The following is a 57,671-nucleotide window of genomic DNA, read 5'->3' on the forward strand; positions in this document are numbered from 1 at the left end:
CCTACTGCTTCGCACCGCTGACGTGCCCGCCACCCGGCGCGGGACCAACTCCCTGGTGCTGGCAGCCAACGCATGGTCCGCGACCGCGCCGGGTGGGCCCGTGTTCGCCACCGCCCTATCCTTCCGGCAACAACAAAAATGGGGCGCGCCCGTTGTGGTGGTCAGCTGGCAGATCATGCTGTCCGGCGCGATGAGCGCACTCGGGCTGGCCTCGCTGGCCATCATTAGTTTCTTTTTCTTCGACACGAATTTCTCACCCCGCATGGTCGTCGGCCCGCTGATCGCGATTGCGGTGCTCTCGGCGCTGATGTGGTGGGCAAGCCGGAATACACCGCAATTGAAAAAGTGGGCAATTTCGGTGGTCCAATACGTCAATAAGCTCCCTGGTGGGCGGCCCGGAAGGGGTGAACAGGGCGTTGCGGACGCGGTGGACGCCCTGACGACGGTGAAGTTGTCGCCCGGCCGGTTGCTGCGGGTGTTTGCGTGGTCGCTGACGAATTGGCTCGCTGACCTGCTGTGTTTGTGGTTTGCAGCGCTAGCTGTCGGTGTGGATTTGTCGCTCGGCGGGGCGCTGCTCGCGTTCGTCGGCGGGAAAATTGCTGGTTCCGTGCCCGTCACCCCGGGTGGGATCGGGACCGTCGAAGCTGTACTTACCGGCGCGCTGGTTGCGGCTGGGGCACCTACTTCGGGGGCATTCGCGGCGACCCTGGCCTACCGCATGGTGTCGTTTGTGCTGGTCGCGGCTGTGGGTTGGGTGTGCTTCTTCCTACTGTTTCGAGGCAAGAACGCGGCGCGGGGTACGGTTGGCGACGAGGCCACTTCACAGGGCACTACCAAAACAACTTCTTAGGACACTGAGGAATCAGTATGACTGTTGTCAAAAGTGACGCAGAAAGCGGCCGCCTGATGCCGCTGGTCTGGGACGTCGCCGCCATTGTGCTATTCGCAATTTTCGCACGGCTGGCGCACCAAACCGCAGAAGAACCATTCACCTTCATTAATGTGCTGAACACGCTCTGGCCATTCCTGATTGGTGTGATTATCGGCTGGGCGGCCGCTGGGCTCGCTAACTCCCGTTTGGACTCCCTCGCGCCATCCGGCATTATTGTCTGGATTGCTACCGTGATTACCGGGCTGGGCATTTGGTCGATTCGCAATGGCGAAGTGCCCCACTGGTCCTTCATTCTGGTAGCAACTGCGATGAGCGGCCTACTGCTGCTCGGATGGCGGCTTGCGGCATTGGGTCTGCGACGCCGCAGCTAGTTTCTTAGAAAGGCCCACGCCACCGTGTTCGACTCTTTGCGCAACAACCGCGCATTGCCCATCGCCTTGAATGGGCTGGTTGTTCTTCTCGCCATTTGGCTGTTTTTCCGCGTCGGATTCGGCGGCATTGACCTGCGTGTATACCGCGAAGGTGCGCTGACACTGTGGCACACCCCAGAAGTGCTGTACGAAGGGCATGTCGGGCCGGATGATGGCCCGCGCCTGCCGTTCACTTACCCACCGTTCGCGGCGATGCTCTTCCTGCCGTTGGCGGCACTGCCGCAGAATGTCGCCTACCTGTTGCTGCTGGTCGCAAGCGTGGCGGTGGCGTTTGCCGTGGCGTGGGATTTCACGTCACGGTTGCAGCGGCTCCTGCCGAACTGGGGGCATCTGCTGAACCCGTTCATGGTCGGGCTGATTTTCCTGATCTCTGGGCCGGTGCGCGACTCCATGGACTTCGGGCAGATTAACGTGCTGCTGCTCGGCGCGGCGTACCTGACCTTCGTGCGTTTCCGGTCGCTGGTGCCGTTTGCGGTGGTCGTCGGTGTGTGCGCGGGCATTAAGCTGACGCCGCTGGCGCTGCTGGTGGCACCATTTGCGATGCGTCAGTGGCGTGCCACCGCAATTGGTGTCGCGAGTTTCATTGGCACGCAGCTGGTGAGCTTGGCGTTCGTGCCAAGCAACACCATCGACTACTGGACCCGTGTCATCGTTGACCCGGCCCGTATTGGCAACCCGGGCTTCATTGAAAATGTGTCTATTCAAGGCGTGCTTGCGCGTATTGACGCTTCCAAGCTCGCGTGGGTAGCTGCCGCAGCCGTGGTTGGCTTGCTGATTTTGGCCGTGATGTGGGCAATGGCCTCGGCCGACAAGGCCGCACACTTTGACCGTGTGACGCTAATTGCGCTGGCGAACTTGGCGTCGTTGCTGCTGTCGCCAGTGAGCTGGACCCACCACTGGGTCTGGTGGCCAATGATTGGTTATGCCTGGCTGCAGGTGTGCCAGTACTACTGGCACCAAGTGCGCGCTTCGCGGGGCGTTGATGCTGGCGCTGGCGGCGCTGGCGGCAGCGCGGTTGGCTGTGGCGGTGACGCTGGGGGCCGCGTCTGGATGACCGCCGGTACCGCCCGCGCTTTGACCTGGATTATTGTGGTCGCGCTGACGCTGTCGCTCATTGTGGTGTTCATTGAACCGCGCTACATCATGCAACAGTTCAACTACTTCACGTGGGAGAACCGCTACCCGCCGGTGGCGTATGTGCTGCCGGCTATCCCAATTTTCGGCTGCACAATCGCCATTCTCGCGGCGCTGCCACTGCTGAAGCCAGCAGCTGCCACCGACCGCAATTCGGAAGAAGTTCCAGCTGCGGCATAGTCCGCACGGCGGCAGCAAGCTGCCTGCCGCGTCCTTTAGAGCGCTCCGCATCTGCGCGCCTCGCTTTGCCGGTCACCGTTTCGGTGGCCGGCTTTTTCGTGCGCCTTCGTCGGAAGTCGAGCTATTGACCTGGGCGGATCACTCTCGCACTGCCAAGAACCAAGAAGTGTCAGCAGTCGAGCAATGTTGGCAGTGCGAAAGTGATCATCGAGCCGGCTCGTACCAAAAACCCGTCCAACGCAGCACGCCAATCCGACAAAAGCAATGCCAAAACGACTTCCCCACCTGCGCGGATCACTTTCGCACTGCCAAAGTGGGACACTTTCGTGAATCTCGAACGTCATGGCAGTGGCTAAGTGATCCCAAGCCCCAGATGGCAGCGCCCACCACCAGATGACCTGGGCCGATCACTTTCGCACTGCCAAGAACCAGGAACCGATAGCAGTCGAGCACTGTTGGCAGTGCGAAAGTGATCACCGAGCCAGCTCGTACCAAAAACCCGGCCAACGCAGCACGCCAATCCGACTGAAGTCCCAAGTAAGAGGCCCACAGCGACTGCGCGAGTTCTACCCCAAAACGGCAAAGCGACGCACCGCAACGTCAAAAAGCAAAATGCCAGCCGCTCCGCGGCTGACAGTAAGACCATTAGAGGGGCGTAAAGCACATAGTCGCAAGCGCCACGGGGTTCGCTCACCTGGGCAGATCACTTTCGCACTGCCAAAGTGGGAGACATTCGTGAATCTCGACAGTTATGGCAGTGCGAAAGTGATCATTACGTCAAAAAGCCCTAACGCCCCGACCTACAGCGGCGCAATCAGGTGGCGCTTCGGGTTGTCGGCCTTTTCCTTCGTGCGCAGCTGGCGCAGCGCCTGGCGCAGCCGCACGCGGGTCTCCGACGGCTGAATCATCGCGTCAACGTAACCGCGCTCTGCCGCCATGTACGGGCTGGTCATGTTCTCGTTGTAGAAGCTCATGAACATCGCCTTCGCCATCGGCCGCTGCTCCTCCGGCATCTCCGCAAGCTGACGGCCATAAACCATCACGGCCGCAGCATCGGCACCCATCACCGCAATCTGCGCAGTTGGCCACGCAAAGTTCATGTCGGCGCCCATGTTCTTCGACCCCATCACCGCGTACGCACCGCCATAGGCCTTACGCACAATCACGGTGACAATCGGCACAGACGCCTCCACCATCGCGAAACCAAGCTTCGCACCACGGTGAATAATGCCCTGGCGTTCCTGCTCCACACCCGGCAAGTAACCCGGCGTATCCACAACGAACACCAGCGGGATGCGGTAAGCATTGCAGATACGGATGAAACGCGCGGCCTTCTCCGCCGCCGCGGCATCAATACAACCAGCCAGGTGCATCGGCTGGGACGCCACCACGCCAACACTGGAACCATCAATGCGGGCAAAACCGGTAATAATATTCGGCCCGTACTCCGGCATGACCTCGACAAAGTCTTCGGTGTCGAAGATGCGGACCAGCACGTCCATCATGTCGTAGCCCGCGTTCGGGTCATCCGGCAGCAGCGTGTCCAGTTCCAGGTCGCGGTCAGTTTCACTGTCGTCCGGTGCCCACACCTGCGGCACTGGCTCCCACACGGAGGTTGGCAGGTGGTCCAGCAGGTCCTTGACGTAGTCGAAGGCCTCGGACTCTTCCGCTGCGACGTAGGAGACGTTGCCGGCCGCGGCGGTTGCCTGCGCGCCACCAAGCTCCTGCGGGGTGATGTCCTCGCCGGTCACGGACTTAATCACCGCTGGGCCGGTCACATACATTTCGGTACGGCCATCAACGGCGACAACAAAGTCATTCGTCACCGGCGCATACACCGCGCCACCTGCACATTTACCGAGCATCAGGGAAATCTGCGGCGACTGACCCGACAGCGGCAACTGCCGCCGCGCAATCTCGGAGTACATCGCCAGCGACGTCACCGCATCCTGAATACGCGCGCCACCGGAATCCTGAATACCGACCACCGGGCAACCGAGCTGGCTTGCACGGTCCAGCAGGTTGCACACTTTCCGGCCGAAGGTCACACCAACGGAGCCACCATAAACGGTCTTGTCGTGTGCATACACCGCAATCGGCCGACCGCCGACCCGACCAAAGCCACACACCACACCGTCGGAGTAAGGCGCATCCGGGTCACCCGGGGTGCGACCCAAGGCACCGATTTCCACGAAGGAGCCTTCATCGACCAGCTGCGCGATGCGTTCACGCGGGCTGGTGTCGCCGGCTTCGTCGCGGCGCGCTTTCGCCCGCTCGGAGCCAGGGTCCTGCGCCTGCTCGAGCCGGGCGCGCAGGTCAGCTAGCTTTTCCGCCATGGTCGATGCGGTCACTGGTGTCTACTTCCCGTCGTTGTTTCCGTCGTCTTTTCCACCGCGGAGCTGCGCAATTCGTTCCGAAAGCCGCGCCCCGACGGTCGAAATTTCTGGCTCATCCACAACGGCAAGGTGGTCGCCGCGCAGCTGAACAATTTCCAAGTCTTCGACGATAGCCGACCAACCGCCATCTGGGTCAATCTGGGCGTAGCGCGGTTCCAGCTCCACGGCCCCGTCATGCATCCGCTCGGCACGGAATAGCACCACCGGCGCAGTGACATCGGCCCAATCCGCCAGCTCAACCTTGTCCAGCTCCCGGTTGTCGACAAACGACGCCCGCTGATGCTCCAGCACCCCGCCGGACAGGCCAGTGGTTCCCGAGTCCATCATCTTGAGCATTTCAAACAGCTGCTCAGTGAACGCTTCCTCACCCTGCTCTTCGAGCATGTCGTGCGGCACTTCCATCGCCAGACCATACGTCTTGTTGGCGAACGCGGCGTAGCGGTCCCAGCGTGCGTGCAGCTCTTCGGTGGTGTTTGGAATAGGTTCCGATGGCTTGACGGTATCCAGGAGGGCAATCAGGTCGACCGTTACTCCAAGTTCGGGCTTGTTGACGAGTTGGTGCGCAACTTCATACGCCAGAGCGCCACCGAGTGACCAGCCACCGAGCACAACCGGACGGCCATCGCTGTAGCGCTGAATATCCGTCAGGTACTGGGCGGCGCGGTCTTGAATGCCACCTTCGACACGCTCAATGCCGTAGACCGGTACGTCCTCTGGCAGGCGGCGCATCAGTGGCTGGTACACCGCGGAGGAGCCACCAGCTGGGTGGAAGAGGAATACCGATGGTGCGTCGGAGCCTTCCGCGCGTTCGCGCAGGACGCGAACATTGCCGTCGACGTCGGTTTCCAGGTGTGGTCGAACCACTTCCGCCAGTGACTCCAGCGTCTTGGCGCTGGTGACTGCGTCAACTGGAATGTCCGCGGCGACACGTTCGGACAGGCGGGCAGCCAGAGCGGTCGCGGTATCGTCATCAAGCTCAGGCAGTGCGTTCGTCACACCACCAGCAGATTTACCGGTGATGGTGGCCCAGGTACCGAAGACGAGGCGTTCGGTGGCGTCACGTGGCGCAACACCCAACCCTTCGACCGTCGAACCGGATGGCTCGGCGTCATTTTCGGCAGCCGGGTCAGACTTCGCGGCTGCTGCCACAGCTTCGGCAGCTGCGTCAGTGCCCTTCTGCTTATCGGCCACCATCTGCTCCACCAATGCGATGGAATCAGCGACGGAGGCATCACGCAGTGCCTGGACCTGCAGAGACGGCAGACCAAAGTCGTGCTCAATGCGGTTTTTAATCCGCATACCCATCAGGGAGTCCAAACCAAGGTCGATCAGTGGCAGTTCCAGCGGGAGGTCATCGATTTCGTAACCCATCGCTTCCGAAACAATGACACGCAGGTGATCGGCCACGCTCACGCCGGACTCTGGGGTCCACGCTGGTGCCGCCGCTGCAGTTGCGGTTGGCATACCCGGAGTGGACGGAGTCTGTTCGTCAACAAGCGCGGAAGTGGTACCGGTGGTGCCGCCGACTGGGCTGGCAACCTGGGCCACCGCGGCGTTGACCTCCGGCAGATTGCCCTTGACGACCGCGGCTTCCGCCAGCAGCGCCATTGGCTCACCCGCACTGAACACCTGGACGGTGGCACCGGCAAGGTTCGGGGTGACAATCGTGGTCAGGTCGCCGGAAGCAGGCAGCTCAGAGTACTCCTCCAGCGCAATGACCTGACCCGAAGGCAGCGACTGCTCCACCGCAGAATCAATTAGACCGCCAAGCGACGGCACGATTTCGGCGTGACCGGCAAACGCAATCCGACCATCCGGCAGCTGCACCTTCGACCCCGGCATAGCAGCCCGGCCCGACGAAGACGGGCGCGCCGCAGTCCAGTACTTCTGGTGCTTCCAGTGGACGCCCGGCACTGCCGCAGACTTACCCGGGCCAACCAGACGAGCAAGGTCAATGTCTTCGCCGAGGGCGTACAGCTTCGCCAGTGCGTCCAGCAGCGAGTCGGTGGCGTCTTCCTTGCGCTTCATCAGGTGAATCATGGTGCCGTCGACGCCCGCCATCATGGTGGTGATCATCGTTGGCATCAGCGCCACCGGGTTCGGGCTGAACTCCACAAAGGTGGTGTGGCCCTGCGCGGCCGCCAACGCAATCGCATCGGAGAACCACACTGGCTTCGAGGTGCAGCGCACGAAGTAGTCCGCAGTGTGCAGCGTTTCGCCGACCTTGTATTCGCGGCCGCGGTCCACCGAACTAAACAGTGGCACCTGCAGCGGCTGCGGCGTGATGTCGGAAATCTCAGCCCACAATTCCGCCAGAATTGGGTCCAGCATGGAGGTGTGGCCCGCGCCCTTCACATTCAGCAGGCGCGCGAACTTGCCCTGGCCTTCCAGGTATTCCACCATCGCGACGACCTTTGGTCGCGGGCCACCCACGGTGCACATGGTTGGCGCGGAGTACACGGCAGGTTCGACACCGGCGAAATCTGGGTGGTCGGCAATGAACTGGTCCAGCTCTTCGACGGAGAACTCCACCACAGCCATCGCACCGAGCTCATCTTCAGCGAGCATGCCTTCGCCCTCGCCCATCAGGCGGGAACGGTGGCAGGCGATGCGGATGGCATCGCGCCAGCTCAGGCCACCAGTGGCATAGGCGGCAGCGATTTCACCCATCGACATGCCCACCACGGCAGCTGGTTTCGCGCCGAGTTCATGCATCAAATCAATCAAGGCCAGCTGAATCGCGGTGATCCCGACCTGGGCAGTTTCCGTGCCGTAGGTCTGTTCGTCATCAAGCACCAGGTCAACCAACGACCACCCGGACTCAAAGCGGATGACCTCGTCGATGCGGTGCAGCGCGTTAGCGAAAAACGGTGACAGTTCGTACAGTTCCTTCGCCATCTTGCGGTGCTGGCCACCAAAACCGGAGAAAATCCACACCGGGCCGGCGGCGAGCGGCGCATCATTCGACGCGATTTCTGGGCTCTTCTGCCCCTCAGCGACCTTATCCAGCAGCGCAATTGCCTGCTCAGTGTCGCCAGCCGGAACCACCGCACGGGAGCGGCCGTTATTGCGCTTTGCCAGCGCGCGGGCGACGGTCACCAGGTCTGGGCCCTTGCGGCCGTTCGCGGTTTGCTCCCGCAGCCAGGTCGCCAGGTCCGCGGCAGCTAGGCGGCGGCGCGACGGCAACAGGCCAGAGACTGGCAGCAGCACAGCCTTCGGGTTCGGCAGGATTGGCAGCTGCTGTGGGTCAAGGTCTGGGCAGCCGATTTCCAGTTCCGCGGTCGTTGCGGTTGGTGAAATGGCTGGGGTCTTCTTCTTGCGTGGGGCTTCTTCCACCACGACGTGCGCGTTGGTGCCACCAAAGCCGAAGGCGGAAACACCGGCGACGGCCTTGCCGGAGTAGCGCGGCCACTCGCGTGGGTCCTCGACGACCTCTAGGCGGCCACCGTCGAAGTCAACGTATGGGTTCGGGCCGGCGTAGTGCAGCGACTGCGGTAGCGCATCTTCCTGCATCGCGCGCACGACCTTAATCAGGCCAGCGACACCGGCAGCGGCTTCCGTGTGACCAAAGTTGGTCTTTGCCGAGCCCAGCAGCGTTGGGGTGGTTGCTGGTCGGCCGTGGCCAAGCACGGTGGCCAGTGCGGACGCTTCAATTGGGTCACCGAGGATGGTGCCGGTGCCGTGCGCTTCAACGTAGTCGACCTTCGTTGGGTCAATACCGGCGTCGGCGTAGGCGCGGCGTAGGACGTCCACCTGCGCGTCTGGGTTAGGTGCGGTCAGGCCGTTGGAGCGGCCGTCGGAGTTCACCGCGGAGCCCTTAATCACGGCGAGGACATTGTCGCCGTCGCGTTCGGCATCTTCCAGGCGCTTCAGGATGACAACGCCGGCGCCGTCGGAGCGGACGAAGCCGTCTGCGTCGTTGGAGAAGGCGTGGATTTTGCCGGTTGGGCTGAACACGCCGAGTTGGCCAAAAGCGGTGGTGGCGAATGGGTTCGCCAGAATGTTGACGCCACCTGCGACGGCAACTTCAGCTTCTTGCATGCGCAGCGCCTGGGCGGCCTGGTGGATGGCCACCAGAGAGGAGGAGCATGCGGTGTCGACGGCGACGGATGGGCCGCGGAAGTCGAAAGCGTAGTTCAGGCGGTTGGCGATGATCGCGGTGGAGTTACCGGTCAGCGCATATGGGTGGGCGTGCTCCGGGTCGCCGGAAATGAGCATGCCGTAGTCATTGTTGGTGCTGCCCATGAATACGCCGACTGGTTCGCCGCGCAGGTCAGATGGTCGCAGCTGAGCGTGCTCGAGGGCTTCCCAGGTCAGTTCCAGCAGGATGCGCTGCTGGGGGTCCATGTTGGTGGCTTCCAGCGGCGATAGGCCGAAGAATTCTGGGTCGAAGCTTTCGATGTCGTCGAGGTAGCCGCCGCGGGTGTCGGTTTCGGCGAGCTTAGCGACGACGGTGTCCTGCATCGCGTATTCGGACCAGCGGCCTTCCGGCACCTCGGTGATCCCATCGCGGCCTTCAATGAGCATCGACCACATCTCGTCGACATTGTTGGCGCCTGGGTAGCGGCCGGCCATGCCGATGACGGCGATGTCCATGTCGGTTAGCGAGGAGTCCACGCGTTTGCGCAGCGCTGTCGCAGAAGCGTGCTTTTTGACGTAAGCAGCACTGTCGGCTTCTGCTTGCGCGGCGTCTGGTCCGTCAACAAGCCGTTGGGCAAGCAGGGAAATAGTCGGGTATTCGTAGGCCAATGTGGCGTCGAGTCGCACTCCGACGAGGTTTTCGAGTTCGCCGGAGAGGACCACGACATCGCGGGAGGACAGACCGAAGTCTTCCATTGGACGATCATCAGTGACCTCTGCGGCGTCTAAGCCAGTGTTGCTCACAATCCACGCGCGTAGCCATTCGCGGAGCTGAGAAACGGAGAGCTCAGTGCCAGCTTGAAAATCGTCCATGAAAGTTGTCGTCTTTCCTCTAACTAATTAATTGTCGAACTTGCCGTCAATAAAGGCCTGACGTGCTGGTCGACGTGCAATTTTACCTGCGGAGCTTCGTGGGATCAGGTTCTGGTCCACGATCCGTACATCGCTCGGGACGATGCCGTGCGTTGCAGATACTGCAGATCGAATTGCAGCGATAGCTTCTTCATCCCCTTCTGGGGTTGCATTGAAGTTTCTTTCTGCAATGATAACCAACTTTTCCACGTCGTCGCCCGGAATGGTAAACGCCGCGACCACAGCGGGCAGCACTTGCTTGGTAGCTGCTTCCGCGGTGTATTCCACGTCCTGTGGGTAGTGGTTACGGCCAGCGATGACAATCAGGTCCTTGATGCGACCAGTGATGTGGATTTCGTCGTACAGGAAGCAGCCTAGGTCGCCGGTGGCCACCCAGTTCGCATCGTCTGCGACGCCTTCGGCGCGGGAGTTTTCCGCGCGGCGGCCAGCGAGCTTGTTGTGGAACGCTTCTGCCGACTTTTCTGCGTCGGTGATGTAGCCTGCTGGGACGTTGTCACCGGTCAGCCACAGTTCACCAATCAGACCATCGTCGAGCTCAACCTTGGTTTCCGGGTCGACCACGATGAGGTGCTGCGGCTTCGCCACCGAGCCATTGGACATCAACGGCACCGAGTTCTCGGAGTTCGCCGCTACTTCTTGCGGCTTACCGGCGTTGAGGGAGTCGCGGTCCACCCAAGTCACGCGTGGATGCACGCCCAGCTGTGGCGTGGTGACCAGCAGCGTTGCTTCGGACAGGCCGTAGGACGGACGCAGTGCGTCGTCGCGCAGGCCGAATGGGGTGAAGTTCGCGAGGAATTCGCGGGTGGCCTTTTCGGTGACTGGCTCGGAGCCAATGACGATTGCTTCCACACCGGTCAGGTCCAAGGACTCGCCTTCGCCTGGCTTGCCGAAACGGTTGGCCAGCTCCAGTGCGAAGTTCGGGATGACGGTGTAGATGTGCTCTTCGTCATTGCGCTTGTTCATCTGTTCCAGCCAACGCTCTGGGTGCTGGATGAAGTCGCGTGGGCTCATCAAGGTCACTGGCAGGCCCATCGCCACCACGAGGGTGCCCAGCACGCAACCGAGGTTGTGGTGCATCGGCAGCCAGGTCACCAGGCGCAGCGGCAGCTTCAGGTGCACCGCACCGAATACCTGGAAGACGTTGGACAGCACCGAACGGCTGGTGATGTCGACGCCTTCTGGGTTGCGGGAGGAACCAGAGGTGAACATGAGGAATGCGCGGTCGTCGAGGCCCACTGCCCACTTCGGGTCTTCCGCGAAGGAGACGTAGGACTCCGCCAGAGAGCTTGGGATGGCGTCCACTGCGAGGATGCGCGGACGCTCGGCTGCTGGTCGGTCAGCGAACAGGGCACGAACCTGCGGTGCGGAGACCTTGTTGGTCAGCACAATATCCACTGGGACGCGTTCCAGCACGGAAGCAAGGTGGTCGCCGTGGCCCGGCTCCTTCGGGTCGTAGAGCGGCATGCCGGTCATACCGGCGTACATGGTGCCCAGGAAGCCGAAGAGGTACTCCGGGGAGTTTTCCATCAGGCAGGCAACCTTGGCACCTGGCTGACCAATCTGCTGCAGGCGGGCGGCGACAGCTTTGATGCGCTGGTTGACGTCCCGCTTGGTGTAAATTACCTGCTCGCCATCACGCGATTCGGAGTAGTCCCAGTACTCGATCTGTGGCTCGTCAGAGGTGCCGCGCATTTCGTTGACTGCGACCAGCATTTCTGCCAGGTTTGGGATGGAGAAGTCCGGCGGGAAGTTAAATTCGCCGTTTTCATCCAAAAACTGCTGCAACAGCATGTTCAGATCCATGGTGCTCCTAAGTTAGCTACGCGTGTTGGTTTATGGAATTTAGCTAGTAACGAAGCGCAGTCCGTTAGTAGTTACTTCGACTAAACGCTATCGCATATTACTTTTGCTGTAGAAACTCTTTGCAAAACTACTCGGTTTTCATACATTTCCGGTAATCGTGCTAACCCCGCGCGGCAAAAGGCCAGCGAATCAACTGGCCACGCCACCGGAACGCTTAGTAGTCCGGCGCACCATCAATCGTCGCCACGGCCCAACCAAAGGTCCATTTCGTGGCAGTAGTACCGTTCACGACTTTCGGGTTCGTGGCATAGCGCGCATGCACACCGTTGGCCTGAATCAGCTCATTGGCGCGCTGTAGTGCGTTGCCGATATCGCGCGGCGCATCACAGATGCTGTCATTGGGCGCGCAGATTTCATTGGTGCGGTCATCGAGCTCACCGAAGCCACCCGGACGCGAGCCGCGCATGGACGCCCCAGGCGTGACGGCCTGCACCAGAGCACTGACCGGCTGCAGCGCAATTTCAGCGCCGATGCCCCGAACTTTGGTTCCGACATGGTTGCCGACACCAGGTTCGCGGCGACCGTCAGCAAGCAAGGTGACCCCAAGGACACGGTCGGCTGGAACGGGCCCACTACCCTGTCCAATTTCGGACGCTAAATCGCCCAACATTACGGCACCTTGGGAAAACCCGATCAGGACAAAGTTCGTCAGCGGGCATTCCTTATTCGTGGCCTGCATTTCGGCGACGATTTTGTTGTAGCCCTCGGTCCGCGACGCATCGTAGGTCATTTCGTGCATCGCATTGATGTTCTTGAACTGCGCCGTGTACGGCACGGTCCACACTTTGAGGCGGTCTTCGCCGTACTTATCCTGCAGCGGTTTGGTAATCCGCAGCATGAGGGATTTCGGGTTGAACGTCGGGTTCATCGGATCATCCGATGGCGACGACTCCCACGTGCCCGGCGCGGAAATCAGTTCCACATCCGAGCAGTGTGCTGGTTGTTGCGCCGTTGGCGAGGTGGTTTTGGGTTTGCCAGGCATGCCCGGCTGTCCTGGTTGCTCACCCAACCAGGTGCCCACACCCAAAACAATCACGACAAGCAGCAGCGCAACAGCCACCACGGTTAGTACTTTTCTCATGCCTTTTAGCAGTAGACCTTCTTCGCGGATTCCGCAATTAGCTGGGCTGCTTCTTTACCTTCCAGCTCAGTCTTTTTCTGCGCCACCAACTGGCCGCCAACTGCTGCCGTCACAAACTCGCGCTTGTTTTCCTTCTCCGCAACGCACACTTCATGCGCGGTGCCGATCAGCTGGTCAGCGATTTCACCTTCGGTGTCAATACCGCCGTGCTGCAGCAGTTTCAGGTATTCCTTGTCGTCTTCCGACCGCGGAATCTGCTGGTTCGGCGCTTCGTCAATTTCTTCGGCGCCGGTTTCGTCTACAGGTTCGTCGGCCGCGCCAGGTTCCGAGGTGGTGCTGGTCTCCGAGCTTGTTGACGATTCCTTGCCCTCTGAGGACTTCTCGTCACTCAAGGTGGCAACGGTACTGATAGAGCTGTCCTGGCCGGAGTCTGCGGTGGAGCCACCGCAAGCCGACAGCGTGAAGGTCAGTGCGGCTGCGGCGGCAAGCGCCGCAGCTTTAGTGAATTTCGAGGTGTTCATTAGTTCCGAGATCCCTTAACTACACCGTTGTGTTGCTCGATGGTGCCGTGCTGGAATTTCTGGCGTTCGCCGCCGGAGGCTGGGCGTTCGAAGTCAGCGGATGGGAAGCCGTATGGGCCGTTTTCCCACTTCTTCTTGCCCCATTCGTCGAAGATTGGTCCGTAGAGGATGTAGTTCGCACCGGTGGCACGGCTGAAGTAGATATTGCCCTTGTCGAAAGCGTTGAAGGAACCACCCTTGACCTTGGTTTCCTTGGCAGCTGGCTTTGGCCAGCCTAGTGGAGATTCAGCTGGGCCACCGGCGTCCAGATACTTCTTCTCGATGGCGCCGTAGAGTACTGCGCCCTTCTTCTGCGGGTTCAGGTAGACCGCACCCTTCTGGAACTGCTGACGCACACCGTCGCCAACTTTTTGGCGGCTGCCGGTTGGGTAGCCCAGTGGGCCCTTTTCCCAACCAGATTCGCCCCACACCTTGAACACATCGTTGAAGACAATGTGTGCGCCGGTCTGTGGTGTCCAGTAGATAGCACCATTCTGGAAGGTGTTGTAGCGACCCTTGCGGTCTGGGGTGACGCGCTCACCGGAGGTTGGGAAGCCCAGGGCAGAACCTGGACCGCCAGCTTCGGCGTAGCGGGCACCGATGCGGCCCATCACTGGGTGAGCACCAGTCTTTGCAGACCAGTACATGGTGCCGTGCTGGTACTGCTGGGCAACGCCCTTGCCACCAGCGACCGGGTACTCGTTACCTACGCAGGCACCGAGCTTTGGATTCTTCGCAATGTACTTGCCGATTTCGCCACCGGAGGTGCACTTAGCACCGCGGTCGCCTTCTGGCAGCTTCAGCGCGTCGGCGATGTATGGCCACGCCTGACCCATTTCGTACTGCCAGTATGGCCAAGAGTGGGTACCGGATGGACGGAAGCGGCTGATGACCTTCACGCCGGCAGCGTTTGCGGCGTTAACGAAGGTCTGGCTGGTCATGCGGGAGAGCACTTCGAGGCCGAAACCTGCGGTGTTGGTTGGGATGCCGGCGATGTTGGAGTCCTTGTCCCACGCGCCGGTGTTACCGGAGCCGGAAGAGACGTAGACGGTCATGTCCTTGAGCAGGTGGACGCCCTGCTTCGGGTCGTGTTCGTGCCAGTCCTTGGAGCCGTATGGGCCCCACATCTTCTGGGCGTCGTAGCCGCCTGCGTCCTGCATGGCACCGCCGATGGCTTGTGGCATGCCGGTGGAGGTGGTGTCGAGGTAACCGGAGAAGGAACCGGCGAACTTCCACAGCTTCGGGTGGCGGGTTGCCAGGTTCATGACAGCGGTGCCGCCCATGGACAGGCCGTAGATGGCGCGGTCGTCGTTGGCGCGCCAGCCGTTGCTGAGCACTGGCAGCAGTTCGTCAATCAAGTAGGTTTCCCACTTGTAGTGCTTGCCCTTGTCTGGCTGCTGCCAGTCAGAGTAGAAGGAGGACTGGCCACCGACTGGCATGACAACCAGTACGTTCTTGTCGGCGTAGTGCGACTCGATGTTGGTTTCCAGGGTCCAGCCGGAGTGGTCTTCGCGGGCGCGCAGACCGTCCATTGCCCAGACGGTTGGGAACTTGCGGTCTGGCTGTGCGTGCCAGTCGCGTGGCAGCAGCAGGCGAACCTGCAGTGGCTTACCTGGCATGGCCTTGGAGTTAACGTACAGCGCGACTTCGCGGTTGGTCAGCCATTCCACACGGTTGATGGACACGCCCTCTGGCAGGCCTTCCACCTTTGGGTATTCAGTGCGGATTGGGTTGCGTGGTGCGTTACCGGTCGCCTCACCTGGGCGTGGGCCAGGCGCTGGGGTGCCGATGCTGCTCTGTGCCTGCACGTTTTCAACTGGTGCGGCGGTGGCTGGCTGCGCAACGAATGGGATAACGGCTACAGCCATGACTGGCGCCGTGATGGTGGCTACGACGCGACGTGCCATCGGGGCAAGGCCCGAAATTTGCTTCCGGATAGGTCGCATGTGGTTGTCCTTCTAAGTCGAATGAGGTCGGTGCTGAACGTGACGGGTACCTGGTCACCTGCGAGGCGGCGCTGGTGTGAGCAGCTCCGTCGGTTGTCGGTTTCCAGGCGCGTGGAATTCTTACCGGACCACAGTGCAGACGCTCCGAAGGTTCCCCTCCTCCGGCATCATCCACGTAAATGCGTGGGCTACGGTTGATCCTTTTGTACCCGGTAGATCGTCCGGGATTGCGAAGACTCGCGGATAAACTCAAGTTTAAGTACAACTTGAGAGTTTTCCAAGAGGGCGCCACTGCGGGTCCGAAGTCGCTGATATCCCCCAAGATCGACAAAAGGCACTCGGTCGATTGCTTTTCGACGGAGTGCCTTTAGCGGTTTTCAGTAAACAGTGAGCGCTTAAGCGCCGAGCACGCGCAGAATCTGCGGACGTGCATCACGCAGCTCCTGGCGCCAGTATGGCCAAGAGTGGGTGCCGCGAGAGTCGTAACGAACGGTTGGGTTCAGACCGCTCAGGCGTGCCTTCGCCTCGAAGTCGAGGGAGGATGCCCGGGACAGGCCTTCCAGCACGATGCCGTTGAAGGTGTGGTAGACCTGCTCCAGCGATTCTGGCTGGTCGTACTTACCTGGGATGCCGGTGTTGGAAGAGATGTAGATATCCAGGCCGCGCATCTTGTCGGTCAGGTAGAACGGGTCGTTTTCCATCCAGCGCTTGGAGTAAGGCGCACCGTACATGTCAACACCGCTGAATCCACCAGCGTCACGCTGAGCCAGCATGATCATCGACTGCATACCTGGTGCGGTGGTGTGCAGGTAGCCAGAGAAGGACAGTGCCTGCTTGAACTGGTTGCGGTGCTTAGCAGCCAAGGTCAGCGCTGCGGAACCACCCATGGACAGACCCACGATGGAGTTGTTCGTGCGGGACACACCGAAGTTACGTGCCAAGTAGTCCGGCAGTTCCTTGGTCAGGAAGGTTTCCCACTTGTAAATCTTGGTGCCGCGGTTGCTGCGAGCTGGAGCGTTCCAGTCTGCGTAGAAGGAAGACTCACCGCCCACTGGCATGATCAGGTTGACGTTGTCGTTACGGAAGGTGCGAGGTGCCTGGCCTTCGCCCCACTGCCAAGCATTGGTGCGTTCGGTTGCACGCAGACCATCCAGCAGGTACAGGCCAGCGCTACCGCCGCGGGCCGCAACCTGAATCTGAACGGTGATGTGCCGCTTCATGGCTGGCGAGTAGACCTTGCATCGCTGAACGCCGCCGTGGACGCCGCCTTCCCAAGAGCAGCCAGCCCGCAGGTGCGAGCGATTCGCGTTGGCCGGGGTTGGGTCAGCAAAAAGCATGACGCCAATCATGGATGCGAGCGCCACCAGTACAGCGGCGAGTCGCATGACAACGCGTCGGCTGCCGGTAAAGGTAGTCATTTTTCTCCTTGAAATTCTTTCTTGTCCCCGGAAAAAGTCCAGTTTCTTCGGAAGTTACGTATTCGTTACATCGGATAGACCGCTCTTACGTTACGCAATCGCAACAATAAGATCATCTTTTCCCTAGAAATTTCCTAAGGAGCAAATATGCAGCGCAGGCGAACTGGACACCCGTGAAACGCTTTCGCTGGCGAACTTACCCCGCCCCCGCGACCTGCACAACTGAGAATTACGGCCAGTAACACTTAACGGGGGCAGCAGCTACCGCGGCTCATCGAGCTGCACATTCACGGACCAATGGATCGGATCCGCCACTTCCCGCAGGTCCACATACTCTTCCGCTGTGCCATCCACCTCTAGCGTCCGACCATCAGTTAAAGAAAACTTAATATTCGTCAAAAAGCGTTGTGCCGACATTGGTTCCCGGTAAGTGGCCACCAACTGCTGCAACCCTTCCGTCTTCTGGGCATGCTCCGCCTGCAGCACCAACTCCTGGTTCATATAGCGCGGCAGCGTCTTCACATACACCGGCGAATCCGCAACGCCCCACTCCAACGGCAGATTCTTATCGTGGCCAATGCGGCCGTCTTCCATGCGCTCCGTCCGAGCGGCAAGCGGATTAGCCAAACCAATCTGGTCCAAAACGCGCACATCCAACGGCGCCAACGCCGAGGTCATACCCAAGTTCGTAAACCACACCGTCGTCGGGGAGCCAGCGTCGGCAACCTGCGGCGCGTACTTATTACGTGGAATCGCGAGCCAACCATAAAGATTGTCGCCATTGTCATCCACACCAGTGCGGATAGGCACCATCATGCCGACTTGGCCATCTTCCTCATAGGTGGCGATGGCCTTCGTATACCCCGTCATCCGCTCAAAGTGCGCAAAATCGGTCGCGTACAGCGGCCGTTCGACACCGGTGAACTGGGCATAGAAACTCCGCTCATCCACCACGACTTTGCCCGCACTCAAGTCAGCTGGCACCTTGCCCTTGTGTGCACCATCGACGATGAGCCAGCTCCAGCAGACCAAGCCCACAAACCCCGCCAAACTCAGCACGGAAACTGGCCAATGCGTCAACAAGCGGGTCGGACGCAAATCAAACACCGGCAGGCACATCACTGGCAACAGCAACGCAAACAGCGGAATCAATGCCATCCGGCCGTGCATAAAGTCGCCGCCAACCCGAATGACATACGCAAAGTGGAGCAGCGCAACCACAATCATTGCAGTAGTAATAGTGGCGGCGCTGCGGGCAGCAGCCACCCGATTCTTCCGAATGTGCTGCCAAGACGCCGAACGTGCAACAAAGGCCTGCGGGCCAAACCCCAGCGCCAACCCCGCAACAAGCAGCACCATCGCGAGCCCAAACCACACCGCGTACGGGTTAGCCAGGTCCTCGATATAGACCCAGCCGGTGCCCCACATCGCATCGGAAGCGGACTTCGCCACCGCCGTGTGTGGCGTCAGCAGGCCGTAGTAGCCCATCCGGAAAATCTGATACGCCAGCGGCACCGGCACCGCCACCAGCAAAATCATTGCGCGGCGGCTCCAATTAGCCGCACCAAACAGCATCACCAACCCGAAAACGCCGCCGTATAGCACCAACTCGGGCCGCACCAGCCAGCTCAAGCCAACCCAAAACGCTAGCACCCACGTGGCGAAACTTTCGGGCTCATCAGCACCCGGCCGGGTCTCAATCCACCACAGCGACAGCGCCCACAGCACGGCTAGCCAGAAAATGCTCAGTCCCCACTCCAAACCGGAGGTGGCAAAGTCTCGGGCCGGCGGCAACGCCAGATACACCAGCGCACCGAACGGCAAAATCAGCTGCGTGCGGCCAGCTCCGGTGCGGGCGCGCCGCCACAGCAAACCGGTTGTTGCTGTGGCAATCGCCAGCGCCGCCACCGACAACACCAACGCCAACCACATCGCAATGGCTTCCAGGCGGGCATCGGTCAGTTTCGCGCCAACATAAATCAGGTACTGCCACAGAGTGGAGGTGTTCGTCTCCACTCGCTCCCCGGCATTAAACACTGGGCCGTTTCCGGCGAGCAGGTTGCGGACGGTGCGCAACACAATCAAGCCATCATCGGACATCCACCGGCGGCGCCATGCACCAATCGCGAAAAGCACTGTGGTGACCACCACGGTGGCCAGCAAAGACACAAAAGACGCCCACGGCGCCCATGCCTGCAAAGAGGTAGGGCGCCGGTGATGGCTTGGGGTGGCTGTCATGTTCGTAAATGCTACTGAACTAAGAAACGAACCACGAAATGCTGGTTACATGCTTGGGACGACATAGACCGCCATGACGATGGCCGCGATCCACAGCAGCGCCAAGATTTGCAGCCAGCGGTCATTCAACGCGATTTCATCTGGGCTGCCGGCGTCACCACGGTCCACGTCCGAGGCGTAGCGCAAAATGGCGATGGTAAACGGAATCATCGAAATCTCGTACCAAATATTTGCGCTACCAGCTGCTTCTTTACCCATTTCGAAGCCCCACAGGGAGTAGGCCATCACCACAGCGGTGGCGGACAGCGTCCACACAAACCGCAGGTAGGTGGCGGTGTAGCCCTGCAGCGACTTACGAATCTTCGCGCCGGTGCGCTCGGCCAGCAGCAGCTCCGCGTAGCGCTTACCTGCAGCCATGAACAGGGAACCGAAGGCGGCGACCAGCAGGAACCACTGCGACAGTGAAATGTCCGCGGCAACACCACCGGCCATGGTTCGCAGCATAAAGCCGGAGGAGACGATGGCAATGTCAATAACCGGCTGGTGCTTCAGCCCGAAGCAGTAGGCCAGCTGCACGGCAATGTAGACCGCAATCACAATCGCCAGCATTGGGCCGGAGGTAGCCAGGAAGCACAGGCCGATGGCGGCAATAATCAGCGCCACCGCCATGCCGTAGGCCACGGACACTGGCAGCATGCCAGCGGCAATTGGGCGGAAACGTTTGGTTGGGTGCGCGCGGTCTGCTTCCACGTCGCGGGCATCGTTCACCAAGTAGATGGATGAGGCCGCCAAGCAGAAGGTAATGAATGCAATGAGCACGTCCAACCAGACGCGACTGTCACCGAGGTGGGAGCCACCGGCGGCCAGTGGTGCGGCGACGACCAGCACGTTTTTGACCCATTGCTTTGGGCGCAGCGCTTTAATTGCCCCGTCGAGGAAGTTCTTTGGTGGCTTCTTCTTCGGGTTTTCGGTGCTGTCGCCGAGGCCGGCGGTGTGTGGTTCGGATGGGAAGATTGCTTTTCCGCCGTCGAGCAGGCCGTCGACCTTCTCATCGAACTGAATTTCCTGGTTGCCGTTGTTATCGGTCAACGCGTTTCCTTTCCACAAGAATTGCGGGTGGCCCGTTCCATGTCGTCGGTGATTTCCGCGGTCGCCCAGCCGAGCAGTGCGCCGGCGAGGACATCGGTTGGATAATGTACCCCGAGCACCAGACGCGATGCCATAATCGTGGGGATTCCCAACAACGGCGCCTTTGAGCCGGTAATTTTCGCCAGCATCACCATCGCCGCCGTCGTTGACGTGGCATGTGACGACGGGAACGACAGCTTCGATGGGGTGCCGACCCGGATTTCAATGTCGTCACGGTGTGGCCGTGGTCGCCGCACAATCCGTTTGAGCACCACCGACGCCGCGTGCGAAGTAAAGGCGGCGGCCCCCAGCGCGGCCCACTGCCTGCGACGGGGCTTATTGACGATTACGCCGACCGCCGCAATGCCCATCCATCCCAATGCGTGCTCACCGAAGGTACTCAGACCGTGGGATACGCCAGTGATAGCTGGGATATCGAGCAGCTTTTGCTGAATTGCTACCAGCGCGTCGGATTCACCGAAGGGGTCACCGGCAATGTCGGTGACCACAGTGTCCTTACTGCGCATCGAACACCTTCTTCCAGGATTCGCGGCTCGTCAGTTCTGGCATGGCGTCGCGGTAGCGCTCGCGCATTTCGTCGAAACGCTCCTTCACTTCCTTCTGCACGGCCCACGCTTCGGCACCGAGCTGCTTCGCCAGGTCGCGGTCGCGCTTGCGGTAGTACACAGCCGAGCCGTCTGCCGTGGTGACGGTGGCACCGTCGAGGCGGGCTAGGTTGTACCAGCGGTTTTCCAGGCGGACCAGGTTCGCCTGCGGAATGACATGATGCGCCGGGTTCGCTGGCTTGAGCGAATGCAGCAGTCCCTTGGCGGCGGCAATCAGCTTGGTTTTGCGTGGCAGCACATCGTCGGTGGAAATAATGTCAGCGCCGGATGGGTCTGGCAGGTCCGCAGCGGAGCTCACTTTCTGCGCGTCGACATATTCCTTGCGCATCGCGTTGATGCGCGGCAGGGAGGATTCCAAAATGTCGAAGAGCTGCTCTGGGCCGGCCAGGAAGTCCCGCAGCGCCTCAGTTTCGATGGCGATGGTGGAGTATTCCAGGCACATCAGGTGCTTCGCCAGGGACTTGCGCAGGTTCTTGATGATGCCGTCGACAGGGCCATCGTGGTACATCGCGGCCACGATCATGCGGTTGCGCAGGTGGAAGTAGGCCTGCCAGTCGATATCGTCGTCCTTGTCGCCCCAGCTCATGTGCCAAATCGCGATGCCAGGCCAGGTAATCGTCGAAAAGCCCGACGCTGCGGCCCGCAACGAGTACTCCGTGTCATCCCACTTGATGAACAGCGGCAGTGGCTGCCCCATCTCTTCGGCAACAATGCGTGGGAACATGCACATCCACCAACCGTTGAATTCGGCGTCGATGCGGCGGTGCATATCGCGGTTATCTTGCGGCACGAAGCTGCCCTTTTGGTGCACCACTTCCTGGTTGGTCAGTGGGTACTTGGCAAAGTCGTGGCCGTAGTGGACGTGCGGGGCGCCTTCCCACATGAAGGTGTGGCGGTTAACGCGCTCACCCATGGTGTGCAGGCGGGATGGCTCCAGCAGGTTGAGCATCTGGCCGCCGATAATCGACGGGGTGGTGCAGTAGCGGCCGGCCTGGACTGCGCGCAGGATGGAGTCCGGCTCAATGGCGATGTCGTCATCCATATAGAGGATGAATGGTGAATCGCCCTGCTCCAGCGCTTCGTACATGATGCGGGAGTAGCCGCCGGAACCGCCGAGGTTTCCCTGTAGGAAGAGTTTGAAACGGTCGCCGAAGTGTTCGGTGATGGCGTCGAAGCCGGGTTCGTCGGCTGGATGCGCGGTACCTTGGTCCGGCATGAGCATCAGGTCAATAATCGCGTCGACTTCTGGGTCGGAGGCGAGGGCTTCCAGCGCGGCGACGGCGTCCTTTGGCCGGTTGAAGGTTGGGATACCAATGGTGACACGCTTGTCGGATGGGGCGATTTCGCGCCCGTCCGGCATGATTTGTGGCTTCGGTGCGTGTGGTGCCCACCAGCCAGCGGAGATGAGTTCGACGTCGGTTTCGCAGGTGATGTCGAACCAGAGCCAACCGCCGTCTTCAAATGGGGCGAGGGACAGGTCGAATTCCACCAGGCCAGTGCCGGATTCATCAGTGTCGATGACGCTGCCGGTCACCGCGATGCGGGTGCCGTCGAACTTGGAGCGGTACACATCGACGCGGGCTTCGCCGGAGACTTCCACCCGCAAGATGACATTGTCCAGCTGGGACCAGCGGCGCCAGTAGCTTGCTGGGAAGGCGCCGAAGTAGGTGGCGAAGGAGATTTCGCTGCCTTCGGCGAGGGTGGCGGAGGTGCGGCTGGTGGCTTTGAGCCGACCGGTAGCTGCCTCATGTTGGGTGTAGTACAACGCGCGCACATCGTGCGGGTCGCCGGGGCTTGGCATGAGCACCCGCTGCAGTTGTTCAACCGACTTCCGTTCCGCAACCTGCTGCGGAGCAGGTTTTTGGCTTTCCTTTGCCATCAGAAGTTTCGTCACCTTCCATCAGGTCGGCGGCGCCACTCGGTGCCTTGCTTTGAACCGAGTACGCGCCGACAGTTCACGAAACCAGAGTAAAGGACGCGGCGGACAGCCGCTGGGAGGCGGGGCGGGGTTGCGGGCTAGCTCCCCTACTCCCCGCGCTTGCGGTTTAGTGGCCGCGTGGCTGTTCCAGGGCGGTGCCGTCGGTGAAGAATGGCACCAGCTTGTTATCGACCATGGTCAGTGCCGATGCGATTGCCATGTGCATGTCGAGGTACTGGTAGGTGCCGAGGCGACCGCCGAAGAGAACGTTGTTGTCTGCGGCTTCCTGTGCGGCGCGTTCGCGGTACTTTTCCAGCATGGCGCGGTCGTCTGGGGTGTTGATTGGGTAGTACGGTTCGTCGCCGGACTCCGCGAAGCGCGAGTATTCCTTCATAATGACGGTCTTATCCGTCGGGTATTCCTTGCGCTCTGGGTGGAAGTGGCGGAACTCGTGGATGCGGGTAAATGGCACATCCGCGTCGTTGTAGTTCATCACTGGGGTGCCCTGGAAGTCGCCGGTGTCGAGCACTTCCATGTCGAAGTCGAGGGTGCGCCAGCCAAGTTCGCCTTCGGAGTAGTCGAAGTAGCGGTCCACTGGTCCGGTGTAAACCACTGGTGCGTCGGGGTTGGTGGTGCGGACCTGCTCGCGCACGTCGAACCAGTCAGTGTCCAGCAGCACGGTAATGCGCTCGTCGGCGGCCATGGCTTCCAGCCATGCGGTGTAGCCCTTGACCGGCAGACCTTCGTAGGTGTCGTTGAAGTAGCGGTTGTTAAAGGTGTAGCGCACTGGCAGGCGGGTGATGTTGCCTGCTGGCAGGTTCTTCGGGTCGGTTTGCCACTGCTTGGCGGTGTAGTCGCGCACGAAGGCTTCGTACAGCGGTCGGCCAATCAGGGAGATGGCCTTTTCTTCGAGGTTTTCCGCGTCGTCGGATTCAATTTCGGCTGCTTGCTCCGCGATGAGGGCGCGGGCTTCGTCTGGGTTGTAGTACTTGCCAAAGAATTGGTTGATTAGGCCGAGTCCCATTGGGAACTGGTAGGCAGTTCCGTTGTGCATGGCGAATACGCGGTGCTGGTAGTCGGTGAAGTCGGTGAATTGGTTGACGTAGTCCCACACCTTCTTATTGGAGGTGTGGAAGAGGTGCGCGCCGTATTTGTGCACTTCGATGCCGGTTTGTGGTTCCGCTTCGGAGTAAGCGTTGCCGCCGATGTGGTTGCGGCGTTCCACCACGAGGACGCGTTTGTCCAGCTGGGTGGCGATGCGTTCGGCGACGGTCAGTCCGAAGAAACCGGATCCGACGACGACGAGATCGTATGGGGCAGTCAGTGCAGCAGTGTTGTTAGTCTCCGTCACCCCACACACGCTACCGGGTTTTTTGCTTTTTGACGGATTGGGGCCCCATTCGTCGTGTTCGCTGCGTATCGGGCGCAGTGGCTGCGCTACGTGCTGGCAGCGAGTGTGACATCTGTGGCTCTTGTGGTTTCAATGCTTCCGAAATTATGAAAAGCTGTTACCGTATCTACCGTAAGCAACAGTGGTATCTTTTATATCTGCTGTAACTTTATTCACTTTGGAGTTTGAGACTTGCTGAACCGACGCCGCATCAGTTCCGCTGTCGACCGCCGTCAAACATTTGCTGTAGGACTCGCTGGAGTCTTGGCATTTTCTGGTCTGGTCGCAGTCGGAGGAAACCAGATCCTCAAGACCCAGTCGGAGGGCATCGGCCCGGTCGACACCGCTGCCGACACCATGCCGCTTGCCGACGCTGACAATGTCACCGTCGATGACGCCGCAATTTCCACCCAGGGTGATGCCGATCCAGCAACCCCACACAAGGGCACGGTGAAGGAAATTCGTCGCGACAAGCCGTTCAGCATGTTTGCGCTGACCTGGAAGGGCCAGAAGGACGTTGCAGCGTTCTTCCGCGCCGAAAAGGAAGACGGCAGCTGGTCACAGTGGTATTCCGCTGATCCGTATGACATGGACACTCCATCACCAAATGGCATCACTGGTACCGAGCCGGTGTTCCTGGAGCCAACCAAGGCCGTGCAGGTTTCCACCCACGGCCTTGATGTCTATGGCACCACGGATGGCGCCACTTCCCCACTGTCTGATGCTCCGGCGGCAGAGCAGCAGCCAGCGGACAAGCCTGCTGAAAAGCCAGCTGAAGCTCCAAAGCCGGAGGCACCAAAACCAGCCGAGAATGTGCAGCCGGTAGCGAACAAGCCTGCCGACTCTGATGCTGCTCCGCTGCCGAATAACTGGGATGACATTGTCCCGGTTGCTGATGAGCTCGATACCAGTGTCGAAGCAGTATTCATTGACGGCAACGTCAGCGCTGGTGTGGCACCAGCTACCGACTACTTGAACACCAATGGCATGCCAAAGGTCGTCTCCCGGGCAGGTTGGGGTGCCAATGAGGCCAAGCGCTGCCAGGGCCCGCACTATGACAGCAAGCTGCTGGGCGCTACCGTGCACCACACTGCCGGTTCGAATAATTACACGCCAGCACAGTCTGCAGGGATTGTGCGCGGCATTTACCACTACCACGGCCAAACCTTGGGCTGGTGCGATGTCGGCTACAACGCCCTCGTCGACAAGTACGGCACCATCTACGAAGGCCGTTACGGCGGCCTATCGAAGAATGTGCAGGGTGCACACGCCGGTGGCTTCAACCAGGGCACCTTCGGTATCTCCATGATGGGTGACTACTCGTCCGTGCAGCCAACTTCTGCCATGGTCGAATCGGTCGGCAAAATGGTGGGCTGGCGTCTGAAGACCGCTGGCGTGAACCCGCTGGGTTCGACCAACCACATCGCTGGTGGTTACTCCGGTTCTCGTTATGCCCGCGGCGTATCGGTGAAGCTGCCGAATATTTTCGCGCACCGCGACGTCGGTAACACCACATGCCCAGGCGACGCTGGTTACGCTCAGATGTCCACCATCCGCCACATCGCCAATAATGTGGCAACGGGCAAGGTTACTAACCAGGCACCAGGCGCCACGGACACCGACAAGGAACAAACTCCGCCGGTCAATGGTCCGGTGACCCCACCGGCGAAGCAGCAGCGCCCAAGCACGCCAACCAACAATGGCGGCCAGAACAACACGGTGAATCAGAACACCGGTGGCCAAGGCACTGATTTGGCTGCTGGCGGCGCCACCCTGCTGGCACTGGCACTGGGCCTCGCTTCCGGTAAGGACTTCAAATCTGTCCAAGACATCACTAAGGCCACTGGCCGCGGCCAGACTGTCGGCGACATTGTCCTGTTCAATGACGTCACGCTCAAGAGCCTGCCAGTCATTGTCAAGGCTGTCCTTGATGTCTCCGGCCGCACTGACTTCGCGCAGAAGTTCCGCGACATCGAAGGCATCTACGGCCTCGTGATGGGCCTGCCAATCTCTGGTGTCCAGTACGGTGCGAAGATTCCGAACCAGTATGGCCAAGAAGAGCAGGTCAGCTACGTGTTGACGGAAAACGGCATCATTACCAAGTCGGATTCTGTGGCTGCGCACGCACTGTGGGGCAAAATTGCGGACGCATGGGCTTCCCAGGGCTTTGAAACCGGCCCACTGGGTCTGCCACTGTCGGAGCAGTACGCCAACTCCTCCGGTCTGCAGCAGGTCGACTTCCAGGGCGGCTCCATCACCTTGGATGAAGCTACCGGCAAGACTGACATCAAGACCACGAAGTAGTCTCTGACCACACCACAAACTGAACCCCCAGCACCTGCGGCGTGTGCTGGGGGTTCAGTGATTGGAAGCTCAGTTATTGAAATTCAGTGTGCGCAGGCGGTTTACAGCCAGCGTTCAATAACCCGGGCAACCCCAAAGTCACTATTGGCGGTGGTCACTTCATCGGCGACCGCCTTCACTGGCTCTGCAGCGTTTGCCATGGCGACACCCAAGCCACTCCACTGCAGCATCTCAATGTCATTCGGCATGTCCCCAAAAGCCACGGTCTGCTCGGCAGCGGCACCAATATTCTCGGCGAGGTCTTCCAGGCCCACCGACTTATTCACCCCAGGCAAGCACACTTCCAGCAACCCTTCCGAAATCGAATAGGTCACATGTGCCAGGTCCGCCGGAATAGCTGGAGCCACTCGTTCATACATCTGCGCCGAGTCCAGCATCTGGTTACGCAGCAATAGTTTCGTGGCTGGCACTGCCATCACATCATCTGCGGTCATCACACCGTGATCACTGGAGTCCCACACATGCGAGTAGTCCAGTTCGCAGACAAAAAGCTCAGCCGGGTCATCCCATGCGGTGGCACCAGCGCGTTCTGCTGCCACCTGCACCCCACCGAACTCAGCCAGCGCAGCATTAGCCAATTCCACCACTTGGTGCTGGTCATCAGTGGCTAGCGATCGGTGCTGCACAATTCGATCATTGGCAGCGTCATAAAGCACGGCGCCGTTCGCACAAACACACATCGGCGGGAACGGCAGTTGGGTGACCACCGGCGACACCCACCGCGCGGGCCGGCCGGTGGCGAGGCAAAACACTGCCCCGGCACGGACCACTTTGTCGATGGCGGCGCGCAGTCGCGGGGTGACGCGTTCGCGGTCATCGAGCAGGGTGCCGTCAATGTCGGAAGCAATCAGCAGCGGAGTGTTCATAGGAGCTACTTGCGGTCAGCGTCCTTATTTGCAGCCTTATTTGCGGCCTTCGCAGCTCGTTCCGCGGCGCGGCGCACCCGCTCTTCTTCGTCCATCTTGTTTGCTTCCGCCAACGTCGGGGCGCTACCGCCGAGCGAAGCTGGCATCCACGGCAAACCATCCGGGAACGGGCCGAAACGCTCAATGTAGTCCGCTTTGAGCTGCACATACATCTCGGACATCACTTTGTGCAGCTTCTCAGTGGTCGCCACGGCGTCCTCGGTCGCTTCAATTGGCTCGCCGACCCGCACCCACAGCGGATACTTCTTCCGCCCCAGGTGCTTTGGCCCGCCCTTGGTCCACACACGCTGCGACCCGAAGTTCACCATCGGAATCAGCGGCACACCAGCTTCATAGGCCATCCGCGCTGCCCCGGACTTGAAGTCCTTCAGCTCAAAACTGCGCGAGTGCGTCGCCTCAGGGAACACACCAACCAAACGACCAGCCTGCAGATCCTGCACCGCATGCAAGTAGGCATCGCGGCCAGCTTCCCGGTCAACCGGAATGTGCTTCATACCGCGCATCAGCGGACCAGAAATCTTCGAATCAAACACTGCCTTTTTCGCCATGAACCGCACCAAGCGGCGGCCCTGCAGGAAGGCAGGGACACCGTAGTAGATGAAGTCGAGGTAACCGTGGTGGTTACCGGCCAGCACTGCACCACCGGTCAGCGGAACATTTTCATTACCTTCAGAGATGAACTCGCCGCCTTGGAAACGGATCAGCCCCAGCGCGACATTAATCATCGACTGGTAAAAGGGCTCTTTCGCCTCGGCGTGTTTCACCGTCGGTCGAACATAGTCCACCGGCACCAGAAAGCCGACCTCTTTTCGGTACTGCGTCATCGAATGTATTCCATTCCCACAAACGGCTGCAGAGCTGCAGGAACGCGGACCGAACCGTCAGCCTGCTGGTGATTTTCCAGAATTGCGACCAACCAACGTGTCGTTGCCAGAGTACCGTTCAGCGTCGCAACTGGCTGGGTCTTGCCGTTTTCGTCGCGGTAGCGCACCCCCAGGCGGCGGCCCTGGAAGGTGGTGCAGTTCGAGGTGGAAGTCAGCTCACGGTAGGTGTTCTGCGTCGGCACCCACGCTTCGGTGTCAAACTTCCGAGCAGCGGAGGAACCGAGGTCGCCACCGGCCACGTCAATAATGCGGTACGGAACTTCAATGGCCGCGAGCATGTCACGTTCCATGTTCAGCAGACGTTGGTGCTGGTCCTCGGCATCTTCCGGCTTGCACCACACGAACATTTCGACCTTGTCGAACTGGTGGACACGCAGAATACCGCGGGTGTCCTTGCCGTAGGAGCCTGCTTCTCGACGGAAGCAAGACGACCATCCTGCGTAGGACAGTGGGCCCTCAGACAGGTCAACGATTTCATTGGCATGGTAGCCAGCCAGGGCCACTTCCGACGTACCGACTAGGTACTGGTCGTCGGCGCCGAGGTAGTAAATCTCATCGGAGTGTTCACCCAGGAAGCCGGTACCGGCCATCACTTCTGGGTTCACAATCACTGGGGTAATCATCAGCTCGAAGCCGTTAGCAACGGCCTTCTGTGCGGCCAGCTGCAGCATACCGAGCTGCAGCAGCGCGCCGGCACCCTTGAGGAAGTAGAACCGGGAACCGGAAACCTTCGCACCGCGTTCCATATCCAGAATGCCGAGGGATTCGCCCAGCTCCAGGTGGTCCTTTGGTTCGAAGTCGAACTTGGTTGGCTCACCAATGGTTTCTAGGACGATGAAGTCATCTTCGCCGCCAGCTGGTGCACCTTCCACAATGTTGGAAAGCTTCATCTGCAGGTCGTGAACTGCCTGTTCCGATTCCTTCTGAACTGCTTCAGCTTCCTTGACCTTCGCGGAAAGCTCCTGGCCCTTCGCCCGCAGCTCTGCCTTTTCCTCGTCGGAAGCAGTGCGCATGGCTTTACCCATGTCTTTGCTAAAGGTCTTCTGCTCGGCGCGCAGAGCGTCACCAGCAGCGATAGATTCGCGGCGGCGCTCATCAGCGGCCAGCAGTTCATCTACCAGCGCTGGGTTCTCGCCACGGGTGCGCTGGGATTCGCGCACAAGGTCAGGGTTTTCACGCAGAAGTTTCAGATCAATCACATTGCAAGCCTACCCCGCCAGCAATGACTTGATTCCCTCAAATTCCAACAGAAGTGCCACTCCGATAAACAGCACCCCTGCGACCGTGTCGATCCACGGTGTCAGCCGCAGGATGCGTCGCCGGACTGCGTTGGCACTGACCACCATCACAATGAGCGCGAAGAGCAACACATTCGACAGCCACAGCAAGAGCACCGTGATGCTGGTCATCCACCACGTGGTGGAGGTGGCGAAAAACGGTGCCAAAATCGACGCGAAAAACAGTACCGCTTTCGGGTTCGACAAATTCGTCAATAAGCCCAGGCGATAGGAATGCCCCAGGGTGCCCAACTGTCGTTCCATGGAGAGTTTGCCCATGTCGACGGAGGAGCGCAGCAGTTCGAGGCCATTGCGAAGCATGTGGTAGCCCATCCACAGCAGGAAGGCACCGCCGAGCACCTGGACACCTGCCAACAACGATGGATAGGCCTTCAACAGTGCGGACATGCCAGTGGCGGTCAGCACCAGCCATCCCACTAGGCCCGTACAAATACCAGCGACGACTGCAAAGCCGTGGCGGCGAGACATTGCGCCGGTGCGCAGAACCAGAAACATGTCTGGCCCTGGGGATACCGCAGCAACTGCGTTCAGAAGAATAATTGTGCCGATGACCTGCCAGATCACTTGGCCCGGTCGCTTTCTTGGGACGTAAGTTCACACATCACCGCGCTATTCTAACGCCGAAGTTGGCACTATAAATGCATCGGATAACTTGGGTGCTTTTCTCGGGTCGCTACCGTTCGCACCGTGCAAGGGGCATGATGGATAGCAATGGATAAGAAGGTTCGACCATGGCGCACCGCCATCCCGGTGCGCGTTGTGACGGTAGCGATGCTAGTCGGCGGGATGACAGCCGGCGTATTTGTCGATAGCAATGCCTCCCCGAATCAAACAGCGGAAGGCACCGACAACACTGCTGCGCCAACAGAAGTGACTCCATACACCGAGGCCGACACCGGCGACTGTGTCACATGGGACTTCGACAAAGAAGATGCCGTAGCCAACTTCCGAACCGTATCCTGCGACCGGCCGCACCGCTTCGAAGTAGCCGCCCGACTAGACCTTGCCGCCTACCCTGCCTCCGAGTTTGGCCCCGAAGCTGAGCCACCGAACCAAACCCGCCTAGCGGAACTACGCCGGGAACTATGCCAAGCCCCGACACTGAGCTACCTCGGTGGCCGCCTCGACGTCGCAGGCCGCTTCACCATCGCACCGATTCTGCCGCCAAGTGACGCATGGTCCAATGGTGACCGCACCTTGCTCTGCGGCATTCAGGCCCCAGATGCCTCCGGTAAAGCCACGGAGACCACTGGCGATGCCCACACGCAAGACCAAGCACGGGTGCTGAAAGCTGGCCAATGCCTCGTGGTTGATGAACGCGGCGCCATGAGCGAAGTGGACTGCAAGGAAGACCACATCATGGAAGTCACATCCGCGATTGACTTGGGGCAAACCTTCAAAAACACGACACCGTCTGTGGAAAAGCAAAACGACTATCTGGCGAAGAACTGCACTGCCGCGGCGGAGGAATACCTCGGCAATGAAGAAGCGCTCTATCAGTCCACTTTGATTCCATTCTGGACCACGATTGGTGCCGAATCGTGGGAAAACGGTGCGCGTAGTGTGAACTGCTACCTAATTAAGGACGATGGCAAGGGCGGTTTCTCTACGCTGAAGGGCTCGGCGAAGGACAAGTTCACGATCAATGGCAAACCGCCGGCGAAGCAACCGGAACGGCCACCACTGCGGGGCGAAGATGAAGAACCGCAGTCCGGTGCTGGCCCGAATGGTGGGCAGCCTGGTCAGGCGCCTGGTGGCGCCGACGGTGGTGGCGCTGACGGTGCGCCCGTGGCGGGCCAGTAGATAGCGTGCAGGTCAGGCCATGATTGAGGTCAGTGATGATCGTTTCGAAGAGCTCGTGGAAGCCGGGTTGGATCGCATTCCGCCGCAGCTGTTGCGTCGGATGGACAATGTCGCCATCATCATTTCCGACCGCCACCCCGACAGTCCCCACATCCTCGGCCTATATGAAGGGGTCGGTTTAACCGAACGCGCCGCAAACCACGCCGGTTTTCTGCCGGATGTCATCAGCATCTTCCGGGAGTCACTTTTTGACTATTGCAGTAGTGAGGAAGAGTTGGTGGAACAGGTGGCCGTCACCGTCATCCATGAAATTGGGCACCACTTTGGGCTTGATGACGATGAACTGCACCGTCTCGGTTGGGCCTGATTTCTCGCCGCGCCTGTCTCATTTCCGCCCCACAATGCCCGTTTTGCCCGTTCCAACACACCTTCGGCTGCAATGGTGACGTAGATCTCTGACGCGGGGCCTACTAGAAAACCGTCACGAAACCTAGCTTTAACAGGGGAAATAGGCCATACTAGGCGTTGTTCAACAAAAGCGAGTGAAACGGAAGGAGTTGTTGTTTGTGTTTGAATTCAATGTCACCTCACTGCACGAGTACCTGGTTTCCCAGGACCGCACTGACCGCACCATTGAATCTCTGACTGGTCGCATCAGCGACAATGTCAGCTACGAGGATCTGTCCCCACGGGAAATCCTTGGCGCCTTCGACGCCCTAGACGCTGCCTAACTTAACGGCACGTCTGTGGCGCCATCCCAGCTAGCAACTCGCCACCTGTGACCATTCGGTCCAGATTTCGGCTCGAGTACCACCATGCCGGTATTCGGTAGGGAATTAGTCAGCACCCACCGACCATCAACCCCGGCCAGCACATGACCCATCAGGCGAATCGCCGCACCATGTGCCACTACTACCGCATCCCGACCATGTTCTAGATATCGCGCCCGCATGGCAGCGAACGTCGGCTCGAAGCGGCCAATCACATCATCTAGCGACTCACCACCTGGCAGTTTCTTCTGCGTCTCACCACGCAGCCATTCCCACATATAACTGCCGAACTCCAAGTGCGCCTCCCGATCCCGGCGGCCCTCCAGCTCCCCGGCATCAACTTCTTTCAAACCTTTCATCACCAGCACGTTCTGGTCGGTGCGCACATGGCGGTGCATTTCTGAGATCGCCCACGTGCCGGTTTGTCGCGCCCGCAGCGCCTCGGATGTGGCCACCACACCAAGTCGGTCATGGTTCCACGCCAAAGTTTTACCCAATAGTCGGGCCTGCGAGATGCCTTGGTCAGTCAACGCGGCACCTGGCAGCGCCGTATCCAAAATCCGGCGGACATTGGAATGCGTTTGGCCGTGCCGCACCATAATCAGACGTCCGACATCACCGGCCTCCGGCAGTTGCGGGACTCGCGGCTGTTTCGCAGCAAAACTTCCGGTCATGGCATTAACCCCGCTTCCCATTCATGCGTGACGCCACCCAATCCTGGGCCTCCGAAATATCCGGCGGGCACGCATCCTGCAATTTCGCCCGAGACTCCGCTGGCCACGAACCCAAGAACCGCAGGTCCTGCACACGCCGGTACAGCGCCTGCAATGCTTCCGCCACAATCGGGTCAGCAATATGCCCACTGCAATCAATGTAGAAGCGATACACACCCAGTGCTTGGCGCGTTGGCCGTGATTCAATCCGAGTCAGGTCAATATCGCGGATGGAAAACTCCGTCATCGCCGTCACCAACGTTCCCGGCTCATTCGGCAACGTGAACGCCACCGATGTCCGATCTCGGCCAGTTGGCGCCGTCGGCACTGCCGGCTGTCCGACCAGGACAAAGCGGGTTCGTGCGCCGCGCACATCTGCGATGCCGGCTGCTAACGTCGCTAAGCCCAAAAGTTCTCCGGCACGCGCCGGGGCGGCCGCGGCATCAATCCGGCCCTCCGCCACGTCCACCGCAGCCGCCGCATTGGACGAGGCCGGAATCAAACGGGCATCGGGCACATTATTTTCCGCCCAGTCGCGGACCTGCTGCAGCCCCACCGGATGCGCTGACAGCGTCTGAATGTCGGCAAGCTCCGTGCCTTCGCGCACCAGAATGGAAAAGACGACATCAAGTTCAGTCTCCGCGAAAATCTGCAGCTCCGGGCCGGTACACAGCGCATCAAATGCCGCGGTCACCGGACCATCAACACTATTTTCAATAGCAATGCAGGCGAAGCACACCTCACCCTGGCGCACCATCGCCAGCGCCTCCATCGGCGATGATGCCGGCACCGCCTCCAATTCATCTGCCGGCGCAATAATGTCCGGGTGGTTCGCGGCAAGCTGCAGCAACGCCGCTTCCGTAAAGGTTCCAGCGGGGCCGAGGTAACTGACTTTGACCATGTGTACAGCCTAACCAACCCGCCAGACACTAGCCTGGGGTAATCATGACTTCGTCTGCCCCCTCCCCTCATTCGTCGGTCCGTCAGCTGGTCAGCGCGGTGCATGCCGGTGCGGATTTGCCGTGGCTGGACACCGCGGGCCTACCCGGGCTGCAGGTTGCGACCCCAGAGCTCGCCGCACAACAGCAAGAAGCGTTGCGTGCCCGGCGCGCTGTCACCCCACCTGCCGACGCTGCCGCTGACCTGCCCTTGGCGGGCTTGCCGATGCTGGTCAAAGACCTCTTCCCCATCGAGGGGGTTCCCTGCAGCTACGGCTCAGTCCATTTAGAGCACCTCCCGGCCGCCACCAGCCCGGTGGTGCAGTCCCTCATCGACCGCGGCGCCATTGTCTTCGGCACCACTGCGACCTCCGAAATGGGGATGACCGCCTACACCGAACCAGTCGGCATGCCCGCACCCGACAACCCCATCCGCCCAGGCCACACGCCTGGTGGGTCCTCTGGTGGCGCCGCCGTCGCCGTGGCATCCGGCGCAGTTGCCGCAGCCCTAGCCTCCGACGGTGGTGGCTCCATCCGCGTACCCGCAGCTGCCTGTGGCGTCGTCGGTTTCAAACCAGCCCACGACACGTCCGGTGGCCGTTTCGCCACCGATGGCTTCATTACCCGCACCGTCGACGATGCCGCCGCCATGCATGGGTTCCGGCTACCGGAATGTTCAGCGTTCGATATGCGCGGCGTCCCCGTGGGCTTAATGACGGAAGGGTTACACGCTGACGTTGCAGTGCAATCACAGTGGCGGACTGCTGCCGTACGCTGCGCCGATGTGCTCTCGAATGCGGGCGCGGAGATTGTGGAAGTGACGGCGCCCTACGGGCCAGACGTGTTCGACGTGTTCCGTGACCTCATGGCCCGGCGCGCCGCAACTTTGCCGGACGCACAGTATTCGGCGGTGACGACGTGGCTGCGGGAATCTGCACAGGCGGTGCCACCGGAGCGGGCCGCAGAAGCCCTTGCGGTGCTCGGGGCGTTGCCGCAGCGAGTGCAGCGAGCATGGCCGATGGCAATGGTCATTACGCCGACGCTGGCGTTTGATCCGCCGCCGATTGGGCATTTCTCGTCGATGGCACCGCCAGACGACTTCAATGCCCAGACCCAGTGGACCCCGTGGAATACCTTGTGGAACCTCACTGGTTTTGCGTCCGTGGCAGTGCCCGTGCGGGCAGAACATGTTGGTGCGGCCGGGGCACCCCCAGTATCCGTGCAGCTCGGGGCGATTTCCGCAAGCCAGCCACAACTGCTTGCCGCCGCCCAGTTCGTCGAGGCGCACTTGTCATGACCAGCACCGTCCTGCCGCCAGCACCGCCCCGCATCCGCGTCGAGATTGCCCTCGTCCTTGCCATCACGTTTGGCGCATCTGGGGCGCGGGCCATCGCCCGGATCATTGACGGCCTGCTCGCCGACCTAGGCCTATCCGAGCAAGCTGTCACGCTGAACAAGAACCTGGCGAATACCGCGTGGCTGGACTTCGCGCTGCAGCTCATTGGCGCTGGTGTGCTCATCGCATGGGGATTGCTTGCGTGGTATCTCCTTGATGCGTCGAAAGTTACCGACATTCCTGGCCGTCCTCGCCTCGTCGACTGGGGTTGGGGTGCGGTCCTCGCCGCAGTCATCGGGCTGCCGGGCCTGGCGTGGTACTTGGGATCGGTGGCCCTGAACGTCAATAAGCAGGTCATCCCAGTTGATGCCGAGCAGACCTGGTGGATGGCCGCGGCGCTGCTGGTGTGGGCGTTCGCCAATGCATTCGCGGAGGAAATGGTGGTTGTGGCGTACTTTGCGACGCGGCTGCAGCAACTTGCGTGGGCACCGGCAGCGATCATTGCGGCATCGGCGCTGCTGCGCGGGTCGTATCACCTGTACCAGGGCATTGGCGGCGGGCTCGGCAATGTGGCGATGGGTGTGCTGTTCGCGGTGGTGTGGCTGCGCTGGCGGAAAATTTGGCCACTCGTGGTGGCGCATTTCCTCATTGATGCGGTCGTGTTCCTCGGCTACCCATTAGTTTCTCAGTTTTTACCGCTACCCTCTAGTGCATGAGTTTTCATGACCCCCGGCACAGCGACGACAACGACCAATGGGCCCGCAAGGCTAATGGCGAGATCATCGTTGACCGGTTTGGTCGACCAGTGCGGCGGAACCCAGCCGCTCACCGGGAGGTGGCGGCCCACCGAGATGTAGCCGCTCACCGAGATGCAGCGCACGATGAAACACGCCTGGATGCGCCACACGGCAAGGCCTACATGCGTGAGCTACCACCGGAATACCGCCAGGCACCGGCGCAGGGCTACAGCCAGGCCCAGGGTTACGGCCAGCCAGGTTATGGCCAGCCGCCGCGCCCCACGGCTCAGCCCTACCGCGGCCCACGGCCAGAGCGCTATGCCACTGAAGAGCCACCGCGTCGGCCCCGCAAACAACGCCGTCGTCGTCGCCGCCCGAAGTTTGGTCGCATCTTCGGTGCATTTGTACTGCTTCTGGTCATTGTGCTGGCCGCGGTCACTGTATGGGCGGATACGAAGCTAGCCCGAGTCGATGCCATGCCGGAGCAGCATGTGTCGAATACTGCCGGCACCAACTGGCTGCTCGTCGGTTCGGATTCCCGCGCGGGCTTGAGCGAAAAAGAACAAGCTGACCTGGTCACCGGCGGCGATGGCGGCTCCCAGCGCACTGACACCATCATGCTGCTGCATATCCCAAATGGTGGCCAAGCACGCCTAGTGTCCCTGCCCCGCGACTCCTTCGTCGACATCCCCGGCTACGGCCAGAACAAAATCAACGCAGCCTATTCCTTCGGTGGCGCGCCCCTGCTCGTCGAAACCGTCGAGGCAAACACCGGCCTGCGGATTGACCACTATGCTGAAATTGGGTTCGGCGGGTTTTCGAAGCTTGTTGACGTTGTGGGCGATGTGACGCTGTGCCCAAAGGAGCCGATTTCTGATCCGCTCATTGGGCTGGAACTGCAAGCGGGCTGCCAGAAAATGGATGGTCCAACGGCGCTGAAATATGTGCGCACCCGTAATACGCCACTTGGGGACTTTGACCGCGTGGAACGGCAACGGGAATTTGTCTCCGCAATTGTGCAGAAAACATCGTCACCGGCGACGCTGCTCAACCCCTTTAAGGCAGTGCCACTGCTGACCACTGGTTTGGAGCTATTCGAAGTCGATAAGGGTGACCACATTTGGCACCTTGCGCGGGTGGCGCTAGCGGTAGGTCGCGGCCCGAAAACGGAGACCGTGCCCAATGGTGGCAGCATGGACTCCGGTGTCGGGTCGATTGTGCTGTGGGATGACAGCACCACGGCCTTCTTCAATGAGATGAAATAGCCGTGGCGCGGGCTTGGCCAGCTAGTTAATGGTGACCTGGCGGGAGCGAATCGTGTCGCGGGACTTACGCTCTTCCGCAGTCAGCGGCTCGGTCGCATTCAAAGCAGCTGCCAGGCGCTTATCCAGGTCAGCAAGCTCCTCACCGTAGGTATCAAAACCGCGGGTTCGGTCCAAGTCCCACACCGGCACCAACACGCCCTGAGTACGGAAGACACCAGCGAACTTCGTGCCTTCGCCCAGGGTCAGACCGTCGGCAGCGTGAACGCGGGCCAATCCGTCAAAAAGCTTCGATTCGGCCTCGGTACGAATCCACCGGAAGTGTGCCCGGGTGGTGGTGTCAATCCACCAGATGGCGCCCGGCAGGTCCGCATCGACGCGGTGCGACTCCATAATCGTCTCGTCTGCCTGACGGATATTAGCCTCAGCCTGCGGGTTTGCCGCCAAGCCGCCTGGGAGCCACCACTCGAAAGACTTCTCCGACTGCGCCTTTTCCGCGCCGGTCAGCAGCTCGGACAGCGCTGGGGCTGCCAGATCCGCGCCTTCACCAGACACAGTCGACTCCAGCACCGAGCCGGCTGGTGCGGATGCAGCCCACGCCAGTGCTTTCGCCAAGTCCTGCTGTGGGTTCGGGGAACGGTCGCGGGTCTGCATAGCGACGAACGCTTCGCCGCCGTGGTCAGCGTCGCGGGTCAGTGCGGCGGCAGCACCCGGCAGCAAAGTCACAATGGTGACGTTGCGGTCCGCTCCGGCTACCTGCACCTTCATGGTGCCGTTCGGGACGAACTCCCGGAAAGCAACCAAATCTGCTTCCATCGGCAGGTCGGCAAACGGGCGGGCCACACCAGTGGCGGCAGCACGTTCAGCGGCGCGGGCAGCAAGCTTCGCCTGGCGGCGGCTCATACCTGCAGGGACATTGTCATTCTGGGCGTTTTTGCGGTTCTTCTTTGACACGAGGGTTAGCTTACCCGGCGCACCACATCAGTTTGTGCCTCCAACCATGCCCGCGCCTGGCCCGGAAAATCCGTCGCCATCCAGGTCACGCCAAGGTCCAAGCTGCGGCGCACTTCCTTCTCCCAGTTCGCCGTCCAGGTGTAGACCGGGTGCGCGTTATCCGGGAAGAGCAGTTTCAGGCGGCCAAGCTCCCCGACCTGCGGCCCGAGCGACGTCGGCCGCGCAATTGCCGCCAGCTGCCGAGTTTTCCGGGTCTGCCCATTGGCCCACAGGTAGGTGCGATCCAGGTGTGGCAGTCGCAGCGCCACTCGGGCAAGCGACAACGGCGAAAAACTCATCACGTGGATGCGGTCGGAGGCAGCCAACCCGAAGTGCGTCAGTTCCCGGGCCAATTGCTTTTCGACGGCACCGCCCCGCCGTGTCGGGTGCTTCGTCTCAATGAAAAAGTCGAGGTGCTGGTTCGCTTCGACGAGTTCGAGCAGTGTGCGCAACTGGAGGACTTGTTGGCCGTTTCCGAAGTCGTAGCGCTGTAGCTGCGCGAGCGTCATGCTGGAGACCGCGCCGGTGCCATCACTGACTCGGTCAATGCGTCGGTCATGGACGCACACGAGGTGGTTGTCGGCGGTCAGGCGGATGTCGCATTCGAATCCGTCGGCGCCTTGGTCGAGGGCGAGCTCATATGCGGCCAGGGTGTGTTCGGGTTGCTCACCTGAGGCACCACGGTGCGCAATAATCTGCATGGGTCAACTGTCTCCTGCTTGCCACAAGGTGGGATGTGGATCGGAGAACATTGTCACTCTACTTCGCTCAGTTCGCATTCGGAGCGCGGCAACACAATCTTTCGGCGGATGCTACGCAGCTGGGCCAGCGGCTGCGTGAACGCCAAGGCGAGGTGCCGCAGGGCGACGGAGTACGCGGCAAACGCGATGGTGAGCATGAGGCTGAGCAGTACGACGCTGCTCGCCAGCTTCAAGGTCAGCGTCATTGGCATAACGAAGAAGGCCACCGCTAGCCAGAGCGCCCACGTGGCAATCCGCAGCTGCCGCCGATCAAGTTCGAGGCTGGCGAAGAACGTTGTTGGTGCCACCAAATTCCATACCGGAAGGTAAAACCCCAGATAGAGCTGCCAGTGTGGGCGGTCGAGGTTCGGCGCGAATTGCGCGGTCCATGTGGCAAGGCGAACTAACGGGATGAGTTGCAGCAGCAGGAACATCCAGACCACAACCAGCTGGAAAACTCCCACGATGGTGTAGTCCAGTGGGTAGACCGTCACGGCGAAGGTTCGGTTGAGCCAGAGGTCCACCACGGTGGCAATCCCCATCAGGCCGTACAACACTGCTAGCCACCGGGCGGCACGCGCCCAAGTGGTCAGGAAGTCGGCGGGGAAAGGTTTCACACCGCCAAAGTCTAGCGAGGTGTTTAGTTATTGTCCGCAGCGTCAGTGTCGACGTCGGAGGTGTCGGCCACTGCGTCGGCGGTTTCGTCCCAGCTGCGGATGCGCCGCAGCATAATACGGTTCTTCCGCTGGGAGCTGCCCAGTTTGCGGGATAGGTTATCCAGTATCTCAATGGCATCGGTGATGTGTGGGCCTTTGTTCAGCATCACGGATTCGGCGCGCAGTGCGAAGGCGGCGTCGGTGATTTCGGCGCGGGATGGCAGACCAGTTTTCGCCAGGTTCTCCAGCACCTGGGTGCCGAGAATCACTGGGATGTGGCCGGAGGTGCACAGCGACATAATCTGTCCGGGAACTTCCGCTAGCCGGTCAAAGCCCAGCTCCACGGCAAGGTCACCGCGGGCAATCATCACGCCCAAGTTCCGCCACTTCATGCCTTCAAGCAGGATATTTGGCAGGTTCTGGAAACCTGGAATGGTTTCAATCTTCAGCACCAAACCAACGTGGCGAACCTTAGCGGCCCCGTCCTGGTCACCCGCAGCTTCTAGTTCATTGGCGTAGTCGTACAATTTGCCGATGACGTATTGGACGTCTTTCTCGTCACGGATGAACGACACCGCCATAATGTCCGCATGCGTGGCAACAAAGCGCATGTTTTCTTCGTCTTCTTCGGTCAGCGATGGCAGTGGCAAATTCGTTTCCGGCAGGTTAATGCCCTTATGCGCTGCTAGGTTTTGGCCACCTGGTTTCGCGCGGGTCACTCGAAGCGTGGCTTCTGGGTACGCGTCGGTTTCCTCAGCTGTGCGGGTGGAAACAACGACTGCCGCAATGGCACCATCGTCGAAGAAGACGCGTTCGCCTGGTTTGAGTGCGGACACTGCTTCCGGCAGGGTGCAGGAAATCCGCAATGGGCCGTCATCGCCGAGAACAGTGGCGGCTGGGTCAGCAGTAAGAATGACTTCTTCGTCAGTTTCCAGTCGCATTTTTTGCAGCACCGGTGGGATACCTGCGATGCGGGTGCGTTCATAGTCGCATTCAATGAGCTGACCGTCGGCTAGGTACGCGTTGCGGTCACCTTCAGCGAGCACACCGTGCGGCAACACCTTGGTGACGATGAACTTGCGCTTGGAGCCCCGCGCATCATGCAACCGGATTTCTTTGCCCACGGCCAAGGCATCGAACCATGCACCATCAACCTGGATCGGCAGCGCTGGGCGACCCGGCAGATCCGCTGGTGGTTCCGCTGGGGTTTGGCTGGACATGTACGGCTTCGGGGTGATCCACAGTTTGGCTGGGTGCACCACTTGGCCGGCGTCATCGCGGGTGACGCGGGCGCGGCCGACGTTCGGACCAGGAACAATGTCCCCGGTGCGCAGTTTTGGCCCAGCCAGGTCCATATTGATGCCAATCAGTTTGCCGACCTGTTCACCGGCGCGGCCCACGTTGGCGATCATTTTCTCCCACTGGGTGGCGTCGTCGTGGGCGCAGTTGATGCGGGCAATATCCATGCCAGCTTCGGCTAGCTCCAGAACCAATTCGTAATCGTCAGCAGCTTCGGCAGGCAAGGTCACCATGATGCGGGAGTTGGCGCCTTCGGTTTCTTCACCGAGCAAGGTCACAGAGTTGGATTCGAGGCAGTCATCGGCGTGGGCCATGTCGTCGGCAATCTCGCCGACGTAGTAGATGGTTCCCTGGCCGGTCAGGGCGCCGAGGGCGTTGCGCAGCGCCAGCAGTCGGGCGCGGATGGCGTATTCGGATGTCGACAGTGAAGTGACACCTAGGTCGTGCAGCGCGTCCTGCAGTCGGCGCAGGTCATTGCGGCGCATCCAGGCGTAGTGCAGCAGGTTTTCTGCGCCGGTGCGGTGCTCCGGCTGGACCGACTGAATCAGGTCTTGCTGGGATTGGGTGATGTCCCATGTTTCAGTCAGCAGCTCATCGACTTCAACAATGAGCTCATTGAGGTTCAGCTGATCGGCCATTGTGCACTCCTACTTCGCATCCAGTTTGTCTCTATTGTGGCGCGAAGTAGGAGAGTTCGCTGGGCAGAAGCGTAGGTAGCAACCTAAGCACCCACCCGCGAGGGTTTAGGACCGGTGAACAGCCAGTTTTAGCCGGTGTATTTGCCGTCAGTGAAGAACTTGTCCTGAATGGCCTTCAGGGTGTTCGCACTATTGTCGAATCGTTCCTGTTCGTGCTCATCTAGGTCCAGCTCGATGACGCGCTCCACACCATGCCGGCCAACGACCGCTGGGGTGCCGATGTAGATGTCATCGTGGCCGTACTCACCGGTCAGCAACGTAGACACTGGCACCGATACGCCCTGGTTTTGCAGCACCGCGCGGGTGATGCGAGCCAAGCCCATGCCAATGCCGTAGGAGGTAGACCCCTTGGCCTCGATGATTTTGTAGGCCGCATCGCGCGTGTTGACGAAGATGTCTTCGAGTACTTCCGGCAGGGCTGGGTCTTCTTCTACGAATTTGGACAGTGGCACACCGGCAATATTCGCCGCAGAGACAGCTGGCAGTTCGGAGTCGCCGTGTTCGCCAATAATGGCGGCGTGCACCGACATTGGCGAGACCTTGAAGTGGCGACCCAGCATGTAGCGGTAGCGTGCGGTGTCTAGGACGGTGCCGGAGCCGATGACCTGGTTCGAGGGCAGCCCGGAGAAACGCCAGGTGGCGTAGGACAGGATGTCGACTGGGTTGGTGGCGATCAGGAAGATGCCGCCGAAGTTGTGCTTCATCACTTCATCGACGATGGAGTGGAAGATCTTCATGTTTTTGCCGACGAGGTCCAGGCGGGTTTCGCCTGGTTTTTGGGCAGCGCCCGCGCAGATGACGACCATGGCGGCGTCTTCAATGTCTTTTTCGTAGGAGCCGGAGGTCACGCGGGTGTTGGTTGGCGCCCATGGCATGCCGTGGTTCAGGTCTTGAACATTGGCTTCGGTTTTGGCTTGGTTGATGTCGATGATGGCCAGGTGGTCACACAGGCCTTGGTTGACGACTGCGTATGCGTAGGCAACGCCCACGTCACCAGCACCAATCAAGACGATCTTGTTACCGACAATTTCCTTCATGTCGTACCTATCTGTCGAGGGTGACAATGTGCCGAGTTCTTGGCCGGTTTGTTCAACCCCGGCGCGACCCGGATCTATCTGCCATTATGGCCAATATGCTGTCCGGTCGCTTGAGAGTCTCATTTCCACGCCCGCCCCAGGTGGTGAGGGCGCTAGGAGATTTGATTCAGGCTGCAATTAATCACGAGGCAACCACATGGCGACGTCCGCGAATGTCACCGGGTGCCATTGGCGCAGAGGTCGCCACCTGGGCGGCGGTGTCACCGTCGCTGTTGCCGCGGAAGTGGTGGGGCACGGCACTGAACATTTTCGGCAATCAGATGGTCGGCCACACCGTGGGGTTGGCTGTTGGGGTTGGGGCCAGCAGAGCCCGGCGCGGTCTGGCGCAATTGTTGGCGGGCACGCCGGTGGGACAGTTTGTGCCGTCGCAGCGTGCGGTGGATAGTGCGCGCAGCGGTTTCAATTGGTCCATGACGGCTATTACCGCTGCGGTGTGGCTGCGGTCGGTGCATAACCAGCGGCGGATTGCCGAGTTGGTGCACTACGACTCCGATATTGGAATTGCGCAGCACGCAGCAGGTTCGGCGCTGGGCACGGGCGCTTACTTGCTGATGCAAGGCTTCGGTGACCTCAATGAATTTGCCTACGATTCGCTCACCGCGGCGTTGCGGCGGGCGAAGATTCCGCGGTGGGCAGCTCCGATTATTTCCGGCGCCATCATTGGTGGGGCGTTGGCGCTTGCCACCGATCGGCTGCTGGTGCGCCGGATAATGACCGAAATTTCCGACAAGGCCGCTTATGCCAACCGCCTGGTTTTCCCAGGCCGCTCCCAGCCGTGGGAGCCGGAACGTTCGGGCAGTCCGTGGTCGTACGAGCAGTGGCATGCGGTGGGTGCGCAGGGTCGAGCACTGCTATCGGATGGTCCGCGGGCGCGGCATATTGCGCGGGTGACTGGTGATCCGCATGCGATGGAGCCGATTCGGGTTTATGCGGGCTTGCAGCCAGGTCGTTCGCTGGCGGAGGCGGCGGATCTTGTGGTCCGGGAGTTGCATCGCACCGGTGCGTTCCGTCGGGATAATTTGGTGCTGTTCACCACCACTGGCACCGGTTGGGTGCAGGAGTGGTCGTTGTGTGCGCTGGAGTTTTTGTCGCGGGGCAATTGTGCGACTGCGGCGATGCAGTATTCGCGGCTGCAGAGTTTCCAGGCGTTTGTCGCAGACCAGGACGCACCGATCGCGGCGGCGAAAGCGCTGTTCAATCGGGTGTATGCGGAGTGGCAGCAGTTGCCGCCAGATAACCGGCCGAAGCTATTTGTTGCTGGTGAGTCCCTCGGCAGCTTTGGTGGCCAAGGCGCGTTTTCCGATGCGAAGGACATGCTGGACAAGGTTGATGGGGCGATGTGGTCAGGCACGCCACAGAACGCGAAGATTTGGGCGTCGCTGACCGATAACCGCGATGCCGGTTCGCCTGTTATTCAACCGGCAGTGGACGAGGGCCGCCATTTCCGGTTTGTCACCAGTCCCGCTGATTTGTGGACTAATGCTGCTGGTCAGCGCTATGGCGAGTGGGAGTTTCCGCGAGTGGTGTTTGCGCAGCATCCTTCTGATCCGATCATTTGGTGGGATGAAAAGTTGTGGCGTAAACGTCCGCAGTGGCTGCAGGAACCACTCGGCCGGGATGTGCTGCCCACGATGCGTTGGTTCCCCTTTGTCACGTCGTGGCAGCTCGCGGTTGATGCGTTGACCAGCGTTGATATGACCGGTGGCTACGGCCACAATTATCACGACGAGATGATTTCCTACTGGGCGGCGGTAATGGGGATGCAGTTCGATAACGATTTCCGCGGCGCCGATGGCCTCCGCTTTTCGGTCATTTCCGCTTGGATTCGCCGCTTTTCCCTTCCGCGCTAGCCGCCGCGTGTGTCCGGGTTGTTATCGTTTTCCGCTTATTGACGTTTATGGGCACCGCCGAGCTTTAGCTGTTTTCTCTACCGTGGTGGCTGTACGCATCTCGAGCGAAAGGATTTCTCTCATGGGCATTTCTGACCACCTGAACGATCTCCCTGGCAAGGCAACCGACGCGGCAAAGCGCAACCCAGATAAGGCAAACGAAGCTATCGACAAGGCTGGTGACGCTGCAAACAAGCGCACTAATGATCAGCACGCTGACAAGGTGGATAAGGCGCAGGAGGCTGCGCGTAAGCACCTAGACAACTAAAAGCCGCTAAAATTGGTTGGTACCACTGACCAAGTAGAAGGGTGCGCTGATGAGCTTTGTAGACAAGGCCAAGAACATCATCAATGAGAATCAGGACAAGGTTGCTGACGCGGTAGATAAGGTCGGCGATCTGGTCGACAAGAAAACTGGCGGCAAGCACACTGATCAGATTAATACGGCTGAGCAGGCCATCAAGGACAAGCTGAATAAGCAGTAGTCTCGCGCGCCTAGGTCCGCGCTCGCGCGGGAAGGAACCGGTCACTTCTATAGTGGCCGGTCTTTTTATTACCCCCTTGCTTACCGAGTAACTTACCCGGTAACTTACTGAGTAAGCACACCTCCCAGAAAAGTGTTTATATGTCCATCCGAAATGCCTTACTCAGCCTGATAGCCCAGCGCCCCATCGGCGCAGCGGCGCTGCGAACGAACTTTGAGGAGTTCACGCAACACACCTGGCCGATCAACATCGGACAGGTGTACCAGACCCTCAAACGACTCGACCGCGACGAGCTCATTGAATCCGCTGGCCACGACGGAAACATCGAGCTCTTCCGCATCACCGATGCTGGACGCGCCGAACTCGACTCCTGGTGGCACCAATCCGTCGAAAAGCCCACCAACGCCCGCGACGAATTGGTCATCAAAATCGTTATGGCCGCCATCAACGGCCGCGATGTTGCCGCCATTATTCAACAACAACGGGACGCCAATATGACTGCGCTGCGCAATGTCACCCGCAGTACACCCGATGGCTTCGCCGAAACCCTCCTTAAAGAACGCCGAATCTACGAGCTAGAAGCAGAAGCCCGCTGGCTCGACCGCATCGAAACCCTCAAGGATCAACCATGATCACCCTCACCAGCGTCAGCCGCAGCTACGAAGACGGCCCCACCACCATCAATGCGCTTGTTGACGTTTCCTTAACAGTCAGCCCGGGCGAACTGGTCGCAGTGATGGGCCCCTCCGGCTCCGGTAAGTCCACATTGCTGAAAATCGCGGGCCTGCTCGAACAACCCAGCTCCGGCACGGTGACCATCAATGGCACCGACACCACCAACATGAGCAAAAACCAATTAGCTGACCTGCGGCGCGACCGAATCGGCTTCGTTTTCCAAGACTTCAACCTCATCCCGACGCTCACCGTCGCTGAAAATGTGGCGCTACCGCTGGAGCTGGCCCGTGCCTCGCGCGGACAGGTAAAAGACGCCGCGCACCAGGCCCTAGAGGAAGTCGGGATAGCCGAACTGGCGAACCGCTTCCCCGCTGATATTTCTGGTGGTCAAGCACAGCGCGTGGCCATTGCGCGGGCGCTCATCGGCGAGCGCAGCGCCATCCTCGCAGACGAGCCCACCGGCGCGCTGGACTCCACCACCGCCGAAGGCATTATGCGGCTTATCCGCGAGAAGGTTGACGCCGGTGCGGCCGGGCTCCTTGTCACCCACGAGCCACGCTTCGCAGCATGGGCAGACCGCACCATTTACCTCGCAGACGGCGCCATCCGCGCTGATGATGGGGCTCGCCGCACCGACGACGGTGCTCATGCGAAAGGACAGGAACAATGATTGCGGCCCGCCTTGCCCGGCGCGACATCACTGCGCATAAATGGCGCACCCTCGTCGCTATCATCCTGTTCGCACTGCCGGTCATATTCACTACGGTGGCAACCTCGGTGCTCGCCACCGGCAGCGTCGCAGCTCGCTCCGTGGACTCCCGCTACGACGTCGTGTGGATCGACCCCATTGCGGACCCAAAACTACCGGACCTGGCAGTCCTTGCGAAGGCATATCCCGGTGTCACTTTCCACCCTGAGCTCAGGACCCATGAGGTGGCGACTGTGGGATCGGAAAGTGCGACCTTGCAGGCTGTTGCACTGGCTGCCAACCTGCCGGAAACTCCGCAGTCCGGTGACATTGTGCTGGCCCGCGGCACCGCCAAGGCATTGGGCGTCACTGTCGAAGATAGCGTCACCATCGATGGCAAGAGCTATCGAATCGACGGCTTGGCCAGCGGCAACGAAAGTGTGATCAACCTGGCTGACTATCGGCCAGGTGACGCACAGACCCTGCGCACCGCTGACTACAACGACCTGAACTGGCTCACGGACACCCGACTTGGCTCCCCATCCCCGAACAGCCCGGTCATGCACCGCCCCGCAAGCTCGCTAGTCACCGACCTACTCGACAACCCCAACACCGCCACCTGGCAGATTCTTCGCTCACTGGAAGACAGCTTTACGTTGTTTGCTGTGCTCAGTTACGCCTTGCTGCTGGCTACGCTCATCATTGCGCTGACTTTCCCAGTCTTCGCGATTGCACATAAACGGCAGGCCCGCGCGATGGAACTGCTATCGAACACTGGCGCCCGGCCGCAGGTACTACGTGCCACCATGTTGTGGCAGGGAGCGTTGCTTGGCCTGCTTGGCGGCATCGTCGGCATTGGTCTGTCCTGGGCGCTTTTCCAATGGCTGAGCAGCATCGCGTTCCCTCATGAAGTGCACATCTGGCTCGGCGGCATCAGCCTGCTCGCCGCACTCGGCGTTGCCATTTGTGGTCTGGTCGCGGCGTTCATCCCCACCCTGGGTTCTAGTCGCGCCCGCAAGCCAAAGTTTCAGTTCAGCCTGCTACTTGGGCCAGTATTGTTGCTCGCCGGTTGGTATCTCCTGCGTTTCAGCGCATCTGACGTGTCGGTACTTGGCGTTCCGTTGCTCACCGTTGGTGTCGCATTCACGGCGCCGCTGCTGTTCTTCTTGGTTGCATCACAAGCACGGCACTTCCACTTGCCGCTGCGTTTGGCGGCTCGGGACTCGCTGCGCAATTGGCTCCGCACCAGCGCGGCAGTGACAGCTGTAGCAGTGTCCTGCTTTGTGCTGGCTGGGGTGGGTTGGCTCACGCAGCTGCTCACCGCATCTCAGCACGTTCAACCTCAGGCGGTGTGGGCTAGCACGAACGCTGATTCCTCGTCCTCCGCGGGCTTCGACGACACGCTCAATACGCTCGCCAACAAGGTCAACGCCACCGGACGCAGCGACGTCTTTGCTCCCACTGCATGGCTAACTGACTCCACTCTTAATGGTCATTGGGAGGATTTCGCCAATGGCAATTGGGCAGACTTCGGTATCTACGATGCGATCATCATTAACGACGGCAGCGTTTTGGATCGGATGACGAATATTGACCCCGATGCAATCACCGAGGCAAAAACACTGCTTGATGACGGACAGGCTGTCGTCTTTTCCCCTAACGGTGCGGTCACGGAGCTGGAACTCGCTACCGGGGTTTACGGCCCTCGAAATCTGGACCCAAAAGCCGAGGACTACGCCACCGGCTCGGATGCCGACACCAGTGTCGCGGAACGCACGTGGACTATCCCAGCGCAGGTTGTCACGGCAGAGTTTGACGGCATCATGCTGTCGAAAGACACTGCGGACAAGTTAGGTATCCCAACTACCTACCGCGGCAGTGTGTTGTTCACGCAGTCAAAACCAAACCTGCTTGATTCAGTGACCTTTATGAAGTTGGAGAGCGACTCAGGAATGCTGATTCGCGGTTTGGGTGTCAGCCCATTCCAAGTACTGGTCGGACCAATCGTGTACGGCGGCGGCGGACTATTCATTGTGTTTGTCGCTGGGCTGGTGTTGACGTTGTCATCCGCAGAGTCTCGCCGGGATCGTCGCACGCTGGAAGCAGTCGGCGCCGCACCATCGATGGTCCGCCGCGTCCAAATCGCCCAAGGACTATTCGTGCTGCTGGTGGGCGCAGTCCTTGGACTCGGAGTCGGAATCGCCGTGCTGTTTTAACCCAGCGGTTTCACACCACAGCTGATGCCATTGAAGCCATGGTTGCAGTAGCCGAATGGGTTCTTGTGCAAGTACTGCTGGTGCGCATCTTCAGCGAACCAGAACTTGCCAGTCGGGGTCATCTCCAGCGGAGTAACTTCCGTGGTGATGGCCCCAAAACCAGCTTCCGTGAGCTTGGGTTGATACTGCGCAATGAGCTCGCGTGCTGCCTTCGCATCAGCATCCGATAGCGTAAACACTGCTGAACGGTACTGTGTGCCGATGTCATTGCCCTGGCGATTGCCCTGCGTTGGGTCATGGTTTTCCATCACCACACTAAGCAGCCGCTCAAAGCTCGTCTTTTCTGGGTCGTAAACCGCAAGTACCGCCTCGGCGTGTCCGGTGCGGCCCGAGCACACAGTGAAATAGGTGGGATCGTCACCGCGTCCGCCCGCGTAGCCGGTGGCCGTTGTCCACACTCCCGGTTCGTCAAAAAGCAAACGTTCCACACCCCAAAAACAGCCGGCCGCAACGATGATGGCGCGCATGCCTTCGGGGTATGGTCCTGCCATTGGTGTGCCGAGGGTGGCGTGGGTGTCGACGCGGGATTGGCTGCCGGTGATGCCTTGGATGAAGTTTCCGGTTTCTTCCATGCTTTCAAGGGTACGCTCGGTTGTGTGGCGGCTGACACTTTTTCTCGTCCGCCGGTTTCGTCTGCCGAATTGCGCAAGGTCAAGGTTGCGTAATCCGAGAGGCGTCACCACAATGGGTAATACACCACATTCATTGAAGGGATGAATCACATGGCTGTTTACGAACTTCCACAACTTGCCTACGCATACGACGCTCTTGAGCCACACATTTCGGCTGAGATTATGGAGCTGCACCACACCAAGCACCACCAGAACTACGTTAACGGTGCAAACGCAGCTCTCGACAAGCTGGAAGCTGCTCGCAAGGACGGCTCCATCGCAGGTGTTGTGACCGGCCTGTCCAAGGACCTGGCATTCAACCTGGGTGGCCACACCAACCACTCCCTGTTCTGGAAGAACCTGGCACCAAACGCTGGCGGCGAACCAACCGGTGAGCTGGCAGAAGCAATCGTGCGTGACTTCGGCTCCTTCGAAGCATTCCAGGACCACTTCAACGGTGCAGCACTGGGCCTGCAAGGCTCCGGCTGGGCTGTTCTGGCATACGACAAGGTTGGCAAGCGTCTGGTTATCGAGCAGATGACCGACCAGCAGGGCAACCTGTCCATTGACCTGGCACCGCTGCTGCTGCTCGACATGTGGGAGCACGCTTTCTACCTGCAGTACAAGAACGTCAAGGCAGATTACGTCAAGGCTGTCTGGAACGTCTTCAACTGGGACGAAGTTGCTGCTCGCTACGCAGCTGCAACCGCGTAACTCATCACGCGCTACCTGCGCCCAGTGTGAGCCTAAGCCGTCCTTCGGGGCGGCTTTCGCCATTTCTCAGGTCAGTGCCGGCAAGTGCCGGCAGTCACCGCTGTGCCGGTTTCGGAACGCTCGGCGAGCACTGCGCAACCGTCGGCAACAGCTGGGCACCACCACCATCAAGCCACTGGCGCAGCACCGCAGTTGACCGGCAATCATCCTCGTTGTACTCCAACAACCGCGTACGCAGTCCCCGCCGATACCACTCCAACGAGGCTTCCCCATCTGGCTCCGCATCACGCCACTGGAACCCGGCAATAGGCGCCACCGTCTTCAAACTGAGCCCGTACGGACCAACCAGCTGTTTCTTCACCACTCGGAACATGTCCACCCACTGGTCCGAAGCAATGAACTCCTCAATCTCCGCGAGCGTCGGCAGCCCCGGCAACTCGTCGCTCCACTGCGCAAACCGACGCGCAGATGTGCGCAACCAATGGTTCTCCCCCTGCGCCGCATAGCAGTACACCAGGCAGGTCTGCCCCGCTGCGGCAGCGTCAGCCCGGCGCGCCGACAACCACTGCCAAAACGCAGCGAAGTTCTCTGCCTCTTCGCGACCACCAAGCTCACCCCAGGTGACAAACGGACGATACTGCTGCCCATCGAAGGTGCCCCAGAGGTAGCAGCCGTGTTCCAAATAGGCCTCCATGTCAATGTCGATTTCGACATCCGCCCGCGGCGCCGTCACCGCATCCCGTTTGCGCAGCGCCGGTAGCTGCAGCTTCCAGGCCCTTGCCAGTGCCGCCATCTCTCCGGCGGCGGGGTCATCAGCCAGCGCGGTCAAGGTGGAAATGCCGCGCGCTCGAAATTCCGCGCCACGGTCGCCTGGCACCAGCAGCGAAATATCATCGGCTGCCGCTAATTCGGCTTCGCAGCGCTGCCAATGTCGACATGTCCGACATTCCCGCACCTTCCGCGGCGCCACTGGATAGGTTCCCATGGGCACCGGCGCCAACTCCCCGCGGGCCGCTGCCAGAGCATGCCGGGTCCGCCGCAGCGCCGTGGCGTACACATCGCGCACGGCCGTTGCTGACTCAAACACTGCCTTCGAATCGTCGAATCCAATCAGCCCGACCATGTCAGCCGCACAGCCCAGCTCGCTGAGCAGTGCATGCGCCTGGCCCGCGATAACACTGTCGAAGTGCCGGGGTTTGGTCCGCAGTTTCGGGTGCGGCACCGGGGTGGACAGCCCCAACCGGAGCGTATCGACGGCTAGGGGACCACTTTCTGCCGCCACTGTCCGGCGGTCAAAAATCTTATGCGCCACAATAAATACCGGCGCATACGTCACCCCGGGACTAGACCCCGTCCCGCCGTCGGTTCGGACCAGTAGTTCTGGCTGCGATTGTTGTCCGCTGCCCAGCAACAGACCACCAGCAATCAGTGGTGCTCCGGACGCTATCGCTTCTAATGTCGCCAAAAAGTGGTCGACTTCGTCCTGGTTATCGTCAATAAGCACCTGGGTGACCGGCTGAAGTGCGGAAATATTGCGCACAACCTTTTGGGTATGCTCTGCCCGGTGTTGGTGCCGGCGACCACCGACTTCGCTACGCAAATCCAAGTCTTCGCCGAGGTAATCCAACACAGTCCGGTAGCGACAACCAACCAAGTCTTTGGCCGAAAGCCGGAAATCCTTCGCAATCACAATGCACCAAGGTTAACTTGTCGCCTACGCTTAAGAGCAGTAGGCGAACCTGGAGGTAACCAAACCCATGAGCGTATTCAAGGCGCTGCGCGATTACCGCATCGACGCAAAGGCAGCGGCGAAGGCAGCAAAGGCTAAGGCGAAAGAAGAAGCCCGCGAACAATCGAAGATGATTCGCGAGGCTACCGCGCAGGTGCGCGAGGACATCAAATCCAAGCAGAAAGCTGACCGGAACACGAAGGTAGCCGTGGCGAAGGAAGCCCGAAAAGCCGATGTGACCGCAGCGAAGGTGGCAGACCGGGACTCCAAGCGGGCAACAAAGCAGGCGAAGGCTGACCGCAAACTGGAAGCAAAGCTAGCGAAGGCCCACGCCAAGCAGCAGGACCGGCGGGCAGAGCAGATTCTGGAAGCACAAAAGGAACGAAAGCTGCAGGTATCCGATGTCACCCGCTGGGTGGGCATTGCACGTATTGCCGTGCCGGTACTGCTGCCACTGCTCTACCGCGGCACCACCATGCTGCGGGAGCGGATGATGGAAAGCTCGGCCCGACGTCAAGGCGTCACCGCGTCGCAGCTGGCCCAGCACTCCGGACATGGTGCGCCGCTACTGGCCCGCATCGATGGTGCCCGAATGGCAGCCGAGCAAGTAAAGTCCGCAGGGTTCCAGAAGGATGCCAAGGAACGTCTGGACGCGCTGGCCGCGGCAGTGCGCAGCGCCGACCACATGTTGCCGGGGCAGCGACGCCGCGTGCACGACTCGGTGTCGTCGGATTTGGCGGGCATCGACAATGAGATTGTTGAGCAGCTCAAGCGCTAGCCCCCACCCCTCCCCCGCAAACCAAATCGGAAGTTAACAGTTCTTTAAATAACACTTTTCTGCCGCTCTTCACTGAGCGGCGGCCGGAATTGTGTCGTCCACTAAAGAACTGTGACTCAGGCATCTTCCTACACCCGTCGAGCAGCTCTAAAAACTGGCGTGGCCACTGCCGCCACCGTAGCTGCCGGCGCTACGATTACCAGCTCGGCGCAGACAGCTACCGCCGCCCCAACCGCGCACCCTGGTGGGCACCGCGCATTCCAGCACGGCGTCGCTTCCGGCGACCCTTACCCACACAGCGTCATCATCTGGACGCGAGTGTCTTCCCATCCGGGGGACCACCCAGGGTCTGACGCTGGCACCCCCACGCAGGTCGGCTGGCAAGTGGCTACCGACGAGGGTTTTACCCAAGTAGTTGCCTCCGGTGCTGTGGTCTCCTCCCCAGACTCCGACCAGACCATCAAAATTGAGGCGACTGGTCTGGCCCCCTACACCCGCTACTTCTACCGATTCGTCATTGCTGATGGCGCCTACCGCGGCCAGACATCGCCAGTTGGAAAGACGCTGACGGCCCCGGCTGCTGATGCTGACGTCAATAAGCTCCGGCTGGCGCTATTTTCCTGCTCTAACTGGGAAGCTGGCTACTTCGCTGCCTACCGCGACATGGCGCAACGCGGCGATATCGACTTCGCAGTGCATGTCGGCGACTACATCTACGAATACGGCCGAGGCCAGTACACCGGCAAAACCGGCGCGGTACGCCACCACCAGCCACCCCACGAAATCCGCACCCTGGCTGACTACCGCTTGCGCCACGGTACCTACCGCACCGACGAGGACCTGCAAGCAGCCCACGCAGCCTGCCCATGGGTAGTGACGTGGGACGACCATGAAGTAGCAAACGACTCCTGGGAACACGGCGCCGAGAACCACTCCGGCGACCGGAAGTCTTACTATCGACGACGCGACTGCGCGGTCCAGGCGTACCTGGAATGGCTGCCAGTACGAGCCACCACCTTTTCCCAAGGCGGACACCTGTACCGCAACCTGCGCTTCGGCACTTTGCTTGAGCTCAGCATGCTGGACCTGCGCACCTACCGCAATGGCCCGCTGGGCAAACTACAGTTCCGCGGGGTCGACGACTCCAAGCGCAGCATGATGGGTTCCGAACAGTTCCAATGGCTGTCCGACCAGCTGACATCATCGTCGGCAACATGGAATGCGGTCGGCAACTCGGTGATGATTTCACCGGTGCTCATCCCGCCGATGGACCCGCAAGCAGCGAACGCGGTATCTAGCTTGCTGGGCATTCCGCAGGAAGGGGTGCCTTATAACACTGACCAATGGGATGGGTTCGCTGCGGACCGGCGACGGCTTTACAACGTGCTGCACAAATTGGGCAAAAAGAACACGGTGTTTCTGACCGGTGACATTCATTCCTCGTGGGGCTGCGATTTGCCGATGACAACGGCGCGGTATCCGCATTCGGAGATTGTTGGGGTGGAGATTGTTTGCACGTCCGTCAATGCCTCCAACATTGATGATGAGTTGAAGTTGCCGCAAGGCAATGGAGTTACTCAGATGGCTGAATCCGCGCTTACTACTGCCAATAAGCATGTGCGCTTTTTGGATTTCGACTGGCATGGGTACTCGGTAGTGGAGTTCACCCCGCGCGCAGTGCGGACCGACTGGCTATGGGTAGACAATAAGCTGGTGAAGAATGGCCGCGTGTTCCGGGCAAAGTCAATGGAAGCTCAGCGTGGGCATGGCCTGAAGTTTATTGGTCACGGTATTTCACCGGCGTCACATCGCCCAGGTGATTAGTTATTCATTTGGGCGCTGTTTCTTTGGGTGAGGTTTGGTATTCTCCGAATGAGAATTCCACATTTTTCCGGAACCAAAGGAACAAATAATGGCACGCCGCGAAGTCATCCAGTATTTCGACGATATTGACGATTCTCCATTGTCGGAAAAGGAAGTTCATGTCGTCCGCTTTGCTGTCAATGGTGTGAATTATGTGCTGGATTTGTCGTCGAAGAACGCAGCCGCGTTTGAGAAGGCACTAGCACCATATGTCTCGGCTGCACGGAAAGAGTCCGTCGCTAAGGCTGATGCCGCGTTGGCTTCGCGGCAGAAGGCCGCTTCCGAGCGGACGAAGGAACGCAACCTCGCGATTCGTGAGTGGGCTCGGAACAATGGCTTCACGGTCAGCGACCGCGGCCAGATTGCCGCTCGCATTGTTGAGGCCTACGAAGCGGCGAATAAGTAACTTCAGTTACTTACTTTGACCACTGATACTTCTGCCACAGTGCAGCCCGATAGACTGATTGGGCAGCGCACGGTTGAACGTGCAATTTTAGTGTCGGAGGTTCCTTGTGCTTGAGCCCTTAATGTATGTGGTGTCCGCAGTGCTGAAATTTTGGCACTGGGTACTGCTGTTGCTTGGGTTCGAGTCCAGTCTTGCTTGGACCATTTCGATTTTCCTGCTCCTGATTACGGTGCGGTCGCTGCTGGTCCCACTGCAGCTGAAAACCCTGCTGAACTCCCGAAAGTTGGCGCTTGCCCGTCCGCTCCTAGCCGCTGCAAAGCAAGAGCATGGCGGCGAGCACATGAATGCGGATCAATCCCGCAAGTTCAAAGCCACTGAGCGGAAAATCCATAAAGAGCACGGCTACTCAACAGCCACGGGTTGTTTCATTCCGCTGATTCAGCTGCCCATCTTCCTTGGTCTATTCCGCGTCCTGACGTCCATGGCACGTCCGCAGGAAGGGTTCGAAGCCGCTCATGCTGGGGTGGGCGTGCTCTCTGGGCAGGATGTTGATGAATTCCTGAAAGCCGATATCGCTGGCATTCCGCTCCCCGCCTATGTGGCAATGTCGCCGGAGCAGTTTGCTTGGGTGGGTACTGACCGGGAAACAGTCCTGAATTTTGTGCTGCCCTTTTTGGTGTTAGCCACCATTTTGTCGGTGATGTCTATTGTGACGTCGCTGCACCGCTCAAAGCGCGTGATGGACTATTCCATCACTATGTCAGTCAAAATGATGAGCATTATGCGCATCTTTGTGCTGGCTGGTTTCATGCTGCTGATTATTGGCCTGACTGGTCCAGCGCCGGTTGCATTGGTGCTGTATTGGTGCGCCGGTAATGGTTGGACTTTGCTGCAGGGCATTTTGATTGAGACCTGGCTGAATTGGAAGTATCCGCTTACTGCGGCCTTTTTCTACTACCAAGCGCAGGAGAAGGATAAGTACTTCGAGAAAGCGGAAGTCCGCGACCGGGAGAAGAAGCTGCGACGTCGCCGGAAGTGGGCCAAGCGATTCCAGCCATGGAAGCGCCACGAGATTAATGAGCTAATGGCTGCGGACGCTGCTGCGAAGGAAGAGCAGAAGAAAGAGGAATCGGAACAGAAGGCGCATCTGAAGAAAGTGAATGCGCACCTTAATGCAATTTACCGACGGAAAAAGCGCATTCTGATGGAGTCCCGAAAGCTGGCGAAGTCCGCCGCACAAGAGGGCTTAGAGATTAATCCGCACCAGCTTGCGGTCTATGCCATTTCCATTGGCGCCGCCGATATCGACGAAGACCATGAGCATTATTTTGAAGACGCCGTAGACATTGCCGCGCCGCGCGATATTCCAGCGAGTTTGCAGCATAGGGCCGAAATGGAGCTTGGTGACGAGAACCTCGACGAAGCAGCGACGGCTGACGCTACTACCGAGGCATAGCCAGCAGCAGCGCATGAAGGCTTAGGCTGGCGCGTCAGTGGTATTCAATAGACAAGATTCGGCCATATCACGAGCCAATTCCAATGGCGCGACAGTGCCAGTCATTTTAGAACCGTTGATGCCGCCATCGAGCATCACTAGCAGTTGGTTGGCGAGCTGCTCTGGGTTCTCCGCCCCCAGTGCGGCACATCGCGGACGCAGCGTATCCAAACACCAGGTCCGGTGCGCAGCCGCGGCCGCACGAATCTCATGCTCAGTTTCTGTCTCTGGCATTGGGTATTCGCTGGCTGCGTTCTGAAAGTGGGAACCGCGGTAGTTCATGTCCGGCATATCGGCGATGGCTTTGTCGAAGAACGCCAAAATTTCCAATTTAGGGTCGGACAAATCGTCACTACGCTCATGCCACGAGGCACGCCACTGCTCGTCGAGTGCTTCCAAATAGGCGACGACAAGTTTGTCTTTTGAGCCGAAGAGGGAATAGAGGCTGGCTTTAGCCACGTCGGCTTCCCGCAGGATGCGGTCAATACCGATGACTCGGATGCCTTCGGTGGTAAATAGTTGGGTGGCGGTACCAAGGAGGCGTTGTCGAGGTGCTGGCCGGTCGCGGCGGCGCGATGGCGTGCTGCCCGCTTTCCGAGTAGTACTCTTTGCGGTTCGGGCCACGGTGCCTCCTTTTGGTCAACAATTCACAGCGCACTGCGTTTTATAACTGCCTCTAGAATACCGACTTGTCTGTCTCACACCGCCATTGGCTCGGATCTGTCGGAAATTGGCAGGAAAAAACCCACCTTGCGTGGTCGCGGTGTGAGCTCGACCCGAGGTGGGTTGAAAGTATGAGAGGTGTTCGGGTTAGCTAGACGCGGGAGCCGCGCTTGGTGAACAGTCCGACGATCCACAGCAGCAGGCAAGCGCCAACCACCGCGGTGATGAGTGTGACGAACCAGTTGCCGGAACCCATGTCAATGTCCATGAAGATGCCCAAGAGCCAGCCGCCGATGACGGCGCCAAGGATACCGACGATGATGTTAGCGATAATGCCCATGGACGCGTCGGTGCCCATGATCTTGGAAGCGATCCAGCCTGCGATACCGCCGATGACAATCCAGAGAATAATGGCGATCATTTTAATGCTGCCTTTCTGGTAGAAGGTGCCACAGCAAGCGGGAGCCTGCGGGCAAAGATTGTGAGTTTGGGTTACAACCTCACCTTCAAGGGTAGGCCGACTTTGTAGATTCGGCAGCAAAATCTTTCCACTTGGGCACAAAGTGTAATAAAAACAGCGAGACCGGCCCCTTGGGGGACTCCCAAAGTGGCCGGTCAAGCTAGCTTTTCACCGGAATTATAACGAAACGGTTACTTCTTTGGCTTCTTCT

Annotated in this window: 49 protein-coding genes (2 of these 49 cut by a window edge); 21 read left to right on the top strand and 28 right to left on the bottom strand. The window is 59.9% G+C overall.

The features are described 5' to 3' along the window. The 3 genes in view from A3EC_RS12060 to A3EC_RS12590 are tightly spaced (at most 24 nt apart) and all read left to right on the top strand, a layout consistent with a single transcriptional unit that may run on beyond the window. Positions 1–850 carry the 3' portion of a lysylphosphatidylglycerol synthase transmembrane domain-containing protein gene (locus A3EC_RS12060; RefSeq protein ID WP_018024967.1) on the top strand. The gene continues 212 nt to the left of window position 1, outside the view, so the window shows 850 of its 1,062 coding nt (coding positions 213–1,062); its start codon lies off the left edge, out of view; it ends in the stop codon at positions 848–850. A gap of 17 nt (positions 851–867) precedes the next feature. Continuing rightward, positions 868–1,263, top strand: coding sequence for a DUF3054 domain-containing protein (locus A3EC_RS0109580; RefSeq protein ID WP_018024968.1), 396 nt, complete (start codon positions 868–870; stop codon positions 1,261–1,263). A gap of 24 nt (positions 1,264–1,287) precedes the next feature. After that, entirely contained in the window at positions 1,288–2,637 is a 1,350-nt protein-coding gene (locus tag A3EC_RS12590) for a glycosyltransferase 87 family protein (protein ID WP_018024969.1), read from the top strand. A gap of 800 nt (positions 2,638–3,437) precedes the next feature. Here the strand turns inward: A3EC_RS12590 and A3EC_RS0109595 are convergent. The 12 genes from A3EC_RS0109595 to glf all read right to left on the bottom strand — a co-directional run bounded on the left by A3EC_RS0109595 (position 3,438) and on the right by glf (position 24,175). Further along, complete coding sequence (locus A3EC_RS0109595) at positions 3,438–4,988, bottom strand: acyl-CoA carboxylase subunit beta (RefSeq protein WP_018024971.1); 1,551 nt, start codon at positions 4,986–4,988, stop codon at positions 3,438–3,440. Positions 4,989–4,994: 6 nt separating this feature from the next. Beyond that, positions 4,995–9,986 carry a polyketide synthase Pks13 gene (pks13, locus tag A3EC_RS0109600; RefSeq protein WP_018024972.1) on the bottom strand — a complete coding sequence of 1,664 codons (4,992 nt, stop codon included), beginning with the start codon at positions 9,984–9,986 and terminating at the stop codon, positions 4,995–4,997. A gap of 27 nt (positions 9,987–10,013) precedes the next feature. After that, on the bottom strand, positions 10,014–11,849 hold the full coding sequence (locus A3EC_RS0109605) for an AMP-binding protein (RefSeq protein WP_018024973.1): 1,836 nt from the start codon (positions 11,847–11,849) through the stop codon (positions 10,014–10,016). A 214-nt stretch (positions 11,850–12,063) separates the two neighbouring features. Next, on the bottom strand, positions 12,064–12,990 hold the full coding sequence (locus A3EC_RS0109610; RefSeq protein ID WP_026162385.1) for a cutinase family protein: 927 nt from the start codon (positions 12,988–12,990) through the stop codon (positions 12,064–12,066). Positions 12,991–12,995: 5 nt separating this feature from the next. Continuing rightward, positions 12,996–13,511 (bottom strand): DUF732 domain-containing protein, encoded by a 516-nt coding sequence (locus A3EC_RS12595; protein WP_018024975.1) that lies wholly within the window; start codon positions 13,509–13,511, stop codon positions 12,996–12,998. Then, positions 13,511–15,496, bottom strand: a complete 1,986-nt coding sequence (locus A3EC_RS0109620; protein ID WP_018024976.1) for an alpha/beta hydrolase-fold protein — start codon at positions 15,494–15,496, stop codon at positions 13,511–13,513. Before A3EC_RS0109620 ends, A3EC_RS12595 begins: the two co-directional genes overlap by 1 nt. Positions 15,497–15,891: 395 nt before the next feature. Continuing rightward, complete coding sequence (locus A3EC_RS0109625; protein WP_018024977.1) at positions 15,892–16,914, bottom strand: alpha/beta hydrolase; 1,023 nt, start codon at positions 16,912–16,914, stop codon at positions 15,892–15,894. 261 nt (positions 16,915–17,175) lie between these two features. Further along, the gene (locus A3EC_RS12075) at positions 17,176–19,152 is read right to left on the bottom strand and encodes an arabinofuranosyltransferase AftB family protein (protein WP_211206073.1); all 1,977 of its coding nucleotides are present in this window, start codon (positions 19,150–19,152) and stop codon (positions 17,176–17,178) included. Between the two features lie 45 nt (positions 19,153–19,197). Next, a complete protein-coding gene (locus tag A3EC_RS0109635; RefSeq protein ID WP_026162387.1) occupies positions 19,198–20,187 on the bottom strand; it encodes a decaprenyl-phosphate phosphoribosyltransferase in 990 nt (329 codons plus the stop codon). 50 nt (positions 20,188–20,237) lie between these two features. Next, a complete protein-coding gene (locus tag A3EC_RS0109640) occupies positions 20,238–20,807 on the bottom strand; it encodes a phosphatase PAP2 family protein (RefSeq protein WP_018024980.1) in 570 nt (189 codons plus the stop codon). Further along, positions 20,797–22,785 carry a glycosyltransferase gene (locus tag A3EC_RS0109645; RefSeq protein WP_018024981.1) on the bottom strand — a complete coding sequence of 663 codons (1,989 nt, stop codon included), beginning with the start codon at positions 22,783–22,785 and terminating at the stop codon, positions 20,797–20,799. Before A3EC_RS0109645 ends, A3EC_RS0109640 begins: the two co-directional genes overlap by 11 nt. Positions 22,786–22,951: 166 nt before the next feature. Further along, positions 22,952–24,175, bottom strand: a complete 1,224-nt coding sequence (gene glf, locus A3EC_RS0109650; RefSeq protein ID WP_018024982.1) for a UDP-galactopyranose mutase — start codon at positions 24,173–24,175, stop codon at positions 22,952–22,954. Positions 24,176–24,478: 303 nt separating this feature from the next. Here glf and A3EC_RS13250 point away from each other — a divergent pair, with 303 nt between their 5' ends. Then, on the top strand, positions 24,479–26,518 hold the full coding sequence (locus A3EC_RS13250; RefSeq protein ID WP_281163695.1) for an N-acetylmuramoyl-L-alanine amidase: 2,040 nt from the start codon (positions 24,479–24,481) through the stop codon (positions 26,516–26,518). Positions 26,519–26,619: 101 nt separating this feature from the next. On the opposite strand, the gene A3EC_RS0109660 is transcribed toward A3EC_RS13250, so the two are convergent. Genes A3EC_RS0109660 through A3EC_RS0109675 form a run of 4 tightly spaced genes read right to left on the bottom strand, consistent with a single transcriptional unit; the run spans position 26,620 to position 30,250 of the window. Then, on the bottom strand, positions 26,620–27,444 hold the full coding sequence (locus A3EC_RS0109660; protein WP_018024984.1) for a Cof-type HAD-IIB family hydrolase: 825 nt from the start codon (positions 27,442–27,444) through the stop codon (positions 26,620–26,622). A 5-nt stretch (positions 27,445–27,449) separates the two neighbouring features. Continuing rightward, positions 27,450–28,328 carry a lysophospholipid acyltransferase family protein gene (locus A3EC_RS0109665; RefSeq protein WP_018024985.1) on the bottom strand — a complete coding sequence of 293 codons (879 nt, stop codon included), beginning with the start codon at positions 28,326–28,328 and terminating at the stop codon, positions 27,450–27,452. Beyond that, positions 28,325–29,587 carry a serine--tRNA ligase gene (gene serS / locus A3EC_RS0109670; RefSeq protein ID WP_018024986.1) on the bottom strand — a complete coding sequence of 421 codons (1,263 nt, stop codon included), beginning with the start codon at positions 29,585–29,587 and terminating at the stop codon, positions 28,325–28,327. The genes A3EC_RS0109665 and serS overlap by 4 nt, the downstream gene beginning before the upstream one ends. A gap of 9 nt (positions 29,588–29,596) precedes the next feature. Further along, positions 29,597–30,250 carry a LysE family transporter gene (locus A3EC_RS0109675; RefSeq protein ID WP_018024987.1) on the bottom strand — a complete coding sequence of 218 codons (654 nt, stop codon included), beginning with the start codon at positions 30,248–30,250 and terminating at the stop codon, positions 29,597–29,599. Positions 30,251–30,397: 147 nt separating this feature from the next. On the opposite strand from A3EC_RS0109675, the gene A3EC_RS0109680 reads away from it, so the two are divergent. The 3 genes from A3EC_RS0109680 (at position 30,398) to A3EC_RS12970 (ending at position 32,220) form a co-directional block, all read left to right on the top strand. Continuing rightward, complete coding sequence (locus A3EC_RS0109680) at positions 30,398–31,489, top strand: septum formation family protein (RefSeq protein ID WP_018024988.1); 1,092 nt, start codon at positions 30,398–30,400, stop codon at positions 31,487–31,489. A 19-nt stretch (positions 31,490–31,508) separates the two neighbouring features. Next, a complete protein-coding gene (locus tag A3EC_RS0109685; protein WP_018024989.1) occupies positions 31,509–31,856 on the top strand; it encodes a metallopeptidase family protein in 348 nt (115 codons plus the stop codon). Positions 31,857–32,055: 199 nt separating this feature from the next. Then, positions 32,056–32,220 carry a hypothetical protein gene (locus A3EC_RS12970; RefSeq protein WP_156812922.1) on the top strand — a complete coding sequence of 55 codons (165 nt, stop codon included), beginning with the start codon at positions 32,056–32,058 and terminating at the stop codon, positions 32,218–32,220. Here A3EC_RS12970 and A3EC_RS0109695 read toward each other — a convergent pair. Both A3EC_RS0109695 and pheA read right to left on the bottom strand, forming a co-directional pair. Beyond that, entirely contained in the window at positions 32,217–32,933 is a 717-nt protein-coding gene (locus tag A3EC_RS0109695) for a histidine phosphatase family protein (RefSeq protein ID WP_051061057.1), read from the bottom strand. The genes A3EC_RS12970 and A3EC_RS0109695 overlap by 4 nt on opposite strands. A 4-nt stretch (positions 32,934–32,937) precedes the next feature. Then, positions 32,938–33,873, bottom strand: coding sequence for a prephenate dehydratase (gene pheA, locus A3EC_RS0109700; protein WP_018024992.1), 936 nt, complete (start codon positions 33,871–33,873; stop codon positions 32,938–32,940). Between the two features lie 44 nt (positions 33,874–33,917). On the opposite strand from pheA, the gene A3EC_RS0109705 reads away from it, so the two are divergent. The 3 genes from A3EC_RS0109705 to A3EC_RS0109715 are packed head-to-tail and all read left to right on the top strand — an operon-like array spanning position 33,918 to position 37,248. Continuing rightward, positions 33,918–35,207, top strand: coding sequence for an amidase family protein (locus A3EC_RS0109705; RefSeq protein ID WP_026162394.1), 1,290 nt, complete (start codon positions 33,918–33,920; stop codon positions 35,205–35,207). Continuing rightward, positions 35,204–35,962 carry a CPBP family intramembrane glutamic endopeptidase gene (locus A3EC_RS0109710; RefSeq protein WP_018024994.1) on the top strand — a complete coding sequence of 253 codons (759 nt, stop codon included), beginning with the start codon at positions 35,204–35,206 and terminating at the stop codon, positions 35,960–35,962. The genes A3EC_RS0109705 and A3EC_RS0109710 overlap by 4 nt, the downstream gene beginning before the upstream one ends. Beyond that, positions 35,959–37,248 carry an LCP family protein gene (locus A3EC_RS0109715; protein WP_018024995.1) on the top strand — a complete coding sequence of 430 codons (1,290 nt, stop codon included), beginning with the start codon at positions 35,959–35,961 and terminating at the stop codon, positions 37,246–37,248. Before A3EC_RS0109710 ends, A3EC_RS0109715 begins: the two co-directional genes overlap by 4 nt. 21 nt (positions 37,249–37,269) lie before the next feature. On the opposite strand, the gene A3EC_RS0109720 is transcribed toward A3EC_RS0109715, so the two are convergent. From A3EC_RS0109720 to A3EC_RS0109740, 5 genes are all read right to left on the bottom strand, one after another. Continuing rightward, positions 37,270–38,199, bottom strand: coding sequence for a DUF5926 family protein (locus A3EC_RS0109720; protein ID WP_018024996.1), 930 nt, complete (start codon positions 38,197–38,199; stop codon positions 37,270–37,272). Between the two features lie 5 nt (positions 38,200–38,204). Continuing rightward, on the bottom strand, positions 38,205–38,939 hold the full coding sequence (locus A3EC_RS12080; RefSeq protein ID WP_018024997.1) for a glycerophosphodiester phosphodiesterase: 735 nt from the start codon (positions 38,937–38,939) through the stop codon (positions 38,205–38,207). A 53-nt stretch (positions 38,940–38,992) separates the two neighbouring features. Next, positions 38,993–39,595: a hypothetical protein gene (locus A3EC_RS0109730; RefSeq protein ID WP_018024998.1), complete on the bottom strand. Its 603-nt coding sequence runs from the start codon at positions 39,593–39,595 to the stop codon at positions 38,993–38,995. A gap of 23 nt (positions 39,596–39,618) precedes the next feature. Beyond that, positions 39,619–41,571 carry a pyruvate kinase gene (locus tag A3EC_RS0109735; protein WP_018024999.1) on the bottom strand — a complete coding sequence of 651 codons (1,953 nt, stop codon included), beginning with the start codon at positions 41,569–41,571 and terminating at the stop codon, positions 39,619–39,621. A 128-nt stretch (positions 41,572–41,699) separates the two neighbouring features. Then, positions 41,700–42,668, bottom strand: coding sequence for an L-lactate dehydrogenase (locus A3EC_RS0109740; protein ID WP_018025000.1), 969 nt, complete (start codon positions 42,666–42,668; stop codon positions 41,700–41,702). Positions 42,669–42,829: 161 nt separating this feature from the next. Between A3EC_RS0109740 and A3EC_RS12085 the strand changes: the two genes are divergently transcribed. The 6 genes from A3EC_RS12085 to A3EC_RS0109770 all read left to right on the top strand — a co-directional run bounded on the left by A3EC_RS12085 (position 42,830) and on the right by A3EC_RS0109770 (position 48,681). After that, positions 42,830–44,578 (top strand): alpha/beta-hydrolase family protein, encoded by a 1,749-nt coding sequence (locus A3EC_RS12085; RefSeq protein ID WP_169331408.1) that lies wholly within the window; start codon positions 42,830–42,832, stop codon positions 44,576–44,578. A gap of 121 nt (positions 44,579–44,699) precedes the next feature. Further along, a complete protein-coding gene (locus tag A3EC_RS13070; RefSeq protein WP_018025002.1) occupies positions 44,700–44,885 on the top strand; it encodes an antitoxin in 186 nt (61 codons plus the stop codon). 49 nt (positions 44,886–44,934) lie between these two features. Further along, a complete protein-coding gene (locus A3EC_RS12805) occupies positions 44,935–45,102 on the top strand; it encodes an antitoxin (RefSeq protein ID WP_018025003.1) in 168 nt (55 codons plus the stop codon). A gap of 140 nt (positions 45,103–45,242) precedes the next feature. After that, on the top strand, positions 45,243–45,734 hold the full coding sequence (locus A3EC_RS0109760; protein ID WP_018025004.1) for a PadR family transcriptional regulator: 492 nt from the start codon (positions 45,243–45,245) through the stop codon (positions 45,732–45,734). Beyond that, entirely contained in the window at positions 45,731–46,447 is a 717-nt protein-coding gene (locus A3EC_RS12090; RefSeq protein WP_018025005.1) for an ABC transporter ATP-binding protein, read from the top strand. The genes A3EC_RS0109760 and A3EC_RS12090 overlap by 4 nt, the downstream gene beginning before the upstream one ends. Next, positions 46,444–48,681, top strand: coding sequence for an FtsX-like permease family protein (locus A3EC_RS0109770; RefSeq protein ID WP_018025006.1), 2,238 nt, complete (start codon positions 46,444–46,446; stop codon positions 48,679–48,681). Before A3EC_RS12090 ends, A3EC_RS0109770 begins: the two co-directional genes overlap by 4 nt. On the opposite strand, the gene msrA is transcribed toward A3EC_RS0109770, so the two are convergent. Beyond that, a complete protein-coding gene (gene msrA / locus A3EC_RS0109775; protein WP_018025007.1) occupies positions 48,678–49,313 on the bottom strand; it encodes a peptide-methionine (S)-S-oxide reductase MsrA in 636 nt (211 codons plus the stop codon). The two genes, A3EC_RS0109770 and msrA, sit on opposite strands and share 4 nt — an antisense overlap. 150 nt (positions 49,314–49,463) lie before the next feature. Here msrA and A3EC_RS0109780 point away from each other — a divergent pair, with 150 nt between their 5' ends. Continuing rightward, complete coding sequence (locus A3EC_RS0109780; protein WP_018025008.1) at positions 49,464–50,066, top strand: superoxide dismutase; 603 nt, start codon at positions 49,464–49,466, stop codon at positions 50,064–50,066. 94 nt (positions 50,067–50,160) lie between these two features. Here A3EC_RS0109780 and A3EC_RS12095 read toward each other — a convergent pair whose 3' ends face one another. Next, positions 50,161–51,756 (bottom strand): TM0106 family RecB-like putative nuclease, encoded by a 1,596-nt coding sequence (locus tag A3EC_RS12095; protein WP_018025009.1) that lies wholly within the window; start codon positions 51,754–51,756, stop codon positions 50,161–50,163. Positions 51,757–51,823: 67 nt separating this feature from the next. Between A3EC_RS12095 and A3EC_RS0109790 the strand changes: the two genes are divergently transcribed. From A3EC_RS0109790 to yidC, 4 genes are all read left to right on the top strand, one after another. After that, positions 51,824–52,573, top strand: coding sequence for a DUF6474 family protein (locus A3EC_RS0109790; protein WP_018025010.1), 750 nt, complete (start codon positions 51,824–51,826; stop codon positions 52,571–52,573). A gap of 111 nt (positions 52,574–52,684) precedes the next feature. Further along, on the top strand, positions 52,685–54,397 hold the full coding sequence (locus A3EC_RS12100; protein ID WP_051061058.1) for an alkaline phosphatase D family protein: 1,713 nt from the start codon (positions 52,685–52,687) through the stop codon (positions 54,395–54,397). Positions 54,398–54,485: 88 nt separating this feature from the next. Further along, positions 54,486–54,842, top strand: a complete 357-nt coding sequence (locus A3EC_RS0109800; RefSeq protein ID WP_018025012.1) for a histone-like nucleoid-structuring protein Lsr2 — start codon at positions 54,486–54,488, stop codon at positions 54,840–54,842. A gap of 106 nt (positions 54,843–54,948) precedes the next feature. Then, entirely contained in the window at positions 54,949–56,298 is a 1,350-nt protein-coding gene (gene yidC, locus A3EC_RS0109805) for a membrane protein insertase YidC (RefSeq protein WP_156812924.1), read from the top strand. Between the two features lie 21 nt (positions 56,299–56,319). On the opposite strand, the gene A3EC_RS0109810 is transcribed toward yidC, so the two are convergent. The 3 genes from A3EC_RS0109810 to A3EC_RS0109820 all read right to left on the bottom strand — a co-directional run. Next, positions 56,320–56,961, bottom strand: coding sequence for a TetR/AcrR family transcriptional regulator (locus tag A3EC_RS0109810; protein WP_018025014.1), 642 nt, complete (start codon positions 56,959–56,961; stop codon positions 56,320–56,322). Positions 56,962–57,151: 190 nt separating this feature from the next. Then, positions 57,152–57,421, bottom strand: coding sequence for a GlsB/YeaQ/YmgE family stress response membrane protein (locus A3EC_RS0109815; protein WP_018025015.1), 270 nt, complete (start codon positions 57,419–57,421; stop codon positions 57,152–57,154). A gap of 230 nt (positions 57,422–57,651) precedes the next feature. Continuing rightward, positions 57,652–57,671 carry the end of a universal stress protein gene (locus A3EC_RS0109820; RefSeq protein WP_018025016.1) on the bottom strand. Its footprint extends 898 nt past the window's final position, so the window shows 20 of its 918 coding nt (coding positions 899–918); its start codon lies off the right edge, out of view; its stop codon occupies positions 57,652–57,654.

Origin of the sequence: Corynebacterium ulceribovis DSM 45146 (genome assembly GCF_000372445.1) — a bacterium.
Classification (GTDB): domain Bacteria; phylum Actinomycetota; class Actinomycetes; order Mycobacteriales; family Mycobacteriaceae; genus Corynebacterium; species Corynebacterium ulceribovis.

Excerpts from the sequence above, each read along its gene's own strand:
- A3EC_RS0109760 (WP_018025004.1), top strand. The coding sequence starts at position 45,243 with ATGTCCATCCGAAATGCCTTACTCAGCCTGATAGCCCAGCGCCCCATC.
- A3EC_RS12595 (WP_018024975.1), bottom strand. The coding sequence starts at position 13,511 with ATGAACACCTCGAAATTCACTAAAGCTGCGGCGCTTGCCGCCGCAGCC.
- A3EC_RS12805 (WP_018025003.1), top strand. The coding sequence starts at position 44,935 with ATGAGCTTTGTAGACAAGGCCAAGAACATCATCAATGAGAATCAGGAC.
- A3EC_RS0109770 (WP_018025006.1), top strand. The coding sequence starts at position 46,444 with ATGATTGCGGCCCGCCTTGCCCGGCGCGACATCACTGCGCATAAATGG.
- pheA (WP_018024992.1), bottom strand. The coding sequence starts at position 33,873 with ATGGTCAAAGTCAGTTACCTCGGCCCCGCTGGAACCTTTACGGAAGCG.
- A3EC_RS0109610 (WP_026162385.1), bottom strand. The coding sequence starts at position 12,990 with ATGAGAAAAGTACTAACCGTGGTGGCTGTTGCGCTGCTGCTTGTCGTG.
- A3EC_RS0109715 (WP_018024995.1), top strand. The coding sequence starts at position 35,959 with ATGAGTTTTCATGACCCCCGGCACAGCGACGACAACGACCAATGGGCC.
- A3EC_RS12075 (WP_211206073.1), bottom strand. The coding sequence starts at position 19,152 with ATGACAGCCACCCCAAGCCATCACCGGCGCCCTACCTCTTTGCAGGCA.
- A3EC_RS0109640 (WP_018024980.1), bottom strand. The coding sequence starts at position 20,807 with ATGCGCAGTAAGGACACTGTGGTCACCGACATTGCCGGTGACCCCTTC.
- A3EC_RS0109800 (WP_018025012.1), top strand. The coding sequence starts at position 54,486 with ATGGCACGCCGCGAAGTCATCCAGTATTTCGACGATATTGACGATTCT.
- A3EC_RS0109685 (WP_018024989.1), top strand. The coding sequence starts at position 31,509 with ATGATTGAGGTCAGTGATGATCGTTTCGAAGAGCTCGTGGAAGCCGGG.
- pks13 (WP_018024972.1), bottom strand. The coding sequence starts at position 9,986 with ATGGACGATTTTCAAGCTGGCACTGAGCTCTCCGTTTCTCAGCTCCGC.
- A3EC_RS0109580 (WP_018024968.1), top strand. The coding sequence starts at position 868 with ATGACTGTTGTCAAAAGTGACGCAGAAAGCGGCCGCCTGATGCCGCTG.
- A3EC_RS12080 (WP_018024997.1), bottom strand. The coding sequence starts at position 38,939 with ATGCAGATTATTGCGCACCGTGGTGCCTCAGGTGAGCAACCCGAACAC.
- A3EC_RS0109710 (WP_018024994.1), top strand. The coding sequence starts at position 35,204 with ATGACCAGCACCGTCCTGCCGCCAGCACCGCCCCGCATCCGCGTCGAG.
- A3EC_RS0109705 (WP_026162394.1), top strand. The coding sequence starts at position 33,918 with ATGACTTCGTCTGCCCCCTCCCCTCATTCGTCGGTCCGTCAGCTGGTC.
- A3EC_RS0109680 (WP_018024988.1), top strand. The coding sequence starts at position 30,398 with ATGGATAAGAAGGTTCGACCATGGCGCACCGCCATCCCGGTGCGCGTT.
- A3EC_RS0109815 (WP_018025015.1), bottom strand. The coding sequence starts at position 57,421 with ATGATCGCCATTATTCTCTGGATTGTCATCGGCGGTATCGCAGGCTGG.
- A3EC_RS0109625 (WP_018024977.1), bottom strand. The coding sequence starts at position 16,914 with ATGACTACCTTTACCGGCAGCCGACGCGTTGTCATGCGACTCGCCGCT.
- A3EC_RS12090 (WP_018025005.1), top strand. The coding sequence starts at position 45,731 with ATGATCACCCTCACCAGCGTCAGCCGCAGCTACGAAGACGGCCCCACC.
- A3EC_RS0109740 (WP_018025000.1), bottom strand. The coding sequence starts at position 42,668 with ATGAAGGAAATTGTCGGTAACAAGATCGTCTTGATTGGTGCTGGTGAC.
- A3EC_RS0109605 (WP_018024973.1), bottom strand. The coding sequence starts at position 11,849 with ATGGATCTGAACATGCTGTTGCAGCAGTTTTTGGATGAAAACGGCGAA.
- A3EC_RS0109780 (WP_018025008.1), top strand. The coding sequence starts at position 49,464 with ATGGCTGTTTACGAACTTCCACAACTTGCCTACGCATACGACGCTCTT.
- A3EC_RS0109660 (WP_018024984.1), bottom strand. The coding sequence starts at position 27,444 with ATGAACACTCCGCTGCTGATTGCTTCCGACATTGACGGCACCCTGCTC.
- A3EC_RS0109620 (WP_018024976.1), bottom strand. The coding sequence starts at position 15,496 with ATGCGACCTATCCGGAAGCAAATTTCGGGCCTTGCCCCGATGGCACGT.
- A3EC_RS0109790 (WP_018025010.1), top strand. The coding sequence starts at position 51,824 with ATGAGCGTATTCAAGGCGCTGCGCGATTACCGCATCGACGCAAAGGCA.
- A3EC_RS0109735 (WP_018024999.1), bottom strand. The coding sequence starts at position 41,571 with ATGGCCGATCAGCTGAACCTCAATGAGCTCATTGTTGAAGTCGATGAG.
- A3EC_RS13070 (WP_018025002.1), top strand. The coding sequence starts at position 44,700 with ATGGGCATTTCTGACCACCTGAACGATCTCCCTGGCAAGGCAACCGAC.
- A3EC_RS0109645 (WP_018024981.1), bottom strand. The coding sequence starts at position 22,785 with ATGGCAAAGGAAAGCCAAAAACCTGCTCCGCAGCAGGTTGCGGAACGG.
- msrA (WP_018025007.1), bottom strand. The coding sequence starts at position 49,313 with ATGGAAGAAACCGGAAACTTCATCCAAGGCATCACCGGCAGCCAATCC.
- A3EC_RS0109695 (WP_051061057.1), bottom strand. The coding sequence starts at position 32,933 with ATGACCGGAAGTTTTGCTGCGAAACAGCCGCGAGTCCCGCAACTGCCG.
- A3EC_RS0109665 (WP_018024985.1), bottom strand. The coding sequence starts at position 28,328 with ATGACGCAGTACCGAAAAGAGGTCGGCTTTCTGGTGCCGGTGGACTAT.